The organism is Pseudomonas sp. JL23, assembly GCF_056933585.1.
Genome location: NZ_CM167795.1, coordinates 2,220,097 through 2,276,990, shown reverse-complemented (window position 1 = coordinate 2,276,990; position 56,894 = coordinate 2,220,097). Strand labels below are relative to the sequence as shown.

Here is a 56,894-nt window from a genome sequence, read left to right as displayed (position 1 = left end):
AGCGCTGACATTGTTGCGAGCGCTGCGCACTCGATCGCCACCAAGGCGGCTCCCACACCTAAGTAGACTACCCCAAGCACCCGCGTCGACCACTGGCACTAAAGCGGTGCCCGATTGAACTCCTTGGCGACAGTTCCGTCGACAACAACCGCAACTTCCTTCTTCCCGGAATACCCCTGCACCCAACCTGTTCAGCCCTGAACGCTGCTTCCCAGACACAAGCACCTGATCTGGCACCCTTGTTGCTTTCCAATAAATACCATCTTGTATACAAGATAGTATTTCTATAAAACAGCCGACATCCGCCGGCGCGGTTATTCCCCAGGAGACGTCATGAGTACCAAGATCACCATTGCGCTGCTGCCTGCCCTTCTCTCGGCCTGCCTGTTCACCGCGCCTTTCGCGCTGGCCAAGGATGTCGTCAAGATCGCCTTTGTCGGCCCGTTGACCGGTGGCAGTTCGGCCATCGGCCTGGGCGGTCGCAACTCCAGTGAACTGGCCGTGAAGCAGCACAACGCCAAGACCGACAGCCCCTATGAATATGAACTGGTGTCCCTGGACGACGAGTGCAAGCCCAACGTCGGCGTGCAGATCGCCACCAAGATCGCGTCGGACAAGGACATCGTCGGCGGCATCACCCACTTCTGCTCGGCCGTGGCGATGAGTGCGGTCGACGTCTATCACAAGTTCAACCTGCCGGTGATTGTCTGGGGCGCCGTACTGCCGGATATCACCTACGCCAACGACTTCAAGGAAGTGCATCGCGTCAACGGCACCATGATCAACCAGAACCAGGAAGCGGCGAAGTTCATGGTCGAGCATGGCTACAAGAGCTTTGCGGTGATTCATGACACCACCGACTACGGCAAGGGCCACAACAAGTATTTCAGCGAAGCGTTGGAAAAGGCTGGCGGCAAGATTGTCGGCACCTTCGGTGTGACCGCCGATCAGCAGGACTTCACCGCCGAACTCACCCAGATCAAGCAGCTCAAGCCACAAGTGATCTATTTCGGCGGCCTGACACCCATCGGTATCCGCATCCGCTCGCAAATGGAGAAGCTGGGTATCGAGGCACAGTTCGAGGGCACCTCGGGGATCAAGTCGGACGCTTACATTGAAGGCACCGGCGCAGCCCTGGCCGAAGGGTCGCTGTCGTTCATCGAAGGCGCCCCGTGGGAAAAACTGGCTGCAGGCCCGGCCTTCTTTTCCGCCTATGCCGAGCAGAAATACGCCCAGCCCGCTGAAGCCTACGGGCCGTTCGCCTTTGTCGCGACCAACCTGCTGATGGACGCCATCGACAAGGTCGGGCCGAACCGGCGCAAGGTGCGTGACGAGTTCAACCACACCAAGGATGCCAGCACCATGATCGGCCCGGTGACCTTCGACGATCATCGCCAGAACATCGTGCCGCTGATCACCAGCTATGTGGTGCAGGACGGCAAGTGGGTGCCCTGGCAGGACAGCGAGTACGCCAGCGGTGCACGCAAGCTCAAGGGCCTGTGAGCCACCCGCATGACCGGCTGCGCCCGCCACGGCGCAGCCCTGACTCCCTTGCATTCGGGCCTTGCCAATGAATCTGGAAATTCTCAGTCAATACCTGGTCAACGGGCTGATGCTCGGCATGATCTACGCGATGGTTGCGGTGGGCTTCACGCTGTTTTTCGGCGTACTCGACGTGATCAAGTTTTCCCATGGCGATGTGCTGATGATCGGTGGCTTCGCCGGCCTCAGCGCCTACCTTGGCGCACAGGCCATCGGCATCAGCAATCCCTGGCTGCAACTGCTGATCATGCTGATCGCCGCACTCGCGGTGACCGCAACCCTCGGCGCCTTGGTCGCACGCTTTCTGATTCTGCCCCTGCGCAACGCACCGCCGATCAACCTGTTGCTCATCACCCTGATGCTCGGCCTGGTCCTGCGCGAATGCATCCGCCTGTTCTTCCCCGACGGCTCCAACTCCAAGCCCTTTCCGCAGTTGTTGCCCACCGCGACCTGGCACCTGGGCAGCCTGGCCATTCGTGCCGACAGCGCGATCCTGCTGGTGGCGGGCGCCTTGACCATTTTTGGCGTCCACCAGTTGATCAACCGCAGCAAGCTGGGCCTGGCCATTCGCGCCGTGGCCCAGGACGGCGAGACCGCGCGGGTCATGGGCATCAACTTCGAACGCATCGTGCTGCTGACCTTCGCCCTCGGCTCGGCCCTTGCCGCCATGGCCGGGATGATGAACGGCCTGTACTACAACGAGATCAACTTCAACGTCGGCTTGCTGCTGGGTGTGATCGGCTTCTGCGCCGCGATTCTCGGCGGCCTGGGCAACTTCTACGGGGCGATTCTCGGCGGTTTTCTCTTCGCCGCATTGCAGACCTTCGGCGCCGTCGCGCTGCCGCATCTGATTCCTGGCTTCCAGGGTGCCTACAAGGACGTCTTCGCCTTCGTTGTGGTGATTGTCCTGCTGGCCTGGAAACCCACCGGCCTCATCGCCGAACGCAGCAGTGAGCGAGTCTGACCATGAGCACATTCTTTTCCAAACCTTCACGCGGCCTGCTGCTGGCCGCCCTGGGCCTGGGCTTTCTGGCCGCCTGGGCCTTGCTGCACGCCGAAAGCCAGCTCGACATCCTCTTCCTCGGCATCGCCGTTACCGTCGTTACGCTGCTCTCGGGTCGCCTGGGCCTGGCCCGCTCCCTGGGCAGCAGTGCCGCCGGGCATCCGCGTCTGTTGGGAATGGGCTGTATTGCCGGGGTGCTGATCCTGCTCGGGGTGTTCCATGACGAGCATTTCGCCCTGTTGCTGCTGGCCACGGTACTGATCTACAGCGTTGCCTGCCTGGGCCTGAACGTGCAGTTCGGCTATGCCGGCATCGTCAACTTTGCCGGCGCTGCGTTCTTCGGCATCGGCAGCTACACCGCAGCGATGCTGGCGTTACACAGCGGCGTGCCGGATCTGCTGGCGATCCTTATCGCCGGGCTGGTCGCCGCCGCCCTGGGCTCGCTGCTGATCCTGCCGGTGCTGCGCACTCGCGGGCACTACGCAGCGCTGGTCACCATTGCCTTCGGCATCCTGTTTCGCACCTTTATGGAGGTCAATGACAGCTTCGGCGGCCCGCAAGGCCTGCGCATCCCCAGCATGACCCTGTTCGGTATCGACCTGGGCGAAAGCCTGGAATGGGGCGACAGTGAAATCTCCTTCTACGCCAACTTCGTGATCCTGGCGCTGATCCTCTGCACTGCGGCCTTCTGGATGGTTCGCCGTCTCGAGCGCTCCTGGCTGGGGGTGGCCATGGACATGGTGCGCACCGACGAGATCTCGGCGTCGGCATTCGGCATTCGCATCGCCCGCACCAAGGTCATGGCCTTTGTGTTCGGCAACTTCCTGATCGGCGTCGCCGGTGCCAGCTATGGCCTGATGACCGGCTATGTGGCGCCCAACAACTTTACCTTCGGTGACTCGCTGATCCTGGTCTCGATCGTGATTCTGGGCGGTATCGGCAACCCGTGGGGGATCATTCCGGCGGTGGCCATCGTCATGATCCTGCCGGAGAAACTGCAATCCATTCAGGAATACCGCTTCCTGCTCTACGGCCTGCTGGTGATCGCCATCCTGCTGTTCCGCCCGCAAGGCCTGCTGCCGCGCAAGGTTCGCCAATTCTTCCCGGGGCGCTCATCATGAAACCACTGTTGCAGACTCGCGGCCTGACCATGCGTTTTGGCGGCCTTACCGCACTGGACGGCCTGGACCTGGACATCGCGCCCCAGGAAATCCTCGCCCTGCTGGGGCCCAACGGCTCGGGCAAGACCACCTGCTTCAACGTCATCACCGGGCTGTACAAGGCAAGTGCCGGCAGCGTGCGCTTTGGCGGCGAAGACCTCAGCGGCCGCTCGCCACAGACGGTCTACGGCCACGGCATCACCCGCACGTTCCAACGCCTGCGCCTGTCGCTGCCCCTGACCGTGTTCGACAACGTGGTGATCGGCAATACCCGTCACCTCGACGAAAGCCTGTGGTTCAACCTGTTCCGCCGCCAGGCCTTCAAGCGCCAGCACGGCGAGATGGTCGAGCGCGTGCACCAGCTGTTACAGACTTTCAATGCCGGGCTGGCCAACAAGCTCTGGGAGCCGGCCCTCAACCTCAGCATGCTGGACCGGCGCCGGGTGGAAATCTGCCGGGCGCTGATCAGTGAACCGCGCCTGTTGCTGCTCGACGAACCGTCAGCGGGCATGACCCACGACGAGACCAATGAGTTGATGGACGATGTGCTCAAGGTCCGGCAAAGCGTGGCGCCCTTTGCCATCGCCCTGATCGAGCATGAAATGAACCTGATCCAACGGATCTCCGAACGCTGCGTGGTGCTTAACTATGGCAAGAAAATCGCCGAGGGCCCTTACGCCGACATCATCAAGGACCCACAGGTCCAGGTTGCCTACCTGGGCAAGGAGTGAGCCATGTCCCTTCTGAGTGTCCAACGCATCGCCACCGCCTACGACCGCATCGACGTCATCCATGACCTCTCCCTGGAACTGGAAGAAGGCCATATCACCTGCATCCTCGGCGCCAACGGCGCGGGCAAGAGCACGCTGATCCGCTCGATCCTCGGGCTGACCCCGCCCAATCGTGGCGAGATTCTGTTCAACGGTGAGTCCCTGCTAGGCCTGCCGACCCACCGCATCATCGCCAAGGGCATCGCCTGCATACCCGAAGGACGCAAGATCTTCCCGAAGATGACGGTGGCGGAAAACCTGCGGGTCGGCGCCTACCAGATCAGCGATGCGGCGGAAATCGCCCGGCGCGCCGACGAGGTCTATGAGCTGTTCCCGCGCCTCAAGGAACGCCGCGAGCAACTGGCGGGAACCATGTCCGGTGGCGAGCAGGCCATGGTGTCCATTGGCCGTGGGCTGATGGCCAAGCCGCGCCTGCTGATCATCGACGAACCCTCCCTGGGTCTGTCGCCGCTGTACGTGAAGGAAAATTTCCGCATCATCGCCGACATCGCCCAACTGGGCATCAGCGTGCTGCTGGTGGAGCAGAATGTGCACCAGACGCTGGCGATCTCTCATTACGGCTTCGTGCTGTCCCAGGGGCGCATGGTCGCTCAGGGCGATGCGCGCAGCCTCAGCGAAAACGACGAAGTCCAGGCCGCCTATTTCGGCTGACCTCTACCAGGAGTCCATGTGATGAACCTCAATCTCGATCCGGTACAGCTGACCCAGACGCTGGTCAGGATCAACACCATCAACGCCGGCAATACCCCGGGTGATGAGTCCCACTGCACCCGCTACCTGGCGCAACTGCTCGAACCCTACGGATTCCACTGCACCCTGACCGAGCTGACGCCCGGCCGCGCCAGCCTGATCGCGCGTATCGGCGACAGTGACAAAGGCCTGCCCCTGGCCTTCACCGGCCATGTCGATGTGGTGCCCCTGGGCGATGCGCCCTGGACCCAGGCGCCGTTCGGCGGCGATATCGTCGACGGCAAGCTCTACGGACGCGGCAGCAGCGATATGAAAGGCGGTGTCGCCGCGTTCGTCTGCGCTGCCATCGCCTGCAGCCCGCAACTGGCCGGGACCGCAGGGGTTACGCTGATCATCACCGCAGGCGAGGAAACCGGTTGCGAAGGTGCCTTCCACATGGCCGAACAACCGGGCCTGCTGCAACCGGCCGGAGCCTTGTTGGTAGCGGAACCGAGCTACAACAATCCGTTGGTCGGACATAAAGGCGCGTTGTGGCTCAAGGCCAAGGCCACGGGCATCACCGCCCACGGTTCGATGCCGCAGCATGGCGACAACGCCGTGTACAAGATCGCCAAGGCCGCGCTGGCCCTGCAAGCCTTTACCTTCGACTGCCCGCCGCATCCGCAGATGGGCAGCCCGACCCTCAACGTCGGCCTGATCAAAGGCGGCCTGAACGTCAATTCGGTGCCCGATGCCGCCGAACTGACCATCGACATCCGTAGCGTCGCCGGGCAGTCCCATGCGCAGATCCAGGAGACGTTACAAACACTGCTGGGAAATGACATCAAACTGGAAATCATGATCGACCTGCCACCGGTCTACACCCCGCCCGAGTCGCCCTGGGTGCAGCGGATCATGGCCCTGGGCGGAACCACACAAACGCCGGGCACCGTGACCTATTTCACCGATGCCGCAGCCCTGCTGGCACCGCTGGGCAATCCGCCGACCCTGATACTCGGGCCGGGGGAAACCCACTTGGCGCATCAGACAGACGAGTACTGCGAAGTGGCGAAAATCGAGAAGGCCTGCGAGCTTTATCAGCGCATGATCCTCGACTGGTGCCAGCCATGAGCGGCTGGCACGACGACGATCTGGTCCGCCTGAGCGCCAGCGAAGCCGCACGACTGCTGCAACAACGCAGCCTGAGCGCCGAACGCCTGCTCCAGGCCTGCCTGCAACAGATCGACCAGCGCGAACCCCAAGTGCTGGCCTGGTGCGCCCTCAATGCCGAGGCCGCCCTGGCCCAGGCTCGCGCCCTCGACGCCGGCCCCATCACTGGCCCGCTGCATGGCCTGCCGCTGGCGGTCAAAGACCTGTTCGACACCCAGGACTTTCCCTCCACCTACGGCTCGCCGATCTATAACGGGCAGCAACCCCAGGCCGATGCCGCTGCCGTTGCCCTGTGCCGGCAGGCCGGGGCCATCGTGCTGGGCAAGACGGTGACCACCGAGTTCGCCACCTTTACCCCCGGCCCGACCCGCAACCCGCATAACCCGGCGCACACGCCGGGTGGCTCGTCCAGCGGCTCGGCGGCGGCGGTGGGCGCACAGATGGTGCCGCTGGCGTTGGGCACCCAGACCGCCGCGTCGATCATTCGCCCCGCCGCCTATTGCGGTGTGGTCGGTTTCAAGCCGAGCTTCGGCCTGATACCCCGCGCCGGGGTCAAGAGCCTCAGCGAGTCACTGGACACCATTGGCGGCTTTGGACGCAGTGTTGCCGATGTCGCCCTGCTGACCTCGGTCATGGCCGACGCGCCCCAGTGGCGCGAATTGCACCTGACCGGCAAGCCGCGCATCGGCCTGTGCCGCACGCCCAACTGGCATGCCGCCAGCGCCAGCAGCCGTGAGGCCCTGCAAGGAGCGGCTGCGCGCCTGCGCCGGGCCGGTGCCGAGGTGGTCGATATCGAGCTGCCCGCCAGCTTCACACCATTGGCCAAGGTCCACGACCTGATCATGTGGGCCGAAGCCTTCAAGGCCCTGGCCTTTGAACGTCTCTGCCATCCGCAGCTGTTGAGCGACAACCTGCGCCAGCGCCTGGCCATCGGCGAGCAGATCGACTTCGCGCAAAACCGTTACAATCACGCCCGCCTCGCCGAGGCCCGCAGTGATCTGTCGCTGGTGTTTGCCGACTGCGACCTGCTGCTTACCCCCAGTGCCTGCGGTGAGGCCGAAGCCGGTCTGCAACGCACGGGTGATCCGCTGTTCTCCCGGGCCTGGAGCGCCCTCGGCTTACCGAGCCTGCACCTGCCGACGGGCGTTGGTCCGGCGGGACTGCCACTGGGCGTACAGTTGATCGGCCCCGAAGGCAGCGATGCGCAAACCCTGGCTTTTTGCAATTGGGCAGAACAACACCTGAAACAATAGAAGGACTGAACATGCAACTCGCCTCCGCGTCAGCCCCCGGCAAAGAACGCCCGGAAGGTCTCGCCGAACGCATCTATGCCCAGCTCAAGCAGGACATATTCGAGTTCCGCCTGCTGCCCGGAGATCGCTTCAGCGAAGGCGAGATTGCCAAACGCATGAACGCCAGCCGCACGCCGGTGCGCCAGGCCCTGTTTCGCCTGGAACAGGAGCACTATCTGGAAGTGCACTTTCGTGCGGGCTGGCAAGTGCGTCCGTTCGACTTCACCTTTTTCGAAGAACTCTACGACGTGCGCATCGTGCTGGAGCAGACCGCCCTCAAGCGCATCTGCGAACACAACGCCCCGGGTCAGCAGGAAACCCTGCAGGCCTTGCTGGCGATCTGGGATGTAGCGCCCAGCCTGCGCTCAAGCGATGCCCACGAGCTGATCCTCCTTGACGAACAGTTCCACGCCAGCCTGCTGAACCTGGCCGGTAACGCTCAGATGGCGCGCATTCACGCCGAGCTGTCCGACAAGATCCGCGTCATCCGCCGCCTCGACTTCACCCAGCAGGCGCGAATCGACACCACCTATGCCGAACACACGCAGATTCTCAACGCTGCCCTGCAACGCCGCTCGGAAGAAGCCCAACGGCTGATCAAGGCGCACATCGAAGTGAGCAAGGCCGAGGTGCGCAAGATCACCCTGCATATGTTGCACAGCGCTCGTGTGCGCAGTGAGGAAGTGAAACCGCTGTAATCTCGCTGTCTGCATAGACTGGGCTGGGCAATTGCGCGAATGGCGTATCATGGCCCTTTGTCTACGCCACGGATCTTCGCCATGCCCAGCCAGTCGCTCCCCTCCTCGTCCCGCTCCTGGGCCTTCTGGTACAAACCAGTGTTGTTCCTGCTGGTCGCGGTGATCGGCCTGTACTACGTCAAATGGTCGCCGTATTACCTCAAGTCTTTCGTCGCCGCCGACAGCCACAGCATTGGCGGCTCGATCATCAACGACAACCCGGCTTCGCCTATCGCTGCGGCTCTGGCCTATGCCCAGGTGTATTTCCTGGCGATCTGGAAGGCTGCGGTACTGGCCGTGATCCTCGGCTCGCTGGTGCAGGTGTTGATCCCTCGGGACTGGTTGCTGCGGGTGTTTGGCAAGGCCGGTCTCGGCTCCACCCTGCGCGGCGGCCTGTTCGCCCTGCCGGGCATGATGTGCAGTTGCTGCGCGGCGCCGGTAGCAGCCGGGTTGCGGCGGCAGAATGTGTCGGTGGGTGCGGCCCTGGCGTTCTGGATCGCCAACCCGGTGCTCAACCCCGCGACCCTGATCTTCATGGGTTTCGTGCTCGGCTGGCAATTCAGCGCCTTGCGTCTGGTGGCCGGGGTCGTGCTGGTACTGGGTGTGTCACTATTCGCCCAGCACATCTCTCGGCCCGAGATCCTGCCGGAAGCCGCCGTCGAGGCCGTCGAGGTTGCCAGCGCGGCAGATAACAGCAGCCTGCTGACGCGCTGGATGCGCACCCTGTGGCAGCTGTTCTGGACCACCATCCCGATCTATGTGCTGGCGGTGCTGATTCTCGGCGCAGCGCGGGTCTGGCTGTTTCCCCATGTGGACGGCGCCATGGGCAATGGCTGGCTGTGGCTGGTGCCCCTGGCGATTGTCGGCACCCTGTTCGTAATCCCCACGGCGGCGGAAATCCCCATCGTGCAGACCCTCATGGGCCTGGGCCTCGGGACCGCCCCAGCAGTGGCGTTGCTAATGACCCTGCCGAGCGTCAGCCTGCCGTCGCTGTTGATGCTGCGTAAATCCTTTGATAGCCGGGTGCTGGTGGCCGTGGCGCTGCTGACCATGCTGGTGGGCATTGTCAGCGGGATTGTGGGTGGGTTGTTGCTGTAGCAAAGCACGAGGTGATCCAACGGTCCAGATGAGCATCAGGCACGGCGCCGCTGGCGCAAATACTCCCTGACCGCCCCATGATCGCCGGCAAACTCGATGCGCTTGGCCTTGCTGTCGCGCTGGTAGGCGTACATCGGGTCGTAGTATTCGTTGAGCAAGACTTCGATCCACTGCCGGTGGCCATTCACCTGCCCCGTCGTCTCCTGTACCTGCAGAGCGCTGTCCATGATCGCCGCCAGGCGCTGATAGCGCTCACCGCCCAGGCGTTTGAGGTTGCTCGCCAGACTCTGGCGCAGACGCTCGGCAAAGGCACTGAATCCGGCTTCCACGCCATGGGCCGCGATGAACTCGGCGCACAGGTCGATCACATAATCCTTGAGAATCCGTTCCACGCGGTGTTCGACACTGTCTTGCAGCCAGACCATCGGCGCGGCTTGCATCTGCCGGAACAGCGATAAAGGCACCGCGCGGCTGCCGATGGCACGGCCCTCATCCTCGAGCACGAGAGTCTCGGCGCCGCGATGGCGCTTCTTGAGGATGTCCACGGCCAGGGCATTTTCGAAGTCGATCTGCCCCGGCTGACCGCTGACACGTTTGCCGAAACTGGAGCCGCGATGGTTGGCGTGGCCTTCAAGGTCCAGGCCATTGTCCAACTCGACCAGCACCTCGGTCTTGCCGGAGCCAGTCAAACCGCCAACCAGCAACAGCTCACACGCTTGCACCGCCTGATCGGTAGTCTCGATGAGAAAGGTGCGCATCGCCTTGTAGCCGCCCAGCACCCGAGGGTACGGGACACCGGCAATATCCTTGAGCCATTGCTGGGTGATCTGCGAGCGCAGGCCACCACGAAAACAGTACAGATAACCTTCAGGCTGGCGCCGGGCAAACTCGGCCCAGGCCTCGATACGCGTCTGCTGAATATCACCGCTGACCAAGCGGTGCCCCAGTTCGATAGCGCTCTGCTGCCCCAGCTGCTTATAGGCAGTGCCAACCGCCTCGCGCTCGGCGTCGTTCATCAGCGGCAGATTGATGGCCTGGGCAAAGGCGCCCTTGATGAACTCCACTGGCGCACGCACGTCCATCAGCGGGATGTCGTTGAGGAAGATGTGCTGCAGGTCGGCGCTGTTATCGCGCATCAGAACACCTCGACGGCATGGGTCTGTCGCTCGTTCAGGGTGCCGATGGGACGCAAAGCCAGGCCCAGTCCGGCGGCCACTTGCAGGAACTCCGCCTCGCCCTCCGGCGCCACCGCAACCAACAGGCCACCACTGGTCTGGGGATCGCAGAGCAGATTTTTCTGCCCCTCAGTCAACGGGCCGATGCGCTCGCCGTAGCTGTCGAAATTGCGCTGGGTGCCACCCGGTACGCAGCCCTGTTCAAGGTAATAATCGACACTGGCCAGACGCGGTACGGCGCCGGCCTCGATGCGCGCGGTCATCTGACTGCCGTCGGCCATTTCCACAAGATGACCGAGCAGGCCAAAACCGGTGACGTCGGTCATCGCCTTGACCCCGGCCAGCTTGCCGAAGCGGCTGCCTGCGGTATTGAGGGTGCACATCTGATCCCGGGCCAGACCCACATCGGCGTCACGCAGCAGGCCTTTTTTCTCGGCAGTGGTAAGCACGCCGATGCCCAGGGGTTTGGTCAGATACAGGATGCAACCGAGGGTGGCGGTGTCGTTGCGCTTCATGAAACGCTTCTCCACCAGGCCCGTGACCGCCAGACCGAAGATCGGCTCCGGCGCATCAATGGAATGCCCGCCCGCCAGAGGAATACCAGCGGCATCACAGACTGCGCGGCCGCCGCGGATCACTTCACGGGCAATTTCCGGAGCCAGCAGATTGACCGGCCAGCCAAGAATGGCGATGGCCATGATCGGATCACCGCCCATGGCGTAGATATCGCTGATGGCGTTGGTGGCAGCAATGCGGCCGAAATCATAGGGATCGTCGACGATCGGCATAAAGAAGTCAGTCGTGGAGACCACGCCGCGTTCCTCATCGATGGCATACACCGCCGCGTCGTCGCGCGAAGCATTGCCCACCCACAACTTCGGATCGAGGTTCTGCGCGCCACTGCCAGCGAGGATCACTTCCAGCACCTTGGGCGAGATCTTGCAGCCGCAACCGGCGCCGTGGCTGTACTGGGTCAAACGGACCGGTTCACTCATGGGATACCCCTTTGTCTATCGAGGGGCAGCATTCTATCAGAGCGGGGAACACGCCTTGATGAAGGCGCCCTGCGGTAGGGCTGAGCCCTGCCAATCACCCTGAGACTCGCGGCGCTCCAATACTAGGGCCTGCTACAGTTGTATCCTGGCCCGTCGCCGTCTAGGGGCCGCATCCCCCTACCCCGACTGAGCGCAGAATCGTGAAAATCGTTACCCGTGACCAATGGTTTGCAGTGCACAAACGCGCCGACGGCGTCAGCCTGATCCACGAGCCGTGGATACGCCCGTTTTATCGCTGCAACCTCTGGCACATTCAGGGCCGCGACCGCGACGTACTGATCGACACAGGGTCGGGCGTGGTCAGCCTGCGCGAGCAATTGCCCTGGCTGACCGAGCGACCGCTTCTGGCAGTGGCAAGCCACACCCATTTCGACCATATCGCCGGGCATCACGAATTCAGCGAACGCCTGGTGCACCCGGCCGAAGCCCATATCCTCGCGACGCCAACCCGGACCGCGACCCTGGCCGATCCCTATGTGGGCGACGATATGTTCGAAGCCCACCCGGACTGCCCGCTGTGCTACAGCGAGTACCAGGTCAAGGCCGCCCCGGCCAACCGCCTGATCGACGAAGGCGATGTCATCGACCTGGGCGACCGCGTGCTGCAAGTCCTGCACACCCCCGGCCACTCACCCGGCGGCATCAGCCTGTGGGAAGCCAGCACCCAGACCCTGTTCAGCGGCGACATCATCTACGACGGTCCCCTGATCGACGACGCCTACCACTCCGACCTCGACGACTATGCCAATAGTCTGCAGCGCTTGCGGAAACTGCCGGTGCGTACCGTGCATGGCGGGCACTTTGCGAGTTTCTCCGGGGAGCGCTTGAGGGGGATGATTGATGAGTGGTTTAAGTGAAGGGCGGGCGTTTTTAAGGCTTGCAGCGGCGTTTTTTGAGTGCCTGGCTTCCCGGTAGCGTTACTGAAAACACACATGAGCATTCCCTGCACGGAGAGAAAGCCTGGCGTTTTAACGCCGTTTACCGTGGTCTGAATTTGGACTATTATCAGACCAGTACTCACCGTCAGGACCAGCGTCGCCCCCATGAGCGGGTCGGCTTGGCTTAATTACGAATGATCAGAGGCACCGACTTATGCGAGTCGAAACTATCAGCTACCTGAAAAAGAACGCGGCAACGCTGGACGTTTCTGAGCCCATGGTGGTTACCCAGAATGGCCTGCCGGCCTATGTGATCGAGTCATACGCAGAGCGCAAGCGTCGGGATGAAGCGGTCGCCTTGATCAAGCTGATGGCCTTCGCATCACGCGACAAGGAGCAGGGAAAGCTCATTTCGAGCGATACCCTCTTGAGTCGACTGGCCCAGCGTTGCCATCGATACCAAGAGGAAACCGATGGTGAAGTTTAAGATTCAATACGCTTCAACCGCCGAACAAAGCCTGTACTCCCAGATCACACACCTCCAGCCGCACATCGGGAACAACGGCGCAGAGCAGAAACTCTCCCGCTTGATCCTGGAGGTTGAAGGCCTGCTTTCCAGCAATCCCCTCGCCTTCCCCATCAGCCCGCAAGCAAGTCTGTTCGGTATCACTCAATATCGAGAACTGAACCACGACGGCTATCGCATCTTCTATGAATGCTTCGAACCCGAGAAGCTGGTCGTAGCTGGCCTGGTCCTGGCGCAGAAGCAGAGCGTGGAAGATCAGTTGATCCATTACTGCCTGATGTTCGACAGGTAGCGCCCTCAGCGCAGGGGCTGCTTGCTCGATGGCCCCCGGAGAAGCCAGCCCGGTTTCCATTCGTTTGCGTCACGCTTGCGCCGCTTGCTTGCGATCAAAGCTCCTGCCTTCCTGATAAACTATGACATCGTTACCCCGTATCCTGATCTGCGCCGAGTACTTCGCTCACCGTTTTTGTTCTTGCGTCGCGTGATCGTTCCCCATTCCCCGTTGCTACATTGCCGATTTCGAGTGCTTAATTTCAGCAACGACGCCAAAAAACTGCTGAAAACGGGTTATTTTTGCTACAAAACGACTGACGAAAATGCCACCAGATATTACAGCTAGCCCTCGTAACACAAGGCCTGAGCCCTCCAGACGCTTCAGCGTTGCACCCATGATGGATTGGACAGATCGCCACTGCCGCTTCTTCCTGCGCCTGCTCTCCAAGCACACCCTGCTCTACACCGAGATGGTCACCACCGGTGCCTTGCTCAATGGCGATAGCGAGCGTTTTCTGCGTTATCACCAGGATGAGCACCCGCTGGCGTTGCAGTTGGGTGGCAGTGTGCCGGGCGATTTGGCGGCGTGTGCGCGGATGGCGCAGGATGTCGGGTATGACGAGGTCAACCTGAATGTCGGCTGCCCCAGCGACCGGGTGCAGAACAATATGATCGGCGCGGTGTTGATGGGTCATCCGCAGGTGGTGGCTGATTGTGTCAAGGCCATGCGCGATGCGGTATCGATCCCGGTCACGGTCAAGCATCGCATCGGCATCAACGGTCGGGACAGCTATGAGCAGTTGTGCGAGTTTGTTGGCACTGTGCGCGAGGCCGGGTGCACGAGTTTTACCGTGCATGCGCGGATTGCCATTCTCGAGGGGCTGTCGCCCAAGGAAAATCGCGATATTCCGCCGTTGCGCTACGATGTAGTCGCGCGCCTGAAGGCGGATTTCCCGGACCTGGAGATCATTCTCAATGGCGGAATCAAGGCCTTGGAGCAATGTCACGAGCACTTGAAGGTGTTCGACGGTGTGATGCTCGGGCGCGAGGCCTATCACAATCCGTATGTGCTGGCCGACGTCGATCAGCAGCTGTTTGGCAGTTCGGCACCGGTGATTTCCCGGGCTGAGGCGCTGTCGGCATTGCGGCCCTATATCGCCGAGCATTTGCGCACCGGCGGCGCCATGCATCACATCACCCGCCATGTGCTGGGGCTGGGTACGGGCTTCCCCGGGGCTCGGCGTTTCCGCCAGTTGTTGTCGGTGGATATCCACAAGACCGACGACCCCCTCGGCCTGCTGGATCAGGCGGCACAACTGCTCGAAGGCCGGTGAAGGGAACAAGTGGCGGATGCGGGGCTCCAACCCTGTCTGCGTTTGCGCAAAAGCGCGCCACGAGAATCAGTTATGCCGTTGTCGGTTTCAGCCTTGAGCGACCGATAACGCTGGAGTAATGTCACTCAACCTATAGGACAGAGCACGCTCATGACTTCCAAGCTGGAACAACTCAAACAGTTCACCACGGTTGTCGCAGATACTGGCGATTTCGCTGCCATCGAGAAGATCAAACCCGTCGACGCGACGACCAACCCGTCCCTGCTGCTCAAGGCGGCGTCCAGCGAAAGCAACGCAGAACGCCTGAAAGCCGCGTTCGCCGGCAGCAAGGGCGATATCGGCCTGGCTTGCGACCGTTTCGGCGTAGCCATCGGCCAGGAAATCCTCAAGGTCGTGCCGGGCCGTGTTTCCACTGAAGTGGATGCCCGCCTGTCGTTCGACGAAGAAGCCTGCTACGCCCGCGCCAACCGCCTGGTCGGCCTGTACGACGAAGCCGGTATCGGTCGCGAACGCATCCTGATCAAGCTGGCCTCGACCTGGGAAGGCATCCGTGCCGCCGAACGTCTGGAAAAAGAAGGTATCCAGACCAACCTGACCCTGCTGTTCTCCTTCGCCCAGGCCGTAGCCTGCGCCGAAGCCGGCGTGTTCCTGATCTCGCCGTTCGTCGGTCGTATCTATGACTGGTACAAGAAGGCCGAGGGGAAGGACTATGTAGGCGCTGAAGATCCGGGCGTACAGTCGGTCACCCGCATCTACAACTACTACAAGAAAAATGACTACAAGACCGTGGTCATGGGCGCAAGCTTCCGTAATCTGAGCCAGATCGAAGAACTGGCCGGTTGCGATCGCCTGACCATCAGCCCGGACCTCCTGCACAAGTTGGCCGAAGACACCGGCACCCTGCAGCGCAAGCTGACCCCAGGCACCACCGGTGAAGCCAAGGCGGCGCAGAAGCTCACAGAGAGCCAGTTCCGCTGGGCCTCGAACGAGGACGCCATGGCCACCGAGAAACTGGCTGAGGGCATCCGTCAGTTCGCCCGTGACCAGGAAAAACTTGAAGCGCTGCTTTCCGCAAAGGTTTGAGTGCATGACAAGAAGGGCGGCACCTTTGCAGGTGCCGCCCTTTTTTGTGCCTGCCGGTTACGCTGCTTGTGTGGGACCGGCTTTAGCCGGGAAGACAATATTCAAGACGATGAATATGGAGCGGCTGTCCCGATCCCTTCCCGGCTAAAGCCGGTCCCACATAAAGCCAGCATGACAGTGGATCAACGCTGCCCTTCCAGGGCATTGACCAGATCATGAAACGCCTCACGATTGGAGTCGTTCAAGCCCATGAGGATTTTGTGCGCTTCCAGTACCTTGGCCTTGACCACGTCTTCGCACTGGTCCTGGGACGGCAGGTCCGTCAGGCACTCTGGGCGCGGGATAGGTCGGTCGACGATGTTGAACACCTGATCGAAGCCCATGGACTGCAACAGTCGCGTGATGTCTTCGTGGGTGGTGACAACGGTGGGCAGCAGCCCGACCTTCTGACGAGACAAAATGGAGAGCTTGGCCAGCAGGCCAAGGGTTGTGCTGTCAATGCTGCGGGTTTCGGTCAAATCTATCACCACGGTCGAAAAATTCAACGCGGTGAAGATTCGCTCGATAGTCGCATCCAAAGCCGAGCACAGTGTCAGACGTACTTCACCCACGAACTTCAGGACAAAGGTGCCTTCCTGCTCGGCAAACTGGATTCTACCGGTACTCATTAAAGGTTCCTGCTCAACACTAACAAGGCGATATCATCCGGCATCTCCCCTAGCGTGGCCAATCCAAAAATCTCACGCAGACCATCCAGGCTGCCGCCCGCCGTTTTCACCAGTTCAGGCAAAATGGCTTCTTTCTCTTTGAGTGTATCACCGGGCAAAAGATCCAGAATGCCATCTGAGAGTAATGTCAGACTAAAGGACTCAGGCAAGTCCAGTACATGATCCTGGTAAGTCGCTTCGTTGAACAGCCCCACCGGTAGGCCACGGCCTTCAAGGTAACGGGATTCACCCGGAGTGTACAGAACCGGCAGTGGCAAATGGCCGCCAACCGCATAGGTCAACTTGCCGCTTTCCTCGTCAATGACCCCACCGACCATGGTCACATGCTTGCCCAGCTTGCAGCTGATCAGGCCACGGTTGATATGCCCCAGCACTTCTGAAGGCTGGAACTCCGGCAAGGTGCCACCGCGCCTGGATTCGAACAGCAGGCGCGTGGTCATGAACTTCAGCAGTACGGTAATGAATGCTGAAGAAGCACCATGCCCGGACACGTCAGCCAGATAGAAAGCCACGCGGCGTTCGTCTACACGGAAGTAGTCGACAAAATCGCCGGACAAATACAGCGACGGAATGATTTGGTGGGCGAACTGAAACTCGTCGATGCTCCACGGGCTGGTCGGCAGCATGTTCATCTGCACCTGACGACCGGCGTCCTGATCTTCCTGCAACAGGTGCAGGCTGGCTTCCAGTTCGCGGTTGGCCGTTTCCAGCTTTTTGCGGTACTGCTGGTTCTCGACCAGCAAGCGCGCACGATCCAACGCCCGACGAACCGAGTGCTCGAGCACTGCGAGGTCTTCCAGGGGTTTGATCAGGTAATCGGCAGCACCCAGGCGCAAGGCTTCGACCGCATCGTTCATGACACCAGCACCGGAAACGACGATAACCGGCGTTTCCGGGGCGATTTCAGTCACCTGACGAATCAGCTCAAGCCCGCCCATTTGCGGCATGCGCAGGTCGCAGATCAACAGATCCGGCTTTTCCTGCGTGAATATCTGTACGCCCTGCATGCCGTTGCTGGCCTGCAGGACGTTGAAGCCACTGTCTTCCAAATAGGCGGCGAGACTCGCGCGCACCACTTCGTCGTCATCGATTATCAGTAGCGTGGCACTGGTTTTTTGCATGTGGGCAAACGGCGCCAGAGTAGGTTGGCGTAGACGGCAGAACGTCTACTGGATTCGCTTCTAGCCTCTCGGTCACTTCGGGGATCGTACTTTGGATCCCATTGCGTCGAAGTTTCAGAGGTGCCCTTCAAGGCGCAGACGGTACTCCCATCCGCCGGGCGTTTCAAGCATGCGGCTGCCCTCGCCTTGTGTCTTTACATCGCAAATCGCCGGGAGTTATAAGAACCCATAAATCAGCAATGAAAAGTAAAGGACGCATCATGAGCTCCAATGATCGCAACTACGAAGAAAAACGAGATTACATCCGTATGCGCGTTGATGCCGACATCAACCTTCTGTATGCAGGCCAGATCATTCCTGCCGTATGCATTGATCTATCGAGCTCGGGCATGCAGGTTCAGGCGCCCAAGGCGTTCAAGGTCGGCGACAAGGTCAGCGTGAGAATCGACTCCGACCACCCGGCATTACGTGGTCTGGAAGCCGATACTGAAGTCGTCTGGCTCACCGACGACGGCGCAGGTGCCCAGAAACTGGGCCTGAATATTCTCGCCATGAAGTGAGCGCAAGCGGAACGGGTTCACAATTTCTGACAAAAAAAGGCGACCCTCGGGTCGCCTTTTTTATGCCGTCACGACTCAGAAATCGTCTTTGACGTTGCCGTCCTGAACTTTGAACTCACGGTTCTGCAGGTAGGCATTGCGGATGAAGATGTATTTGTCGCCGGTGATCAGGCGCTCAGCCGACAGCAGGCTGGCACGAGTGTCGACCAAATTGATGCCGAACATCGTGTTGCGGGCCGACATGTCGTTCATGTACGGGTACGGACCGGTGTAGCTGTCCGGGTACTTGGCAACCGCGTCACGCACGGTGCTTGGGCCCAGCAGCGGCAATACTACGTAAGGACCGCTCGGTACCCCCCAGCGACCCAAGGTCTGGCCGAAGTCTTCGTCACTGCGCTGCAGGCCCATCTTGGTGCCCACGTCGATAAAGCCCAGCAGACCGAAAGTGGTGTTGAAAATCAGGCGGGCAGTGTCAACACCGGCCGCCGCCGGCTTGCCCTGCAGGACGTTGTTGGCCAGGTTTTTTACATCGCCGATGTTCTGGAAGAAGTTGTGTACGCCGTCTTCCACGAATTGCGGGGTGATGTACTGATAGCCCTGGGCGATAGGTTTCAGGGCGTAGGTGTCGACGGTGTCGTTGAAGCGGAAGATCAGGCGGTTGGCGCCTTCCCATGGATCTTCGTCTGCAGCCTGGGCGGCCAGGGGAACCAGCGCTACTGCTGCGCAAAAGCTCAGTTGCGCAAGACGATTGAAAAAGCCTGCACCGGTCAAGGGCATAGCCGACACTCCTAGTTATCATTACGAAGCGAGCGCCATGCCCCTTCAAGTTGTCGCGAAGTATAAAGCCTTCTGCGAGTAATTAGGCAGACTAGCGCAAGCTCAAGCCTGTCAATTGAACAAACAGCGTTTAAATATCTGACTTGCCGTGGTCACGCCACTGTCATCCAGGTCCCGTAGCGTGCAGAGGTATTTTTTTCCAAGAGATGACCATGCTCGCACCTGCCGCCGCTCCTCTGCCCGCTTTCACCGCGCTGCTTTTCGGCCTGAGCGGCTGCCTGGTCGACTTTGGCGCACAGGCAGCACGGCAGATTATCAAAGCAACACCCGGGCAACCGCCCCGGGAGCTGCAATCCCAGGCCGAAGCCACACCCGGCGCGTTGAATGCATTGCAAGGTTTGAGCCGCCAGCAGATTCCCTGCGCCTGGCTGGATGAACTGCCTGAGTCGGTAACCCAAACCCTGGCCGCACCTTTGCCGATCTGGATCAAGGCCGCCCCCCCGGCCCGCAACCCTTGGCCCGCGCCGGATGCCTGCTGGCAGGCGCTGATTGAACTCAAGGTGGCGCAACTGGATGGCTGCGTGCTCATCAGCGGTGACCCACGCCTGCTGCAATCAGGGCTCAACGCCGGTCTCTGGACCATTGGCCTGGCGTCCTGCGGGCCGTTGTGCGGGCTGTCGCCGGAGCGGTGGCAGGCCCTGCCCCAGAGTGAACGCGAACACCTGCGCGGCCAGGCCACGGTGCAGTTGTACAAGCTCGGCGTGCACTCGGTGATCGATCACCTGGGCGAACTGGAATACTGCCTGAGCGATATCGCCCTGCGCCGTAGCAAGGGCGAAAAGCCCTGATTGCTGATCAACATCATGCGCTCGCCCCCGGAGTGGATTAGTCTTAACCCCTGTATGGACTTTTCGCCTCAGGCCAAGGTCCATGGATTGACTGATCACTGAAGGAGCACCGCATGTCTGCCCGCGAACTACAAGACCAACTCAACGCTTTAAGCGAGCAACTGGATCAAAATCCGCCACTTTCTGAAGAAGAGCGCCAAAACCTGCTGACCCTGATGGCTCAGATCAAATCGGAAATCGAACTGGAAGCGGCCACCAAGGAGTCCAACCTGGTCGATCAAGTCAATCGGGTCATCGAACGCCTTGAGGTAGAGCACCCGGCCATCGCCGGCGCCTTGCGCAATATCGTGATGACCCTGGTCAATATCGGCGTCTAGGCCGCATCTGTGGGAGCGAGGCTTGCCCGCGAAGCAAACCTGAAACACCGCACCAGGGCCTCCGCGGGCAAGCCTCGCTCCAACGAACACACCTCTGTCAGTGCTTACTGCCGCGCCAACCGGCGGTTATCCACCACCAGCGCTTCGGTGCTGCGATAGGGGTTGATATCCAGCCCGCCACGGCGCACGTAGCGCGCATACACCGTCAGTTTCTCCGGCTTGAGCAGATGTTGCAGGTCGAGAAAGATCCGCTCCACACACTGCTCATGGAAATCCGAATGCTGGCGGAAGCTGACGATATAGGCCAGCAGGCTGGCGTGATTCAATGCCGCACCGCGGTACTCCACCGCCACGCTGCCCCAGTCCGGCTGACTGGTCACCGGGCAGTTCGATTTGAGCAGGTGACTGTGCAGGCTTTCTTCGATAATCCGAGAGTCATCACAGCGCAACAGCTCAGGCTGCGGCCGGTCATAGCTGCTGACCTGAATATCCAGTTCATCGATACAGGCACCCGGCATTGCCGCCACGCCCTCAGCCTCGATATCGGCCAGGTCGCGAATACGCACGCTCACCGGTTTGCCTGCGGCGGCGGACAGGTCCGTCTCCAGCGTCGCCTGCAGGGTAGTGCGATCGGCAAACACCGTCTGGTTCAAGGAGTTGAGGTACAACTTGAAGGACTTGGACTCGATGATATTCGGCGAGTCTGCCGGGATGCTGAACTCACCGATGGCCACCACCGGCTTGCCCGACGGCAGCAGCCAGGACAGCTCATAGCAGTTCCAGAAATCGACACCCTGATACGGCAGGGTCTGCGCCGTCAGGCCCAGTTCAGCCCATTTCGCGGCGCGCGCAATGGGGAACAGCAGGGACGGCGTGTAAGTGGCGATGTATTCACTGGATTTGCCCAGCGGCGAGTGTTCGGCTGCGGGATGCATACGGGACCTGGATTGCAACGAAATAGACCGCGCAGTTTATAGCCTTCTAGTCATCAATTGTCAGCCGCCCGACCATCCCCGCCTGATAATGCCCCGGAATATTGCAGGCAAACTCCAGATTGGCGGCCTTGGCGAAAGTCCAGGTAAGCTCGGCGGTCTTGCCCGGCTCGACAAATACGCTATTGGGGTCGTCATGTTTCATACCGGGCATATCGCCATGCCCGCTGTCCATGTGTTGCATACCGGTGGGCGTCAGCATGCCGCTTTGCACCATCTTGAGCATTTCCTGTTGGTGATGGGCGTGCATCGCCGCGTCACCCAGGTTGAACTCATGCAACAACTGCCCCTTGTTGACCAGCACGAAACGCACGGTCTCGCCAACCTTGACCTCAACCGCCTTGGGCTCGAAATACATGTCACCCAGGGTCAGCTCGATGGTACGTGTGGCCTGGCTGGCCGGTGCGGCATGACCGAAAGCAAAGCTGGTAGCCGATGAAGCCAGGGACGGCAGACTGATAGACAACAACCCGGCGACCAACATGGCGCGTGCAAGCAACCTCATGGTTTTTCTCCAAATGAGCGACAATCATGGGCTGAGGTTAATGGCCTGGGACTGGCAGTCACCTGACGGCGAGATTACAACTTTGTCAGCTTAACGCCCTGCCCGCGCTGTCCGCGTATAAAGCCCCCTTTGCGACCTGCCACGAGTCATCCATGAAATTACTGATCGTCGAAGATCAAGCCAAGACTGGCCACTACTTGCATCAGGGCTTGAGCGAAGCCGGTTTCAGCACCGAGCTGGCCAGCGATGGCATCACCGGCCAGCACCTGGCCCTGACCGGCGACTATGCCCTGCTGATTCTCGATGTCATGCTGCCCGGTCGCGACGGCTGGCAGATTCTTCAGGCCGTGCGCAGCGCCGGGCTGGACACACCGGTGCTGTTCCTGACCGCCCGGGATGCCGTGGAGGACCGGGTTCGCGGCCTGGAACTGGGCGCTGACGACTACCTGGTCAAGCCGTTTGCCTTTTCGGAACTGCTGGCCAGAGTGCGCAGCCTGTTGCGCCGGGGCAGCAGCGCCCCGCAGGAAACCAGCCTGCAACTGGCCGACCTGCGCCTGGATCTGCTGCGCAGGCGTGTCGAACGCAGCGGCAAGCGCATCGACCTGACCGCCAAGGAATTCAACCTGCTGGAGCTGTTGCTGCGCCGTCAAGGTGAGGTGCTGCCCAAGTCTCTTATTGCCTCACAAGTGTGGGACATGAATTTCGACAGCGACACCAATGTGATCGAAGTGGCGATCCGCCGCCTGCGCCTGAAGATCGATGACGACTTCAGCAACAAACTGATCCATACCGTGCGCGGCATGGGCTATGTGCTCGAGGAGCGCCCGGCATGATCGCCCGCCTGTCACTGGGCAGCCGCCTGGCCCTGCTGTTCGCCGCCGCTACCGCCGTGGTCTCGCTGTTGGCCGGAGTATTGTTCAATCAGGCCAGCGAGGCCCATTTCATCGAACTCGATCAGCAACTGCTCGACAGCAAGCTGGCAATCCTGCGTCCCCTGCTGCAAGACGTGCATACCGCAGCGGATTTCGCCCAGCGCCAGCCGCGCATAGAGCATGAACTCAGCCGCCAGCCGGACCTGGCGCTGCGGGTCAACGGCGCCGATGGCACGCTATGGTTCGATAGCTCTTCCAACCCGCCGCGCAGCCTGTCCAGCCACTCCGGTCTGCATACGTTCATGAGCGCCGAGGTGGCCTATCGCACCTATAACGTGCCCCTGCAAACAGACGCGCCCGACTCACCGCAACTGACGCTGCTGCTGGATATCACCCATCACCAACACTTTCTGCAACGCATGCAGCAGTTGATCTGGCTGACCGTCGGCCTGTCGGCATTGGCCACCGCCCTGCTCGGGGTCTGGGCCACACGCAGCGCCCTGCGACCGTTGCGGCAAATGAGTGAAATTGCAGCCAGTGTCTCGGCCAGCTCCTTGACCACGCGTCTGCCCAATACCGAAATGCCCAGCGAACTCGCCGAACTGACCCAGGCCTTTAACGCCATGCTGGCCCGCCTGGACGATGCCTTTCAGCGGCTCTCGGCGTTTTCCGCCGATATCGCCCATGAGCTGCGTACGCCGCTATCGAACCTGCTGACCCACACCCAGGTGATCCTGACCCGGCCACGGGCCGTGGAGGATTATCGCGAGGCACTGCTGGGCAATCTGGAAGAGCTGCAAGGCATGGCGCAGATGGTCAATGAAATGCTCTATCTGGCCAAGGCCGATCACGGCCTGCTCACCCCGGCGCGGCAGAGCCTGCACCTGGCAGACGAAGCCGATGCCCTGCTGGAGTTCTTTGCGCCACTGGCCGAAGAGGCTCAGGTTCAGTTGCTCAGAGAAGGTAAGGCTACGTTGCAGGGCGACCGCACCATGCTGCGCCGGGCGCTATCCAATCTGCTGGATAACGCCCTGCGCTTCACCCCGTCGGGAGGTTCGGTGACAATGAAGATGGCGCAGACGGCCAAAGGGGTGGAGTTGAGCATCAGCAACGACGGCTCGACCATCGCACCGGAGATTCTGCCGCGCCTGTTCGACCGCTTTTATCGGGCCGATCCGGCGCGTCAGGAAGGCAGTGAACACGCGGGGCTGGGCCTGGCGATCACTCAGTCGATCATTCGTGCCCACGGCGGCAGCATTCGCTGTGAGTCCGCGGCGGGCACTACACGCTTTCTAATCGAGCTTCCTGCCTGAACAAAGCAGCCGCGTGATTACTCGTAGCGCAGGGCGTGAGCCGGCTCGATCTGCGCCGCACGCCAGGCCGGATAAAGCGTGGCGAGGAAGCTGAGGATAAAGCCGGCGCTGCAGATCAGTACCACGTCGCCGGTTTGCAGGTCCGACGGCAGGTTGCTGATGAAGTACACATCAGAGGTAAAGATGTGCTGGCCGCTGACCCGCTCGACCCAGGCCACCATCGCACTGACGTTGATTGCCGCAATCACCCCGAGAATGCCACCGATCAAGGTGCCGATCACACCGATCACCGTGCCCTGAACCATGAAGATGGTCATGATCTGCCGAGGCGTGGCGCCGATGGTGCGCAGGATGGCGATATCCGCGCCCTTGTCGTTCACCACCATAATCAGCGTTGCGATGATATTGAACGCCGCCACCGCGACAATCATCAGCAACAGCAGGCCGATCATGGTTTTTTCCATTTTCATCGCGCTGAACAGGCTGCCCTGGGTGTGGGTCCAGTCATCGGCACGATAATCGGCGCCCAGCCCCGTGGCGATGGCTGACGACACCTGAGGCGCGGCGTACAGGTCTTTCAGCGCCAGACGCACGCCTTGCACCTGATTGGGCTGCCAGTGCTGGATTTCGGCGGCATCGGCGACGTTGACCAGGCCCATGGAGCCATCCAGCTCGGCTCCTACCCGGAAGATGCCGACCACGGTCAGGCGTTGCAGACGCGGGGTGATGCCACCGGGTGCAGCGCTCAACTCGGGCACGATCAGGGTCAGCTTGTCGCCGACATTGAGGCGGAAACGCCGCGCGGTGATTTCGCCCAGTACCACGCCGAACTCGCCGGGACGCAAGTCCTGCAGGCGGCCCTGAACGATATGCTGGGTGACGATGGACACTTGGCTTTCCAGGGCCGGGTCGATGCCATTGATCTGGATCGGCTGCATCGCGCCCTTGTAGGACAGCATGCCGTCCATCTCGGTGAACGGCACCGCCGCCGTCACTTCCGGGTTCTTCATGGCCGCAGCGGCTACCGGTTTCCAGTCGTCGACCGGCTTGACCCCGGCGATGACCGCATGGGGCACCATGCCGAGGATCCGCGAACTCATTTCCTGCTGGAAACCGTTCATCACCGACAACACCACGATCATCGCCAGCACACCCAGTGCCAAGCCGATCATCGAGGTCATCGAAATGAACGAAATAAAGTGATTGCGACGCTTGGCGCGGGTGTAGCGCGTACCAATGAATATCGCTAACGGTCTGAACATTCGTGAAGCCCGTGAAAAAAGCACCGTGAAAAAAAGGACAGCCCCGACGCGGACAACACGCAGGGCAAGGGCAATCAGGCCGCGACCAGACGCCCGTCTTCCAGACGCAACACGCGATCCATCTGTTTGGCCAGGTTCATATCGTGGGTCACCACCAGAAACGCCGTGCGCGAGGACGTGCTCAGCTCAAGCATCAAGTCCTGAATGCCCTGGGCGGTATGGTGATCGAGATTACCCGTAGGCTCGTCGAGCATCACCAGCCCCGGCTGGTTGACCAGCGCCCGGGCGATCGCCACGCGTTGACGCTCACCACCGGACAGCTCTGACGGTTTGTGCGCCAGGCGATGGCCAAGACCGACCCGCTCCAGCAAGGCCGTGGCCCGCTTTCGCGCTTCAGGAATCGCCGTACGGCCGATCAGCAGCGGCATGCACACGTTTTCCAGAGCGGTGAATTCAGGCAGCAAATGGTGAAACTGATAAACGAAGCCCAGAGCGCGGTTACGCAGCAGGCCACGGGCCTTCTCGCCGAGGGCCGAGAGTTCTTCACCGGCCAGCCAGACACTGCCCTGGGACGGCGTGTCGAGGCCGCCGAGCAGGTTGAGCAAGGTACTTTTACCCGAGCCCGAACTGCCGACGATGGCCACCCGCTCGCCTGGATGCAGCTCCAGTTGCAGGCCGGACAACACCACTACCGACTCCGGGCCTTCCTCATAGGATTTGCCCAGGTTGCGGCAACTCAGAACTGCTTTATCACTCATGCCCGACTCACTCATAACGTAACGCCTCTGCCGGCTGGGTGCGCGCCGCACGCCAGGCGGGGTACAGGGTGGCGAGGAAACTCAGGATCAACGCTGCGCCGCAGACCATCAACACGTCCTGGGCCATCAGTTGCGACGGCAGGTAGTCGATGAAGTACACGTCCGCATTGAGAAACTTGTGGCCGATGACCTTCTCCAGCAGGGCAATCGCCGCGCTGACATTGAGGGCGGCAAAAATGCCGATGACCGCACCGATCAGGGTGCCGACCACGCCAATCACTGTGCCCTGGACCATGAAAATCGCCATGATCTGCCCCGGCGTCGAGCCCAGGGTACGCAGGATGGCGATATCGCCCTTTTTGTCGTTGACCACCATGACCAGGGTGGAAATGATGTTGAACGCCGCTACGGCCACGATCAGCAGCAACAACAGACCGATCATGGATTTCTCCATGCCGATGGCCTGGTACAGGTTGCCGTGGGTACGGGTCCAGTCACGGGCGTAGTAATTGTGCTCGCCCAGGCGCTGGGCGATTTCCCAGGAAACCCGTGGCGCATCGAACAGATTCTGGAATTTCAGGCGCACGCCCTGGACCTGGTCCGGCTTCCAGCGCTTCATCAGGGCCAGGTCGCTGAGGTTGGTGATGCCCAGGTAACCGTCCAGTTCACCGGCGCCGACATGGAAAATGCCGACCACGGTAAAGCGCTTCATGCGCGGGAACATCCCGCCCGGTGTGACGGTGACTTCCGGCGCGACGAAGGTCACCTTGTCGCCCAGCACCACGCCCAGCTTGTTCGCGGCCTTGTCACCCAGGACCACACCGAACTCGCCGGGGACCAGGTCATCGAGCTTCCCCTGCTGCATGAAGTTATCGATGATCGAAACTTTACGCTCCTGCACGGGGTCGATGGCATTAAGCAGGATCTTCTGCACCTTGCCATTGTTGGTCAGCAAACCCTGCATCTGGGTGAAAGGCGCGATCGCCTCGACCTGTGGGGTCTGCTTGATCTTGGCGGCCAGGGCCTGCCAGTCGTTGATCGGCTCGCCGGCCTCGATAGTGGCGTGGGGCACCATGCCCAGGACGCGGGTACGCATTTCATGATCAAAACCATTCATGACCGATAACACGACTATCATCACCACTACACCGAGGGCGAGGCCGATCATGGAAGTCAAGGAAATGAAAGATACAAAATGGTTACGGCGTTTTGCACGGGTGTAACGCGTGCCAATGAATACAAAAAGAGGTCTGAACATGTGGTGGCTTGTTCGAGGGAATGGGAAAGTCCTTGTAGCAGGTCCAATCGTAGCGCTTTAAACTCAAAACACTCTGACCACCGCCGCCACCATGGGTTCACCATGTCGACATTAGATGAAGAAGAACGCCGCGAATACTACCGTATCGAGGATAGTGTCGCACTGGAAATTCACCTGCTGACGGATGAAGAAGCACAGGATCCGAGCAAGGTGCAGAGCCGCTCGATCATGTTTGATCTGCTCAGCGAATTGCACATCAGCGAGTTCGAATCCCAGCACCTGCTGCGTCAGCTAGATGAGCGCGACCGGGTCATGAACAGCTTCCTCAAGGCCCTGAGCAAGCGTATCGACCTGCTCAGCAAAGTCATGGCGCAGACCATCATGGGCCATATCGGTGCACCGCAGCCGGTGATCATTTCCGAAGGCGGCCTGCAATTTCGCTCTCCGGATCTATTGCCGGTTGACGGCCTGCTGTCTCTCAAGATGGTGCTCATGCCCCAGGCTTCGGGCCTGATGGTGCTGGCCAAGGTTATTCGCTGCTCGCGCAGGCCTGACGGCGGCTTTGACGTCGGCACCGATTTCATCGACCTGCCCGACGCCCAGCGCCAGCTGCTCGCCCGGCACATTCTGCAGCGCCAGGCTCAGGCACGCCGCGAGGCCCTGGAAAAAGAACAAGCGCAACCCGACTGAATCGACCAAGAAGTGCACAACCGGCGCCTCACCGCCTCCAGGAGTAAATGTGACCCTTATCTACGGCCACCGCGGCGCTAAAGGCGAAGCCCCCGAAAATACCCTCACCAGTTTCCAGGAATGCCTCAAGCACGGCGTACGCCGTTGCGAGCTGGACCTGCACCTGTCTCGCGACGGCGAGCTGATGGTGATCCACGACCCGACCCTCAAGCGCACCACCGACCGCCGTGGCAAAGTGGTCGAGCACCTGGCCGCCGATCTGGTGACCTATGACGCACGCAAAGGCGGGCCGGGCTGGGTCAATAGCTGCCCGATTCCGCGCTTGGAAGAGCTGTTCGAAAAGTGCGATTTCGAGCACTGGCAGCTGGAAGTCAAAAGCGCATCGCGCACCCGCGCTGCCACCACCGTCCTGGCGATCAGAGAGATGGTCCAGCGCCATGGTTTGCTGGACAAAGTGACCATCACTTCGAGCTCGCGGGAAGTGCTGCGCGCCGCCCAGGAGCTGACCCCGGATATCTCCCGTGGCCTGGTGGCGGAATATGCCTGGCTAGACCCGCTGAAAGTTGCGCAGAACTACGGTTGCGAGATTCTGGCGTTGAACTGGACGCTGTGCACCCCGGAGCGCTTGAAGAAAGCTCAGAACCAGGGCCTGCATGTGTCGGTATGGACAGTCAACGAGCCCGCGCTGATGCGCAGACTCGCCGACTTCGGCGTAGACAGCCTGATTACAGACTTTCCCGGTTTGGCCACTTCCACCCTCGGGAATCGCTGAAATCGGTCTCCCCGGCCGGCTCAGGCCACCGGCCGGAGCCGCTTAAAAAAGCCGGTTGAGGCCGTCGTAAGCCGCTACCCGATAGGCTTCAGCCATGGTCGGGTAGTTGAACGTGGTGTTGACGAAGTATTTCAGCGAGTTGGCCTCACCCGGCTGGTTCATGATGGCCTGGCCGATGTGAACAATCTCCGACGCCTGGTCACCGAAGCAATGCACGCCCAGCACTTGCAGGGTTTCGCGGTGGAACAGGATCTTCAGCATGCCGACCCGCTCCCCGGAAATCTGCGCCCGTGCCATGCCTTTGAAGAAGGCCTTGCCCACTTCGTACGGGACCTTGGCCTGGGTCAGTTCGTGTTCGTTCTGACCAATCGAGCTGATCTCGGGAATGGTGTAGATCCCGGTTGGCACATCGTTGACGAAACGCCAGCTGCCATTGTCGACCACGCTGCCCGCCGCCGAACGCCCCTGGTCGTAGGCAGCACTGGCCAGGCTAGGCCAGCCGATCACATCACCGGCGCCATAAATACCCGGCACGCTGGTGCTGTAGGTTTCATCGACCTCGATCTGACCGCGACCGTTGGCCTTGAGGCCGACGTTTTCCAGACCCAGTTTGTCGGTGTTGCCAGTGCGGCCGTTGCACCAGAGCAAGGCGTCAGCCTTGATTTTCTTGCCGGACTTTAGGTGCAGGATCACCCCGTTTTCCAGGCCTTCGACACGCTCGTACTCTTCGTTATGGCGAACCATGACGTTGTTGTTGCTGAAGTGATAACTCAGGGCCTGGGAAATTTCCGAATCCAGGAAACTCAACAGTTGCTCGCGGTTGTCCACCAACTCGACCATTACCCCAAGACCGCTGAAGATCGACGCATATTCGCAACCAATGACGCCCGCGCCGTAGATGATCAGTTTGCGCGGGGTGTGGTTGAGGCTGAGGATGGTGTCGCTGTCGTAGATGCGCTTGTGAGTAAAGTCGATATCGGCCGGGCGATAGGGGCGCGAGCCGGTGGCGATGATGATCTGGTTCGCGACCAGTTTTTCCATCACGCCGTTGCCACAGACCACATTGATGGTGCGCTCGTCGCCGAAGCTGCCGACACCGAAGAACACATCGACGCGGTTGCGGGCGTAGTAGGCCGTGCGCGAAGTCACCTGCTTGGAGATGACTTCCTCGGCGCTTTTCAATACATCGGGGAACGAGAACCAGCGCGGCTCGCCAATGGCCCGGAACATCGGGTTGGTGTTGAACTGGATGATTTGCTTGACCGAATGACGCAATGCCTTGGAAGGAATGGTGCCAAGGTGGGTGCAGTTGCCGCCGACCTGGCGACGGCTGTCGACCATGGCAACCTTGCGTCCCGCCTTCGCGGCGTTCATTGCCGCACCTTCACCGGCAGGGCCGGAACCCAATACCACTACGTCGTAGTTGTAGACAGCCATGCGTACTCCTTTAGAACAGGCCGAGGCGCCACTCTGGCAGCTCTGGCTAAATCATGTCGCGGCCAGCGACATGAAGGATCGAAATTTCGAGGCGCAGTCTAAACCTGCGCCAAAGCGCCGAACATTAACCCTTGGTCGTGTCACAAGCCACTGTTTACCACGCGGTCTGTGACGTGCCATCGGTCGAAAAGCCGGTTGCGGCGAATCATAGAACGCTTGGCGGCACAAATCGCCAAAAATCCTGCAATTGACCATCCAGCCTTCAAGAAAGCGTATTTCAACCCCTGTAATAACCACGTGCGCCACTCAGGCAAGGGGCGACATAACGGCCAAATCCGACCAGTAATGGTTGTCTTTAGCCACTATTACACATATTGTTACATCTATGTCTTGTGCGCAGGCAGGGAGCCTTGGCCGAGCCAAATCAGGAACATAAATACAACGGATTCCACAGGGGTTGGCGCCGTTTCAGTGCGTGCTGAAACGATGACGGCACCTATCGATACAGCCTGAGTGAGTAAATAAAAATGGCCTCGAATACGGGCAAAGGCAAGGCGATATTTCGCGTTGTCAGCGGCAACTTCCTTGAAATGTTTGACTTCATGGTCTACGGCTTTTACGCCACGGCCATTGCCAAGACCTTCTTCCCTGCCGATAGCGAATTCGCATCACTGATGCTGTCCCTGGCGACCTTCGGTGCCGGCTTCCTGATGCGCCCACTGGGTGCCATCTTCCTCGGCGCCTATATCGACCGCCACGGCCGCAAACAAGGTCTGGTCGTCACCTTGGCCATGATGGCCATGGGTACGGTGCTGATTGCCTGCGTCCCCGGCTATGCAACGCTCGGCGTTGCGGCACCGATCCTGGTTCTGGTCGGCCGCCTGCTGCAAGGCTTCTCCGCCGGTGTCGAATTGGGTGGTGTTTCGGTCTACCTGGCAGAAATCTCCACACCGGGCCGCAAAGGCTTTTTCGTCAGCTGGCAATCGGCTAGCCAACAGGCTGCGGTGGTTTTCGCAGGTCTGCTCGGTGTTGGCCTGAACCACTGGCTCAGCCCGGCGGAGATGGGTGATTGGGGCTGGCGCGTGCCGTTTCTGGTCGGCTGCATGATCGTTCCGGCGATCTTCGTTATCCGTCGCTCCCTGGAAGAAACCCCTGAGTTCGAAGCCCGTGCCGCCAAGCATCGTCCAACCATGGGCGAAGTGATGAAGTCCATCGGCCAGAACTTTGGCCTGGTCATCGCTGGCATGGCGCTGGTGGTCATGACCACTGTGTCCTTCTACCTGATCACTGCCTACACCCCGACTTTCGGCAAGAACGAACTGCACCTGTCTGACCTGGACAGCCTGCTGGTAACGGTATGTGTTGGTATTTCCAACTTCATCTGGCTGCCAGTAATGGGCGCGCTGTCGGACAAGATCGGGCGCAAGCCACTGCTGCTGGCCGCAACCATCCTCGCTATCATCACCGCCTACCCGGCGCTGTCCTGGCTGACGTCCAACCCAAGCTTTGCCAACCTGTTGATCGTCGAGCTGTGGCTGTCGTTCCTGTACGGCTCGTACAACGGCGCGATGGTGGTTTCCCTGACCGAAATCATGCCGATTGAAGTTCGCACCACCGGTTTCTCCCTGGCCTACAGCCTGGCGACCGCGACCTTCGGCGGCTTCACTCCGGCGGCCTGTACCTACCTGATCCACGCACTGGACAACAAGGCAGCACCGGGCATCTGGCTCAGTGGCGCCGCGATCCTCGGCCTGATCGCCACCCTGGTATTGTTCCGCAAGGGCGGCCAGGCACACAAGGCGGCACAAAACGCTGTCGCTGCTGGCTGATTCACCTCCAGCTACACAAAAATGCCCCGGTTGGTGACAGTCGGGGCATTTTTATGAGCGGTTTATTTTGCCTGTGGGAGCGAGGCTTGCCCGCGAAGGCGGTATTTCAGGCCCGGATTATGTGTTGGATGCACCGGCCTCTTCGCGGGCAAGCCTCGCTCCTACAAGGCTACTTTGCAGCAAAAAAAACGCCCCGACTGGCAACAGTCGGGGCGTTTTCATTTCATCTTGCAGCTCGCGGCTCGAAGCTAGCCGCTGCTTTTACCGTGGAAAGGCTGGTGGGTTAACGCCCGCCATATCTTCCATCACGCGGACCACCTGGCAGCTGTAACCGAATTCGTTGTCGTACCAGACGTACAGGACAACACGGTTATCGTTGGCGATGGTGGCTTCGGCATCGACCACACCGGCGTGACGCGAGCCGACGAAGTCTGTGGATACCACTTCCTGGGAGCTGACGAAGTCGATCTGCTTGTGCAGGTCGGAGTACAGCGCCGTGTGACGCAGGTAATCGTTCACGTCCTCGCGGGTCGTGTTCTTTTCCAGGTACAGGTTGAGGATGGCCATGGACACGTTCGGCGTCGGCACGCGGATCGCGTTGCCGGTCAGCTTGCCAGCCAGCTCAGGCAGAGCCTTCGCCGCGGCGGTTGCTGCACCGGTCTCGGTGATGACCATGTTCAGCGCGGCGCTGCGGCCACGGCGATCGCCCTTGTGGAAGTTGTCGATCAGGTTCTGGTCGTTGGTGTACGAGTGAACCGTTTCAACGTGACCGTTGACGATGCCGTACTTGTCGTTGATCGCCTTGAGCACCGGCACGATGGCATTGGTGGTGCAGGACGCTGCCGAGATGATCTTGTCATCGGCAGTGATTTCGCCATGGTTGATACCGTGGACGATGTTCTTCAGTTTGCCCTTGCCCGGCGCAGTCAGGACTACGCGGTCGACGCCTGGGCAGGCCAGGTGCTGGCCGAGGCCGTCGGCATCACGCCAGACACCGGTGTTGTCCACCAACAGAGCATTGCTGATGCCGTACTGGGTGTAATCCACCTCGGTCGGGTTCTTCGCGTAGATCACCTGGATCAGGTTGCCGTTGGCGGTGATGGTGTTGTTGGCTTCGTCGATGGTGATGGTGCCATCGAACGGGCCGTGCACCGAATCACGACGCAGCAGGCTGGCGCGCTTGACCAGATCGTTCTCGGCGCCCTTGCGCACGACGATGGCACGCAGGCGCAGGCCGTCGCCGCCACCGGTCTTCTCGATCAGGATACGCGCCAGCAGGCGACCGATACGGCCGAAACCGTAAAGCACAACGTCAGTGCCTTTGCGCGGATTGGCGTTCTGTTGGCCAACTACATCGGCCAACTCGTCGCGTACGAACTGCTCGGCGCTGCGGCCATTGCCTTCGGACTTGAACTTCACGGCCAGCTTGCCCAGGTCCACCGAAGCGGCACCCAGCTTGAGCTCGCTCATCGCTTTGATGAGCGGGAAAGTCTCGTGCACGGACAACTCGCTCGCATCGGCCTGGCGATGACGGGCAAAGCGGTGGGCCTTGAGAATCGCGATCACTGAACGGTTGATCAGGCTACGGCCGTAGATCGAACTCACCACATTGTTATTGCGGTAGAGCTGTCCAATAAGAGGAATCATCGCTTCGGCAAGCGCTTCACGATCAATCCACTCACCTAGACACTGGTCGGGCTTCTGAGTCACGGGAACCTTCCACATGTAGGGGCTGAAAAAAGGGGCTACATTATGACCGCGCCTTTGTTTATGAGCAATGCACGGCTATCAGATCTGACGGCACTACATAATTTTCACCCCCTTGTGACAGCGCTGTCCTTCATAAGATCCGCTGTTTTTCGCCCACACAAACATTCTGAAAACAGCGTAAAGTTTCAGGCTGACTGACAGTCGTGACCTTCCACCGGTACAATCGCGGCCCCTGTCGCAACGCCTGGAGCTTTATCTTCCGTGCCCGTTCTGCGTCTACCGCTTCTTCCTGCCGCCGCAGGCAAACAACACTGGGGCAACCTGCCCGGTGCCGCCCTCAGCCTGGCCATTGCCGAGGCTGCCAGCGCCGCCAAGCGTTTTACCCTGCTCCTGACCGCCGACAGCCAGAGCGCCGAGCGCCTGGAACAGGAGCTGAGGTTCTTCGCCCCGACATTGCCGGTCCTGCACTTTCCGGACTGGGAAACCCTGCCCTACGACTTGTTCTCGCCGCACCAGGACATCATTTCCCAACGCATCGCCAGCCTGTACCGGTTGCCGGAGCTGGAACATGGCGTATTGGTAGTACCGATCACCACGGCTCTTCATCGCCTGGCACCGACCAAATTCCTGCTGGGCACCAGCCTGGTCCTGGATGTGGGCCAGAAGCTGGATGTCGAGGCCATGCGTACGCGCCTGGAGGCCAGTGGCTACCGCTACGTCGACACGGTCTACGAGCACGGCGAGTTCACCGTCCGCGGTGCGCTGATCGATCTGTTTCCCATGGGCAGCAAGCTGCCCTACCGCATCGACCTGTTCGATGACGAAATCGAAACCCTGCGCACCTTCGACCCGGAAAACCAGCGCTCCGTGGACAAGGTCGATTCCGTGCGCCTGCTCCCGGCCCGGGAGTTCCCGCTGCAGAAGGAAGAAGTCACGCGCTTCAAGGCGCGTTTCCGCGAGCGCTTCGACGTGGACTTCCGCCGCAGCCCGATCTTCCAGGACCTGAGCAGCGGCATCACCCCGGCCGGTATCGAGTACTACCTGCCGCTGTTTTTCGAAGACACCGCGACCCTGTTCGACTACCTGCCCCAAGACACCCAGGTGTTCTCCCTGCCGGGCATCGAGCAGGCTGCCGAGAACTTCTGGAACGACGTGCGCAACCGCTACGAAGAGCGCCGCTACGACCCGGAACGCCCACTGCTGCCGCCCAATGAGCTGTTCCTGCCGGTTGAAGACTGCTTTGCCCGACTGAAAAACTGGCCGCGCGTCGTCGCCAGCCAGCAGGACGTAGAAGCCGGTGCCGGCCGTGAACGCTTCCCGGCCCAGCCATTGCCTGAGCTGGCCATCGAGGCCAAGGCCACGCAACCCTTGGCGGCGCTGTCGAACTTTCTCGACCAGTTCCCCGGCCGCATCCTGTTTACCGCCGAGTCCGCCGGTCGCCGGGAAGTGCTGCTGGAACTGCTTGAGCGCCTGAAACTGCGGCCCAAGACCGTCGACGGCTGGCAGGATTTCGTCAGCAGCAAGGAACGCCTGTCGATCACCATCGCACCGCTGGACGAAGGCCTGGTGCTGGAAGACCCGGCCCTGGCGCTGATCGCCGAGAGCCCGCTGTTCGGCCAGCGCGTCATGCAGCGTCGCCGCCGGGAGAAACGCAGCGACGGCGGCAACAACGACGCGGTGATCAAAAATCTTACCGAGTTGCGCGAAGGCGCACCGGTGGTGCATATCGATCACGGTGTCGGCCGTTACCTGGGCCTGATCACCCTGGAAGTGGATAACCAGGTCGCCGAGTTCCTCGCCCTGGCCTACGCCGACGAAGCCAAGCTCTACGTGCCGGTGTCCAGCCTGCACCTGATCGCCCGTTACACCGGCAGCGACGACGAACTGGCGCCGCTGCATCGCCTGGGCTCCGAGACCTGGCAGAAGGCCAAGCGCAAGGCCGCCGAACAGGTCCGTGACGTCGCCGCCGAACTGCTGGATATCTACGCTCGCCGCGCCGCCCGCGAAGGCTATGCCTTTGCCGATCCGGCCCTGGACTACGCCACGTTCAGCGCCGGGTTCGCCTTTGAAGAGACCCCGGACCAGCAGACGGCCATCGACGCCGTGCGCGCCGACATGCTTGCACCCAAGCCCATGGATCGCCTGGTCTGTGGCGACGTTGGCTTCGGCAAGACCGAAGTGGCCATGCGCGCCGCGTTCATCGCCGTGCACGGTGGCCGTCAGGTGGCGATCCTGGTGCCCACCACCCTGCTCGCCCAGCAGCATTACAACAGCTTCCGCGACCGCTTCGCCGACTGGCCGGTGACCGTGGAAGTGATGAGCCGCTTCAAGTCGACCAAAGAGGTCAACGCCGCCGTGGCCGACCTGGCCGAAGGCAAGATCGACATTGTCATCGGCACCCACAAGCTGTTGCAGGACGATGTCAAGATCAAGAACCTGGGCCTGGTGATCATCGACGAAGAGCACCGCTTCGGTGTGCGCCAGAAAGAACAGCTCAAGGCGCTGCGCAGCGAAGTCGACATTCTCACCCTGACCGCCACGCCGATTCCGCGCACGCTGAACATGGCCGTGTCGGGCATGCGCGACCTGTCGATCATCGCCACGCCGCCAGCCCGGCGCTTGTCGGTGCGCACCTTCGTCATGGAGCAGAACAAGAGCACGGTCAAGGAAGCCCTGCTGCGCGAGCTGTTGCGCGGCGGCCAGGTCTACTACCTGCACAACGATGTCAAGACCATCGAAAAATGCGCCGCCGACCTCGCCGAACTGGTGCCCGAGGCACGAATCGGCATCGGCCACGGGCAGATGCGCGAGCGTGATCTCGAACAGGTGATGAGCGACTTCTATCACAAGCGCTTCAACGTGCTGATCGCCTCGACCATCATCGAGACCGGCATCGACGTACCGAGCGCCAACACCATCATCATCGAGCGTGCCGACAAGTTCGGCCTGGCGCAGTTGCATCAGTTGCGCGGTCGGGTCGGGCGCAGTCACCACCAGGCCTACGCCTACCTGCTGACGCCGCCACGCAAGCAGATCACCACCGATGCTGAAAAGCGTCTGGAAGCGATTGCCAATACCCAGGACCTCGGCGCCGGCTTCGTGCTGGCCACCAACGACCTGGAAATCCGTGGTGCCGGCGAGCTGCTGGGCGACGGTCAGAGCGGGCAGATCCAGGCGGTGGGTTTCACCCTGTACATGGAAATGCTTGAGCGCGCGGTCAAGGCCATCAGCAAGGGCGAACAGCCGAACCTCGACAAGCCGTTGGGCGGCGGTCCGGAAATCAACCTGCGCCTGCCAGCGCTGATTCCCGAAGCCTACCTGCCGGATGTGCATACGCGGCTGATCCTTTACAAGCGCATCGCCAACGCGGCGGATGAAGAAGGTCTCAAGGACCTGCAGGTGGAGATGATCGACCGCTTCGGCCTGTTGCCGGAACCGACCAAGAACCTGGTGCGCCTGACCCTGCTCAAATTGCAGGCCGAGCAACTGGGCATCAAGAAAATCGACGCCGGGCCGCAGGGTGGACGAATCGAATTCGCCGCCGATACTCCAGTAGATCCGCTGACCCTGATCAAGCTGATCCAGAGCCAGCCCAATCGCTATAAATTCGAAGGAGCCACGCAGTTCAAGTTCATGGTGCCCATGGAACGCCCGGAAGAGCGTTTCAACAACCTTGAAGCGCTGCTGGAACGTCTGACCCCGAAAACTGCTTGAAGGATTCACCCATGCGTTTGCTCCGCCCGTTGTTCCTGCTGCTGGTGCTGATTGCGCCTGCGGCTTTCGCCGATGGCAACTATCAGGTCGAGATGATCCTGTTCCGCCAGCTCGACGAACCTGCGGCCCCCTTGCAGTACGCGCCGGAGAACTGGTCGGCCAACGCCAGTCACTTGAGCGCCGAGAACGAACGCAGCCCGGCGCTGGGCGAAATGGCCAACAAGCTCACCGCCAGTGGCAAGTACCAGGTGCTGCTGCATCGTGCCTGGCAACAGGAGCTGAAGGCCGATCCGGTTAAAATGGCCATCAGCAGCGGCCAGGAGCAATTCGGCCACTTTCCCATCGAGGGCACCCTGAGCCTGGGCCTGTCGCGCTTTACCGACATCGCCGCCGAGTTCTGGGTCAACCGTCTCGATGCCCACGGCGTGCTGCTCAGCAGCGAACGCATGAGCCAGAGCGCACGGGTCAAGAACGGCGAGTTGACCTTTATGGACAACGGCAGCCTGGCCATGCTGGTGAAAGTCTCGCCCCTGTAATTCATCAGGGAGCGCACTGGGCGCTCCTTGCCCTTTTGTGTATCGCTTCGGCGTAGGGCTGTTCTGAACGGTGTCGTCCATCCTTGAAAAAGTCCTGGCCTCGGCCTGGACGCAATTCTTTACCGCTCAAACCCTTGAGCGCGGGCAGAGCTATGCCCGACAACAACGCATCAGGCTCAAGGAGATCGATGCCGGGACCGTCAGCACAGTGTGCGAAGGCTCAGGTAGCAACAGCTATCGACAGACCCTGAAATTCCGCGACCCGGACAAATTCACCTCCTTCCTCAATTGCCGCTGCACCTGCCCGGTGGGCAGCAATTGCAAGCACGCCGCCGCCGCCCTGTACTTCCTGCAACAGCCGCAGAATCAGGCGCAAGTCATGGCCGCCATCGACCATGCCCTGAGCGCAGCGATAGCCCGACGTATCGAGCCGGCCCCGGTGCTGCCTGAACGCCTGGTCGACACCCTGATCCCGCGCCCACGACTGATCCTGGCCAGCATCGAGTTCAGTGCCTACGAACCGCGTAACGGCCGCATGCAGCGGCATATGCAGCATCGTGCCGCCCTGGCGTTCAACTATGCCGGGCACTACGCCATCGGCACGGCCAATGTCAGCGTGCTGGTCAGTTCCCTGGGCAGTGATCTGGTCAACCAGAAGAGCGATATTCTCGAGCACCGGGAAACCGAAACCCTGCGTATCCGTCGCCAGGGCGAGATCGAGCGCCAGTACCGGCAGATGCTGCATGACCTGGGTTTCAAGGTCGCCACACGGCAGAGCAAGGCCCTGCCCGACAGCGCCGGGGACATGTTCGAGCTGCCCAACGACAAGGCCTGGCTGCACTTCGTGCTCAACGACCTGCCGCGCCTGCAGGAGCAGAACTGGGAAGTCGAGATCGATGAGCACTTCGCCTTCGATGTCACCCCGGTGGATGAATGGTATGCAGTGGTCGATGAAGAACCCCAGCGCGACTGGTTCGACCTGGAGCTGGGCATCATCGTCAACGGCGAACGCCTGAGCCTGCTGCCGATCCTGATCAACCTGTTGCGCAGCCACCCGGAATTGATGAGCGCCGCCGGTATCGCCAAGCGCCGTGACGACGAACAGTTGTTGGTCCAGCTCAACCACTTCACCCAGCGTGGCGGCGGTCCGGTACAGGTCGCCCTGCCCTACGGCCGACTCAAACCGGTACTGGCCACCCTCGGCGATTTCTACTGGCGCGAAGACGGCAATACCTCGGTACGCCTGAACAACGCCGACGCCACTCGCCTGACCGAGCTGGATGAGATCCCGCTGACCTGGCAAGGCGGTGACCGGGTAAGGCAGTTCGCCGACCGCTTGGCTTCAATCAAGGACGCGGCAGTCAGCGTCCCCGCCGACCTCAACGCTACGCTACGGCCCTATCAACTGGAAGGTTTGAGCTGGATGCAGGCCTTGCGCGAGCTGGAAGTAGGTGGCGTGCTGGCCGATGACATGGGGCTGGGCAAGACCCTGCAGACCCTGGCCCACCTGTTGATCGAGAAACAGGCCGGACGCCTGGATCGACCGGCCCTGGCGGTGATGCCAACCAGCCTGATCCCCAACTGGATGGACGAAGCCGAACACTTCACGCCGCAGTTGCGCGTGCTCGCCCTGCACGGCGCCAATCGTCATCAGGATCTGGCCAACCTGACCGACTACGACTTGATCCTGACCACCTATGCACTGCTGCCCCGGGATGTCGACATCCTTGCCAAGCAACCGCTGCATGTGCTGATCCTCGACGAAGCCCAGTACATCAAGAACCCCAACAGCAAGGCCGCCCAGGCCGCCCGTGAGCTCAATGCGCGGCAACGCCTGTGCCTGAGCGGCACACCGCTGGAAAACCACCTGGGTGAGCTGTGGTCGCTGTTCCACTTCCTGATGCCCGGCTGGCTGGGCAGCAGCAAGGAATTCAACAGCAACTACCGCAGCGCCATCGAGAAGCACGGCAACGTCGAGCGCCTGCACCACCTGAACGCCCGTATCAAGCCGTTCCTGCTGCGCCGGACCAAGGAGCAGGTAGCGACCGAGCTGCCGCCCAAGACCGAGATCATCCACTGGGTCGACCTCAACGACGCCCAGCGCGATGTCTACGAGACCGTGCGCCTGGCCATGGACAAGAAAGTCCGCGATGAAATCAGCCGCAAGGGCGTGGCCCGCAGCCAGATCATCATCCTCGAAGCCCTGCTCAAGCTGCGCCAGGTCTGCTGCGACCTGCGTCTGGTCAACGACACGCCGATCAACCCGCGCCACGGCAGCTCGGCCAAGCTGGCGAGCCTGATGGAGATGATCGAGGAACTGATCGCCGAAGGTCGCAAGATCCTGCTCTTCTCCCAGTTCACTTCGATGCTGACCCTGATAGAGGCCGAGCTGAAACAGCGCAATATCGGCTACGCCCTGCTCACCGGCGCCACCCGCGATCGCCGCACCCCGGTGCATGACTTCCAGGCAGGCAAGCTGCCGATCTTCCTGATCAGCCTCAAGGCTGGCGGCACGGGCCTGAACCTGACCACCGCCGACACCGTGATCCATTACGACCCGTGGTGGAACCCGGCCGCTGAAAACCAGGCCACCGACCGCGCCTATCGTATAGGTCAGGAAAAGCCGGTATTCGTCTACAAGATGATTGCCCGGGGCACGGTGGAAGAGAAAATCCAGCGCCTGCAGCAAGAAAAGTCAGCACTGGCCGCCGGCGTACTCGATGGCCGCAGCACCGGCGACTGGAAACTGCAAAGCGAAGATATCGCGGCGCTGTTTGCGCCGCTGCCGTTACCACCAAAAAAAGCCAAGCGCTAGCGCGGACCTGTGGAATCAACTGTGGGACCGGCTTTAGCCGGGAAGGCATATTCCCGGCTAAAGCCGGTCCCACAGACCTCCCAAAAGATGTCAAACAGCCGACAGCACCCACGCCAGCGTCGCCTTGACCTTGCCCATACCGTCATGCAGCGCCTGTTCGATCTCGGCCATGGTAATCACCGCCGCAGACTTGCCCGCCGCCGGGTTCACCACCAGGGCCAGACAGGCGTAGTCCAGTTCCAGCTCGCGAGCCAATGCCGCCTCGGGCATGCCGGTCATGCCGACGATATCGCAGCCATCACGCTCCAGGCGCAGAATCTCGGCCACGGTTTCCAGGCGCGGGCCCTGGGTGCAGGCGTACACGCCGCGATCACTGAACTCGCAACCTTGCGCGGCCAGCGCCGCAATCAGACGCGCCCGCAGCGCTTCGCTGTAGGGGTAGCTGAAATCGATATGGGTGACCTGCTCCAGATCGTCAGCGAAGAAGGTGTGCTGGCGCCCGCTGGTGTAGTCGATCAGGTCATGGGGCACGCAGAAATGCCCGGTGCCCATGGCTGGATGAATCCCACCCACAGCGTTCACTGCCAGAATGGCTTCGGCACCTGCCTGCTTCAAGGCCCAGATATTGGCCCGGTAGTTCACCTGATGCGGCGGAAAACGGTGTGGATGACCGTGGCGAGCGAGGAACATCACCTCACGCCCGGCGTACTCACCGAGCTGGATCTCACCCGACGGCGCGCCATAGGGGGTATTCATCGGCAGGGACTGGCGGATATGCAGGCCATCGAGCTGGGTCAAGCCAGTGCCGCCGATAATCGCGTAAACAGTCATGGGTAATCCTTAATCAATCAGTTGGGCATCGCGCAGTGCAGACAACGCGGCCAGCCAGCGTGGGTGCTGGCGATATTCGGTGGTGGCATAGGCCTGGCCGCGCATGCGCGCAATGCGCGGCGAAGGAGTGATTTTCAGGCGCTGGGCCGCACTCAGGGCAAGTTCGGCGCAGGCGCGGTCATTGCAGACCAGACCCATGTCGCAACCGGCGCTGAAGGCCGCTTCGATGCGACTGGCGGAATCACCGACCACATGGGCACCGGCCATGGATAGGTCATCACTGAAGATCACCCCGTCAAAGCCCAGCTCGCCGCGCAGGATGTCCTGCAACCAGCGACGGGAGAAACCGGCGGGGCTGGCATCGACCTGCGGGTAGATCACATGGGCAGGCATGACTGCCGCCAGCTGCTTGCTCAAGCGGGCGAACGGCACCAGGTCATTGGCGCGAATATCCGCCAGACGGCGTTCATCGACCGGAATCGCCACATGGGAATCGGCTTCGGCCCAGCCGTGTCCCGGAAAATGCTTGCCGGTCGCGGCCATGCCAGCGGCGTTCATGCCACGGATAAAGGCACCGGCCAACAGGGCCGCGCGCTCAGGGTTGCCTTCGAACGCGCGGCTGCCGACTACGGCGCTGCGCTGATAGTCCAGATCGAGCACCGGGGCGAAACTCAGGTCCAGACCCACGGCCAGTACCTCAGTCGCCATCAGCCAGCCGCAATGCTCAGCCAGTTGCTCGGCATCGGGGTTATCGGCGATCGCCCGCATCGCTGGCAAACGCACGAAGCCCTGGCGCAGACGCTGGACGCGACCGCCCTCCTGGTCCACCGCCAGCAACAGATCCGGGCGAACGGCACGAATCGCCGCACTCAACTCGCGAACCTGACGCGGATGCTCGATGTTGCGGGCAAAAATGATCAGACCACCCACTTCGGGGTGGCGTAGCAGTTGACGGTCTTCAGCAGTCAGCCAGGTACCGGCGACATCCACCATCAGCGAGCCTTGCAGGCCAGAACTCATATCTGTAACTCACCCTACCAAAACAATCCGGGCATGGTGCTTGATCATTGAGTCAGGTGCAATCTCAGGCCTTAGCGACGCTCGGCGTACTGGAAGCACTTTTGCTGCGCGGGCGCAGTTGCGCAGAGATCATCGCGGCATCGGTCACGCCGGTTTCGGCACGCATGCCCGCAGCGAGGAACGGAACCATCAGGCGCATGACCTGCTCGATGGAGGTATTGACACCGAAGTCAGTCTCGGCGATGGCGCGCAATGCCTTGATCCCGGACATGCTGAACGCCGCAGCACCGAGCATGAAGTGCACGCGCCAGAACAATTCGATGGGAGGGATACGCGGTGCGGCTTCGTTGACCAGTGTCATGTAGCGGCGGAACACCTTGCCGTACATGTCTTCCAGATAACGCCGCAGGTGACCCTGACTCTGACTGAAGGCCAGGCCCAGCAGGCGCATGAAGATCGACAGGTCGTTATTGCTGCGCGGCTGGACGGCCAGAGCCTGCTCCACGAGCATTTCCAGCAGTTCTTCCAGGGTCGGCTTGTGTTCAGGCTTGGCCTGATGGCGCTCGAGCTCGCGATCGAGGCTGACGCAAAACGGGCCGAGGAAGCGCGAGAATACCGCCTGAATCAGCGCTTTCTTGGAACCGAAGTGATAGTTCACCGCCGCCAGATTGACCGAGGCCTTGCTGGTAATCAGCCGTAATGAGGTTTCGGCAAAGCCTTTTTCTGCGAACAGCTGCTCAGCTGCATCGAGGATGCGTTCAACGGTTTCCGACTGGGCCATGGGTCTCTGCCTGACAAACACTTGTTTGAAACATACGTATCATACGGGTGGATTGTCAAGCCCGGCTGTTCATTATCCGGCCGCGCAGTCACGTATTTAATCATACAAGACGGGCACTGCAGACTGCCGCATGCACCCTTGAACGAGGCTTTATAACTCTGCGCCGACCAACGGATTGAAAACGACGATTGCCAAGGCGCGTTCACTGTATATAATCCCAGTCACTGTATAAAAAGACAGAGCGCCCGACATGATCAAACTGACGCCACGCCAAGCCGAGATTCTGGGCTTCATCAAACGCTGCCTCGAGGACAACGGCTACCCGCCTACTCGCGCGGAGATCGCTCAGGAGCTGGGCTTCAAGTCCCCCAATGCGGCGGAAGAACACCTAAAGGCGCTGGCGCGTAAAGGCGCCATCGAAATGACCCCGGGTGCTTCCCGTGGCATTCGTATCCCCGGCTTCGAAGCCAAGGCCGAGGAAGCCGGCCTGCCGATCATCGGCCGTGTCGCCGCCGGTGCGCCGATCCTCGCTCAACAGCACATCGAAGAATCCTGCAACATCAACCCTGCGTTTTTCCATCCCAGTGCCGATTACCTGTTACGGGTGCACGGCATGAGCATGAAGGACGTCGGTATCTTCGACGGCGACCTGATCGCCGTACACACCACCCGCGAGGCGCGCAACGGCCAGATCGTTGTCGCCCGCATCGGTGACGAGGTGACGGTCAAGCGCTTCAAGCGCGAAGGCAGCAAGGTCTGGCTGATTGCCGAGAACCCCGACTTCGCGCCGATTGAGGTCAACCTCAAGGAGCAGGAGCTGGTGATCGAAGGTTTGAGTGTCGGCGTCATTCGCCGTTAAGGAGACGTTTATGCAGTTCCTCCAAGCACCGCATGCCCAACTGCCACTGTTCGAGGTATTCATGGCCCAGCCCATTATCGCCCCGGACCTGCAAGACGTGGTCGAGACAAGCTGGCCCAACGAGCCGGAAGTGTTCAGTGAGCTGTCATTGCGCGGCGCGGCGGGGAGCTGCCTGAGCCTGATGGCTCCGGTCCTGCGCGAACTGAGCCAGGACCAGGGTTCGCGCTGGCTGACGCTGATTGCGCCGCCGGCGAGCCTGACCCAGACCTGGCTGCGGGACGCCGGTCTGAATCGTGAACGCATCCTGCTGCTGCAACCCCGAGGCACTCAAAGCGCCCTGGAACTGACCCGTGAAGCACTGCGCCTGGGCCGCAGCCACACCGTGGTCAGCTGGATCAACCCGCTCAACTCAACCTCGCGCCAGCAACTGATCACCGCCGCGCGAATCGGCGATGCACAGAGCCTGAATATTCGGCTGGGCTGAGTTTGCGCGAACCGGCGGGACCGGCTTTAGCCGGGAAGACGATATATCTGGCACAAGAAATGTGTCATTGCTGCCTGCGCCTTCCCGGCTAAAGCCGGTCCCGCACATCAGATCTCTGCCTGGATCTCCTGCGAGATAACGCTGGGTTTAGTGCAAAACCCGCGGCCCGCCGTCCTTCTCGATATCGCCTTCTGCCAGACGCCCAGCCATCTGCACGCCCATGCTCAACATCGCCTTGGCGACTTCAACATGCTGGCCGTGCAGGAACACTTTGGCGTCTTCGGAGAAGTTAAGGGTCACCAGGGACCCCTCATCTTCGGCGCGACGCAGCTCGATACGGCCGTCAGGCAATTCGACAATTTCAAGAAAAGAGGTGGGCATCAGGACAATTCTCCGCGAAAGGCGCGCATTGTAGCAGCTCACTGCCCCTGACCGTACCCCGGTAGTCGTCCGGCCTCAGCATTCACTCAAGCCTTCACGGAAGCGGATTGCCAGGCCCTTGAGCTGTTGGCGCCAGCTTTCCAGCTCTTCGCGGGTCAGTTCCATCTCCGGTTCGTCGTCCAGATTGACCGCAACGATCAATGGCTGGGTGACATCGCCTTTCGGTTTTTTCGGGGCGCTCGGCGGCAGGTACAGCGCGCGATAAGCGCTCAGCAGGCGTGCCAGCCAGGTCTCGGACTGCCCGGCCAGTTCGATCAGCTCGGCCATTTCCGGAATCTGCACAGTCTTGAGGACTTCCGGCGTCAGCAGGTCTTCCGCACGCGGGGAATTGGCCTGGGGCAGGCGATAGAAGCCGGCAATCTCATGGCACAAGCCCAGCAAGGCGCCATACAGGTGGAACAGGGCCGATTCGCGCTCGGCCTGCAACAACGCCTGAGAATTGATCGCCCGCCCCTCCTGCGCCTTGCCCAGGGCCTCCAGGGAGAGGCCGGCAAAGTAAATCTTCTGGTTGGTGCGGGTATAGAGTTCGTGGGCCATGGCGGCAGCCTCATTAAAGTTGGGGGACGAGCACACCCCTGAAATAAAAAAACCCTCGGTGTAACGGGTACACCGAGGGTCCATTCAGCCATTTAACCGGTCAGCGATCAACGCTTGTCTTCAACCTGCCAGGCCTTGCCGTCGAAGAAGGCGCGCCAACCAGTCGGTTTACCCTCCACTTCGGTCTGCACATATTGCTCCTTGCTCTTGCGGCTGTAGCGGATTACCGCTGCACGACCGTCAGGATCCTTCTGCGGTGCATCGCAGAGGAAGTGGTACTTAGGATCGATCTCCGACTTGTGCGGCACAATCTCCATGACCAGCGGTGCACGGGTCTCGCGGTTTTTCGGGAACTGGCTGGCAGCCAGGAACAGACCCGAAGCACCGTCACGCAGGATATAAGTGTCGTCGACCTTCTCGCACTTGAGTTCCGGCATTTTCACCGGGTCCATCTTCGGCGGTGCTGCTTCACCGCTTTTCAGCAGCTTGCGGGTGTTCTTGCAGTTGGTGCAGCCGAAGAACTTGCCGAAACGGCCGGTCTTGAGCTGCATTTCGCCGCCACACTTGTCGCACTCAACGCTCGGGCCTTCGTAACCCTTGATACGGTAGGTGCCCTCTTCGATCTCATAGCCGGAGCAATCCGGATTGTTACCGCAGATGTGCAGCTTGTGTTTCTCGTCCAGCAGGTAAGCGTCCATCGCCGTGCTGCAGATCGGGCAACGATGCTTGCCGCGCAGTACGCGGGATTCGGACTCACCCTCGTCATCCTCGGCAATCTCGTCGCCGGGGGTAAGGTTGACCGTGGCCTTGCAGCGTTCTTTCGGCGGCAGGCTGTAGCCCGAGCAACCGAGGAATACGCCGGTGGACGCAGTACGAATCTGCATCGGACGACCGCAGACCTTGCATGGAATGTCGGTCATGACCGGCTGGTTGGCGCGCATGCCGCTGTCCGGTGCTTCAGCTACTTCGAGTTTCTTCTTGAAGTCGCCGTAGAACTCGTCGAGCACGCTCTTCCAGTCACGCTCGCCCTGGGCCACGTCATCGAGGTTCTCTTCCATACCGGCGGTAAAGCCATAGTCCATCAGGTTGGAGAAGCTCTCGGACAGACGCTCGGTGACGATATCGCCCATCTTTTCCGAGTAGAAGCGGCGGTTGTGCAACGCCACGTAGCCACGGTCCTGGATGGTCGAAATGATCGCCGCGTAGGTCGATGGGCGGCCGATACCGCGTTTTTCCATTTCCTTGACCAGGCTTGCCTCGGAGTAACGCGCAGGCGGCTTGGTGAAGTGCTGAGTCGGATCGAGCTTGATCAGCTTGAGGTTGTCGCCCTGAGCCATGTCGGGCAGAACATCGTCGTCGCCCGGCTTGGTTATCTGCGGCAACACCTTGGTGTAACCGTCGAACTTGAGGATACGGCCCTTGGCGCGCAGCTCGAAGGTTGCGGCCATGACGCTGACGGTGGTCGACAGGTATTGTGCAGGCGGCATCTGGCAGGCCACGAACTGGCGCCAGATCAACTCGTACAGGCGCTCGGCGTCACGCTCCATGCCCGTCAGCTTGCTCGGGTGGGTGTTAACGTCGGACGGACGAATCGCTTCGTGCGCTTCCTGGGCACCCTCTTTGCTGCTGTAGACGTTCGGCGACTCCGGCAGGTACTTCTTGCCGAATTCGTTCTCGATGTAGTCACGAGCCATACTCACGGCATCGGCCGAGAGGTTGGTGGAGTCGGTACGCATGTAAGTGATGTAGCCCGCTTCATACAAGCGCTGAGCCATCATCATGGTCTTCTTCACGCCGTAGCCCAGGCGGTTGCTCGCGGCCTGCTGCAGCGTCGAGGTGATGAAGGGTGCCGACGGCTTGCTGCTGGTCGGTTTGTCTTCACGCTTGGCGATGTTGTAGGCGGAGGCTTTGAGCTTCTCCAGCGCTGCCATGGCCTGGGCTTCGTTCAGCGGCTTGAAGGCTTCGCCGTTCTCGCGGGCCACTTCGAAGCGCACGTTGGCGCCCTTGGCGGTGCCCAGATCGGCGTGGACTTCCCAATATTCTTCGGGGTTGAACGCACGGATCTCGCGCTCACGCTCCACGACCAGTTTCACCGCCACCGATTGCACACGACCGGCGGACAGGCCACGGGCAATTTTCGCCCAGAGCAGCGGCGAGACCATGTAGCCGACCACACGGTCGAGGAAACGCCGCGCTTGCTGGGCGTTGACCCGATCGATATCCAGCTCGCCGGGCTGCGAGAACGCTTCCTGGATAGCCTTCTTGGTGATTTCGTTGAACACCACACGCTTGTAGCGGCTGTCATCGCCACCGATGGCTTCGCGCAGGTGCCAGGCAATGGCTTCCCCCTCGCGGTCCAAGTCCGTTGCGAGATAGATGGTGTCGGCATCCTTGGCGAGACGGCGCAGCTCTTCGATCACCTTCTCCTTGCCGGGAAGGATCTCGTATTTGGCTTTCCAGCCGTGCTCAGGATCGACGCCCATGCGCGAGACCAGCTGCTTGGTAGCCTTCTCTTTAGGCGTCAGTACCGGACCTTCACCCACAGCGGCCTTGCCACGCTTGGCAGCAGGCTCTTTGGCGGCACTGGCCGAACCGCTGGTGGGCAGGTCTCGGATATGGCCGATACTCGACTTCACCACGTACTGGTTGCCCAAATACTTGTTGATGGTCTTGGCCTTAGCCGGGGATTCCACAATGACCAGCGATTTGCCCATGGATCAGAAAATTCCTGAATCTAGATATGAATGACAGTTGGAGCCAGATGTCGAGGCCCCGCTATATATAGTGGCTACAAGGTGAGGTCAAGCACAGGCTGTTGTGCGAACTCGCCTCAACCCTTGGAAAACAGACTGGGTTCGGCCTGGACCAAAGCAAAGCGCGGCACTTGTTCGCCGTCAACCTCGACTGACTCCAGAAACATGTTCAACGGCCGTACCCACAAGCCGTAATCACCATACAGGGCTTGATAGAAAACCACTTCTTCCTCGGTCTCGGAATGTCGGGCGACACTGAAAACGCGGTACTCGGGGCCTTTGTAATGGCGGTAGAGACCTGGCTGTAACTTCATATTGCGGCCCTCACAAGACACGAAAAAAAGCTTCAATTTATTTTTTTACAAAAATACAAAAGCCGGGGCACCTGGCCCCGGCTTGTGTCACCCGAACGAATCAGACCCGCTCGAAGACCGTGGAAATACCCTGGCCCAGACCGATGCACATGGTCGCAACACCGAGGTTGCCACCATTCTGCTTCATGACATTGAGCAAGGTGCCCGAAATACGGGCGCCGGAGCAACCGAACGGGTGACCCAGGGCAATGGCACCGCCGTGCAGGTTAACCTTCTCGTTCATCTTGTCGAGCACTTTCAAATCTTTCAGTACTGGCAAGGCCTGTGCAGCGAAAGCTTCGTTGAGCTCGAAGAAGTCGATATCGGCGATGCCAAGGCCGGCACGCTTCAAGGCTTTCTGCGTAGCAGGGACCGGGCCATAACCCATAATCGCCGGGTCCACACCCGCCACGGCCATGGAACGGATCACCGCCATCGGCTGGATCCCCAGGTCCTGGGCACGCTGTGCCGACATGACGATCATGCACGAAGCGCCGTCAGTGATCTGCGAGGAAGTACCGGCCGTCACTGTACCGCCTTTCGGGTTGAAGGCCGGCTTCAACGCCGCGAGGCTTTCCAGGGTAGTTTCCGGGCGAATGGTTTCGTCGTAGTCGAAGACCTTGAGGAAACCGTTCTCGTCATAACCCTGCATCGGGATGATCTCGTCCTTGAACTTGCCTTCGACCGTGGCCTTGTGGGCCAACTGGTGCGAACGCACGCCAAAGGCGTCCTGCTGCTCACGGGTGATGCCGTGCATCTTGCCGAGCATCTCGGCCGTCAGGCCCATCATGCCCGAGGCCTTGGCCGCGTACAGGGACATATGCGGGTTCGGATCGACACCGTGCATCATGCCGACGTGGCCCATGTGCTCGACACCGCCGATGACAAACACATCGCCGTTACCGGTCATGATCGCCTGCGCGGCAGTGTGCAGCGCGCTCATGGACGAGCCGCACAGACGGCTGACGGTCTGGGCTGCCGAGGTATGCGGGATCTGGGTCAGCAGCGAAGCCATGCGAGCAATGTTCCAGCCCTGCTCCAGGGTCTGGTTGACGCAGCCCCAGATCACGTCTTCGACTTCGGCCGGATCGATCTTGTTGTTGCGCTCCAGCAGCTTGCTGATCAGGTGCGCGGACATGTCCTCGGCACGGGTGTTGCGGTGCATGCCACCTTTGGAGCGGCCCATCGGAGTGCGACCGAAGTCGACAATCACGACGTCTCTTGGATTCAAACTCATAAAATTACTCCTCAAGGACGCTTAACCGAAGAAGCTCTGGCCATTCTTGGCCATCTCACGCAGCTTCGCGGTGGGGTGGTACAACGCACCCAAATCAGCGTATTGGTCAGCCAGGGCAACGAACTCAGCGACGCCGATGGAGTCGATGTAGCGCAGTGCACCGCCACGGAATGGAGGGAAACCGATGCCGTAGATCAAGCCCATGTCGGCTTCAGCGGCGGTTTCGACGATGCCGTCTTCCAGGCAGCGCACGACTTCCAGGCACAGCGGGATCATCAGCCAGTTGATGATGTCCTCGTCAGTGACTTCACGCTGCTCGTAGATGATCGGCTTGAGCACTTCGAGTACGGCGGCGTCGGCCACTTTCTTCGGCTTGCCCTTCTTGTCGGTTTCGTAGGCATAGAAGCCCTTGCCGTTCTTCTGGCCCAGGCGCTTGGCTTCGTAGAGCACGTCCACGGCCGAGCGACGGTCGTCCTTCATGCGGTCAGGGAAGCCTTCAGCCATGACGTCGCGACCGTGGTGGCCGGTGTCGATGCCGACCACGTCCATCAGGTACGCCGGGCCCATGGGCCAGCCGAATTTCTCCATGACCTTGTCGATGCGCACGAAGTCCACGCCAGCGCTGACCAGCTTGGCGAAACCGCCGAAGTACGGAAACAGCACGCGGTTGACCAGGAAGCCCGGGCAGTCATTGACCACGATCGGGTTCTTGCCCATTTTCTTGGCGTAGGCCACGGTGGTGGCAACAGCTTCTTCGCTGGACTTCTCGCCACGGATGACTTCCACCAGGGGCATCATGTGTACCGGGTTGAAGAAGTGCATGCCGACGAAGTTTTCCGGACGCTTGAGGGCCTTGGCCAACAGGCTGATGGAAATGGTCGAGGTGTTGGAAGCGAGGATGGTGTTTTCACCGACCTGGGCTTCAACTTCAGCCAGTACTGCCTGCTTGACTTTGGGGTTCTCGACCACGGCTTCAACCACCAAGTCGACATTGCCAAAATCGCCGTAGGACAGCGTAGGACGAATCGCGTTGAGCGCTTCAGCCATCTTCGCAGGGGTCAGACGGCCTTTCTCGACGCGGCTGCCCAGCAGTTTGGAAGCTTCGTTCAGACCCAGTTGAATGGCGTCTTCGCGGATATCCTTCATCAGAATTGGCGTGCCTTTGACAGCCGACTGATAGGCGATACCGCCGCCCATGATTCCGGCGCCGAGCACGGCAGCCTGGTTCACAGGTTTGGCGATGGCGTCGTACACCTTGGCTTTCTTTTTCAGCTCCTGATCGTTCAGGAACAGGCCGATCAGACTCTTGGCAGCCGAAGTCTTGGCCATTTTGACGAAACCGGCGGCTTCGACTTCCAGCGCTTTTTCGCGACCGAAGTTGGCAGCTTTCTGGATGGTCTTGATCGCTTCGACCGGGGCCGGATAGTTCGGGCCAGCCTGGCCGGCCACGAAGCCCTTGGCGGTTTCGAAGGCCATCATCTGTTCGATGGCGTTGAGCTTGAGCTTGTCCAGTTTCGGCTGGCGCTTGGCCTTGAAATCGAACTCGCCGGAAATGGCGCGCTGGATCAGGTCCAGGGCCGCTTCACGCAGCTTCTCGGGAGCGACGACAGCGTCTACGGCGCCGGTCTTGAGGGCGTCTTCGGCGCGATTTTCCTTGCCGGAGGCAATCCATTCGATGGCATTGTCGGCACCGATCAGGCGCGGCAGGCGCACGGTGCCGCCGAAGCCAGGGTAGATACCCAGTTTGACTTCAGGCAGGCCGATCTTGGCCGTGCTGGACATGACGCGGAAATCCGCCGCCAGGCACATTTCCAGACCGCCACCCAGGGCGATACCGTTGATCGCGACGAGGGTCGGGACCGCAAGGTCTTCGAAGTCGCTGAAAATCTTGTTGGCTTCCAGGTTGCCAGCAACAAGCTCGGCATCCGGCAACTTGAAGTTGTCGACGAACTCGGTGATGTCGGCGCCGACGATAAATACGTCCTTGCCGCTGGTAACGATCACACCCTTGACCGACGCGTCAGCCTTGATGGCTTCGATGGCCTGGCGCAGGTCGTTGAGGGTGAGGCGGTTGAACTTGTTGACGGACTCACCCTTGAGGTCGAAATTCAATTCGACGATGCCACTTTCAAGAGCCTTAACCGTGATGGCTTTACCTTCGTAAATCATCAACTGATCTCCACGATATGGAAGCTGAACAATGCACGTCGAACGCTAGCGTCCGGCGAGACTAAGACGTCACCGCCAAATCACCATGCACACCCGCTGACGTGGTACCGGGTTCTGTAAGAGCCGTCTGACAGCCAAACGCTCAATTCATACGCCCGTTTGATTTGGGTACGCACACCTTCAGCCAAAACAGACGAATTGTCAATTCGACAGAACGGCCATAAATCCGGGCATATGCAGCAGTATCACCCAGGGTAATAGAGCCGCTTCGACTCCCGTGGACGGGCCTCAAAGCCTGACCACAACGAAAAGTGTAGGGCAAAGTCCGCACGACTTTTTGCACCGCCGAGGAACATAAATGAAAATTTATTCGGCAATACGCGACAAAACGGAGCAGAAGGTCTACATTCAGCGCACTGCTTCAGCGAGGGATTCACGGCAACCTTGCATCGCCTGCCCTCCCGGAACGCCTACAGAATTATCGGCCTGCCTGGCCAACCCCAGCCCGATGTTGTTATCGGGCTTTTTAATGCCCGGGATTTGGTGGGCACATCCTGCGGGAGCGAATTCATTCGCGAAGAGGCCGATTCATCCGATAGATTTTTATCGTACGTCATACCGCTTTCGCGAATGAATTCGCTCCCGCAGAGTTGCGGTGATTCGGTCGGTTTTGCATATTTTCTATAGGGCGGCCTCAGGCCAGGACTTTCAGCACGGCAGCAATACGCTGCAATACTTCCGACTCCCCCCGCTCCGCCCAGTACAGCGCAATCATCTGCTCATCCAGTTCGACCTTGTACACGTCGGCCGGCAATGTGCTGAATTGCGCCAGCAGCGCCTCATTCTCACAGGGTTCACGCCAGCGATTGACCCAGGTCCCAGGCTCGGTCTGCCAATAGGCCCAGGGCTTATTGCCCTTATTGCGTCGCGGCAGATGCAACTGCGGACAAGGGCTCGGCGGCGCCACCGGCAGCCAGTGCGGCCACTCCTGGGGCGCCAGTTGCATGCCCATGCCCATACGCCGGGCTTCCAGGCGCAGCGCCATCCTGCCATTCTGTCGCCGCGACGGCCGCAGCCAGATCAGCGGGCTCAACATGACGCCAATGATTGACAGCACTATCCAGACCGTCATATGTCTATGTCCTTGCCTTAAAACAACGAAAACAATGGCCTGCCAGTTTATGCATGAAAGAGCCATACTCATATCAACGCAATTCCCCGGAGGAACTCCTCATGCCCTACACACATATCCTGGTCGCCGTTGATCTGACCGAAGAGTGCGACCCCGTCATCAAGCGCGGCAAGGAGCTTGCTCTGGCCTATAACGCCAAGCTATCCCTGGTGCATATCGTCGAACCCATGGCCATGGCCTTTGGTGGCGATGTGCCAATGGATCTGTCACAACTGCAGCAACAGCAGTTCGACCAGGCCAAGGAAAAGCTTGAGGCGATCAAGCTCAAGTACCCGGACGTCAAGGCGGGCGACAGCCACCTGACCTATGGCCAGCCGCGCCAGGAAATCCACGAGTTGGCCAAGGAACACCACTGCGACCTGATCGTCGTCGGCAGCCATGGCCGACACGGCCTGTCTCTGCTGCTGGGCTCCACCGCCAATGACGTGCTGCATGGCGCGCCTTGTGATGTGCTGGCGGTGCGGCTGATCAAACCGACCAACTGACCGCACTGCGTGATGTGGGACCGGCTTTAGCCGGGAAGGCGATTTCCCGGCTAAAGCCGGTCCCGCATGGATCACCGCAACAACCAAGAAAAAGCCCGATCATCGATCGGGCTTTTTTATCGCTTACTCGTCCAGCTCAGCCCAGCGTTCCAGCAAGGCATCCAGCTCACCCTGGCGGTTTTCCAGTTGCGCCAGAGTCGCCGCGGTCTGCTCGGCGGGCTTCTGGTAGAAACCCGGCGCGGCCATCTCGACGGTCAGGGCAGCAATCTGCTTCTCAACCTCGTCGATCTGCCCCGGCAATGCCTCCAGCTCGCGCTGCAGCTTATAGCTGAGTTTCTTCTTGGCCGACGCTACCGGAATCTCCTGAGCAGGCACCGGCGCCGCCTCGACCACGGCGCTGGCCAGCTCGGCCTTGCCCGACTTGGTGTCGGTCACACCCAGCAGACGCGGCGAGCCGCCTTGGCGTAGCCAATCCTGATAACCGCCGACGTATTCACGAACCTTGCCCTCGCCTTCGAAGACCAGGGTGCTGGTGACCACGTTGTCGAGGAATGCCCGGTCGTGGCTGACCATCAGTACGGTGCCCTTGAACGCCGACAGCACTTCTTCGAGCAGCTCCAGGGTTTCCACGTCGAGGTCGTTGGTCGGTTCGTCGAGGACCAGCAGGTTGGCCGGCTTGCTGAACAGCTTGGCCAGCAGCAGACGGGCACGTTCACCACCGGACAGCGCCTTGACCGGCGTACGGGCACGCTGCGGGCTGAACAGGAAGTCGCCCAGATAGCTCAGTACGTGGCGGCTCTGGCCATCGATATCGATGAAGTCGCGACCTTCGGCGACGTTGTCGATCACGGTCTTTTCCAGGTCGAGCTGGTGACGCAACTGGTCGAAGTAAGCCACTTCCAGACGCGTCCCCACTTCGACCTTGCCGCTGGTCGGTTGCAGGTTGTCCAGCATCAGCTTGAGCAGCGTGGTCTTGCCGGTACCGTTGGCACCCAGCAGGCCGATGCGGTCTTCGCGCTGCAGGACCATGGAGAAGTCCTTGATCAGCATCGGCCCGCCCGGATGGGCAAAGCTGACATTTTCCAGGGACATGACCTGCTTGCCGGACTTGTCGGCGGTATCCAGCTGGATATTGGCCTTGCCGGTGCGCTCACGGCGGTCACTGCGCTCGACGCGCAGCGCCTTCAAGGCACGCACGCGGCCTTCGTTACGGGTACGGCGCGCCTTGATGCCCTGGCGGATCCACACTTCTTCCTGGGCCAGGCGCTTGTCGAACAGTGCGTTGGCGGTTTCTTCGGCCGCCAGGGCCGCTTCCTTGTGTACCAGGAAGCTGGCGTAGTCGCCGTTCCAGTCGATCAGGCCGCCGCGATCCAGTTCGAGGATGCGTGTCGCCAGGTTCTGCAGGAAGGAACGGTCGTGCGTGATGAACAGCACAGCGCCCTGGAAATCCTTCAGCGCTTCTTCCAGCCAGGCGATAGCACCGATATCCAGGTGGTTGGTCGGCTCATCAAGCAGCAGCAGATCCGGCTCGGAAACCAGAGCCTGGGCCAGCAGCACGCGGCGACGCCAGCCGCCGGAAAGCTCGGCGAGGGTCTTGTCGGCCGGCAGTTGCAGGCGGCTCAGGGTGCTGTCGACCAGTTGCTGCAAACGCCAGCCGTCACGGGCCTCCAGCGCCTGCTGTACGTGCATCAGCTTGTCCAGGTCTTCTTCGGTGACGCAGTTTTGCGCCAGATGATGGTACTCAGCGAGCAAGGCCCCGACACCGTCCAGGCCTTCGGCTACCACGTCGAACACGGTGCGCGCGTCGGCCACCGGCAGCTCCTGGGGCAACTCGCCGATCTTCAGGCCCGGCGCGCGCCATACGGCACCGTCATCGGGCTTCTGTACGCCCTTGACCAGCTTCAGCATGCTGGATTTGCCAGTGCCGTTGCGACCGATGATGCACACCCGCTCACCACGGGCGATCTGCCAGGACACCTTGTCCAACAACGGCATAGCGCCGAACGCAAGGGACACATCGCTGAATTTGAGCAGGGTCATGAGCTTCTCCAAAAACCGGGCGCGCATTCTACCTGAGATATCGTGCGCGAAAGCCTTCTTTTATACCGGCGGTTTATTTCGGTACGACATGCTCCTCAGACAACCCAAATCCTGTGGGAGCGAGGCTTGCCCGCAAAGGCGATTTTCCGATCGCAAAAGATGTGCCGCACGTGCCATTGCCTTCGCGGGCAAGCCTCGTTCCTAAGACCGGCGCTCTGCGCCCGGTCAACGGTGCTTTCGCCCCCGCCCTGCAAAAGGCTAAGCTAGCGCCACTTTTCACGATTCATCTGCTCGGAAGTCTCATGCGCAGTCGTTTGCTCAGTCTTTTTTCCTGCCTGCTTCTCTCGGCAACCGCTGCCCAGACCGTCCAGGCAGCCGATCTCAACCAACAGCGCCAATACTACGACGAAGCCAAGCGCGCTCTGGCCAAGGGCGACACCGGCCCGATGCGCATGTACAGCGCGGCCCTGGCCGATTACCCGCTGCAGCCCTATCTGGAATATGACGAGCTGACGGCGCGCCTAAAGACCGCCAGCAACGAGGAAATCGAGAAATTCCTTGCCGATCACGGCGACCTGCCCCAGGCCAACTGGATGAAGCTCAAGTGGCTGCGCTGGCTGGCTGACCGCAGCGACTGGGACACCTTCGCCAAGTATTACGACGTTAAAATGAATTTCACCGAACTGGACTGCCTCTACGGCCAGTACCAGATGAGCCACAACCAGCGCGCCGAAGGCTATGCCAATGCTGAAAAGCTGTGGATGACCGGCAAGACCCTGCCGTCGTCCTGTGACGGCCTGTTCGGCCAGTGGGCCGCCGAAGGCCAGTTGACCGAACAGAAGCGCTGGCAGCGCGCCAAGCTGGCCGCCCAGGAAGGCAACTACAGCCTGGCCAACGCGCTGGTCAACAGCCTCAACAGCCTGGCGCCACAAGGCCGCCTGCTGATCGCCGTGGCGCAGAAGCCCGACATGCTCAACAACCCGGCGCAATTCGCCCCGGTGGATGAAGCCATGTCCGACGTGGTCGGCCTCGGCCTGCGTCGCCTGGCCAGG

General features: G+C 60.7%; 52 protein-coding genes (1 of these 52 running past the window's edge). 29 read left to right on the top strand and 23 right to left on the bottom strand.

Annotated elements, in window-relative coordinates:
- Window positions 1–333 precede the first annotated feature (333 nt).
- The 9 genes from AC1Z24_RS10700 to AC1Z24_RS10660 all read left to right on the top strand — a co-directional run bounded on the left by AC1Z24_RS10700 (window position 334) and on the right by AC1Z24_RS10660 (window position 9,462).
- Entirely contained in the window at window positions 334–1,503 is a 1,170-nt protein-coding gene (locus AC1Z24_RS10700) for a branched-chain amino acid ABC transporter substrate-binding protein (protein ID WP_483745614.1), read from the top strand.
- Window positions 1,504–1,570: 67 nt separating this feature from the next.
- The gene (locus AC1Z24_RS10695; RefSeq protein WP_483745613.1) at window positions 1,571–2,506 is read left to right on the top strand and encodes a branched-chain amino acid ABC transporter permease; all 936 of its coding nucleotides are present in this window, start codon (window positions 1,571–1,573) and stop codon (window positions 2,504–2,506) included.
- 2 nt (window positions 2,507–2,508) lie between these two features.
- Window positions 2,509–3,666 carry a branched-chain amino acid ABC transporter permease gene (locus AC1Z24_RS10690; RefSeq protein WP_483745612.1) on the top strand — a complete coding sequence of 386 codons (1,158 nt, stop codon included), beginning with the start codon at window positions 2,509–2,511 and terminating at the stop codon, window positions 3,664–3,666.
- Window positions 3,663–4,436 (top strand): ABC transporter ATP-binding protein, encoded by a 774-nt coding sequence (locus tag AC1Z24_RS10685; protein WP_259100511.1) that lies wholly within the window; start codon window positions 3,663–3,665, stop codon window positions 4,434–4,436. Before AC1Z24_RS10690 ends, AC1Z24_RS10685 begins: the two co-directional genes overlap by 4 nt.
- A 3-nt stretch (window positions 4,437–4,439) precedes the next feature.
- Window positions 4,440–5,147, top strand: coding sequence for an ABC transporter ATP-binding protein (locus AC1Z24_RS10680; RefSeq protein ID WP_483745611.1), 708 nt, complete (start codon window positions 4,440–4,442; stop codon window positions 5,145–5,147).
- Between the two features lie 21 nt (window positions 5,148–5,168).
- Window positions 5,169–6,296 carry a M20 family metallopeptidase gene (locus tag AC1Z24_RS10675; protein WP_483745610.1) on the top strand — a complete coding sequence of 376 codons (1,128 nt, stop codon included), beginning with the start codon at window positions 5,169–5,171 and terminating at the stop codon, window positions 6,294–6,296.
- The gene (locus AC1Z24_RS10670) at window positions 6,293–7,588 is read left to right on the top strand and encodes an amidase (RefSeq protein ID WP_483745609.1); all 1,296 of its coding nucleotides are present in this window, start codon (window positions 6,293–6,295) and stop codon (window positions 7,586–7,588) included. The genes AC1Z24_RS10675 and AC1Z24_RS10670 overlap by 4 nt, the downstream gene beginning before the upstream one ends.
- 11 nt (window positions 7,589–7,599) lie before the next feature.
- Window positions 7,600–8,325 (top strand): GntR family transcriptional regulator, encoded by a 726-nt coding sequence (locus tag AC1Z24_RS10665; RefSeq protein WP_259100517.1) that lies wholly within the window; start codon window positions 7,600–7,602, stop codon window positions 8,323–8,325.
- Window positions 8,326–8,406: 81 nt separating this feature from the next.
- Window positions 8,407–9,462 carry a permease gene (locus AC1Z24_RS10660; protein ID WP_483745608.1) on the top strand — a complete coding sequence of 352 codons (1,056 nt, stop codon included), beginning with the start codon at window positions 8,407–8,409 and terminating at the stop codon, window positions 9,460–9,462.
- Window positions 9,463–9,497: 35 nt separating this feature from the next.
- On the opposite strand, the gene mnmH is transcribed toward AC1Z24_RS10660, so the two are convergent.
- Together mnmH and selD are read right to left on the bottom strand one after the other, a co-directional pair.
- Entirely contained in the window at window positions 9,498–10,598 is a 1,101-nt protein-coding gene (gene mnmH / locus AC1Z24_RS10655) for a tRNA 2-selenouridine(34) synthase MnmH (protein WP_483745607.1), read from the bottom strand.
- The gene (gene selD, locus AC1Z24_RS10650; protein WP_483745606.1) at window positions 10,598–11,632 is read right to left on the bottom strand and encodes a selenide, water dikinase SelD; all 1,035 of its coding nucleotides are present in this window, start codon (window positions 11,630–11,632) and stop codon (window positions 10,598–10,600) included. Before selD ends, mnmH begins: the two co-directional genes overlap by 1 nt.
- Before the next feature lie 200 nt (window positions 11,633–11,832).
- On the opposite strand from selD, the gene AC1Z24_RS10645 reads away from it, so the two are divergent.
- The 5 genes from AC1Z24_RS10645 (at window position 11,833) to tal (ending at window position 15,786) form a co-directional block, all read left to right on the top strand.
- A complete protein-coding gene (locus AC1Z24_RS10645) occupies window positions 11,833–12,549 on the top strand; it encodes an MBL fold metallo-hydrolase (RefSeq protein WP_483745605.1) in 717 nt (238 codons plus the stop codon).
- Window positions 12,550–12,784: 235 nt separating this feature from the next.
- Window positions 12,785–13,057 (top strand): type II toxin-antitoxin system Phd/YefM family antitoxin, encoded by a 273-nt coding sequence (locus AC1Z24_RS10640; RefSeq protein WP_259100522.1) that lies wholly within the window; start codon window positions 12,785–12,787, stop codon window positions 13,055–13,057.
- The gene (locus tag AC1Z24_RS10635) at window positions 13,047–13,388 is read left to right on the top strand and encodes a type II toxin-antitoxin system RelE/ParE family toxin (protein WP_483745604.1); all 342 of its coding nucleotides are present in this window, start codon (window positions 13,047–13,049) and stop codon (window positions 13,386–13,388) included. Before AC1Z24_RS10640 ends, AC1Z24_RS10635 begins: the two co-directional genes overlap by 11 nt.
- 304 nt (window positions 13,389–13,692) lie before the next feature.
- Window positions 13,693–14,703: a tRNA dihydrouridine(20/20a) synthase DusA gene (gene dusA, locus AC1Z24_RS10630; RefSeq protein WP_483745603.1), complete on the top strand. Its 1,011-nt coding sequence runs from the start codon at window positions 13,693–13,695 to the stop codon at window positions 14,701–14,703.
- 150 nt (window positions 14,704–14,853) lie between these two features.
- Window positions 14,854–15,786 carry a transaldolase gene (gene tal, locus AC1Z24_RS10625; RefSeq protein WP_483745602.1) on the top strand — a complete coding sequence of 311 codons (933 nt, stop codon included), beginning with the start codon at window positions 14,854–14,856 and terminating at the stop codon, window positions 15,784–15,786.
- 182 nt (window positions 15,787–15,968) lie between these two features.
- On the opposite strand, the gene rssC is transcribed toward tal, so the two are convergent.
- A complete protein-coding gene (gene rssC / locus AC1Z24_RS10620; RefSeq protein ID WP_259100600.1) occupies window positions 15,969–16,454 on the bottom strand; it encodes an anti-sigma factor antagonist RssC in 486 nt (161 codons plus the stop codon).
- Window positions 16,454–17,635 (bottom strand): two-component system response regulator RssB, encoded by a 1,182-nt coding sequence (rssB, locus tag AC1Z24_RS10615; protein ID WP_483745601.1) that lies wholly within the window; start codon window positions 17,633–17,635, stop codon window positions 16,454–16,456. Before rssB ends, rssC begins: the two co-directional genes overlap by 1 nt.
- 260 nt (window positions 17,636–17,895) lie before the next feature.
- Between rssB and AC1Z24_RS10610 the strand changes: the two genes are divergently transcribed.
- On the top strand, window positions 17,896–18,195 hold the full coding sequence (locus tag AC1Z24_RS10610; protein ID WP_259100605.1) for a PilZ domain-containing protein: 300 nt from the start codon (window positions 17,896–17,898) through the stop codon (window positions 18,193–18,195).
- Between the two features lie 75 nt (window positions 18,196–18,270).
- On the opposite strand, the gene AC1Z24_RS10605 is transcribed toward AC1Z24_RS10610, so the two are convergent.
- Window positions 18,271–18,972: an MlaA family lipoprotein gene (locus AC1Z24_RS10605; RefSeq protein ID WP_483745600.1), complete on the bottom strand. Its 702-nt coding sequence runs from the start codon at window positions 18,970–18,972 to the stop codon at window positions 18,271–18,273.
- A gap of 212 nt (window positions 18,973–19,184) precedes the next feature.
- Here AC1Z24_RS10605 and pcrP point away from each other — a divergent pair, with 212 nt between their 5' ends.
- Window positions 19,185–19,820, top strand: a complete 636-nt coding sequence (gene pcrP, locus AC1Z24_RS10600; RefSeq protein ID WP_259100609.1) for an HAD superfamily inactivated hydrolase PcrP — start codon at window positions 19,185–19,187, stop codon at window positions 19,818–19,820.
- A gap of 113 nt (window positions 19,821–19,933) precedes the next feature.
- A complete protein-coding gene (locus AC1Z24_RS10595) occupies window positions 19,934–20,197 on the top strand; it encodes a DUF4404 family protein (protein WP_483745599.1) in 264 nt (87 codons plus the stop codon).
- Between the two features lie 104 nt (window positions 20,198–20,301).
- Here AC1Z24_RS10595 and queF read toward each other — a convergent pair whose 3' ends face one another.
- Together queF and copI are read right to left on the bottom strand one after the other, a co-directional pair.
- Window positions 20,302–21,132 carry an NADPH-dependent 7-cyano-7-deazaguanine reductase QueF gene (queF, locus tag AC1Z24_RS10590; protein WP_483745598.1) on the bottom strand — a complete coding sequence of 277 codons (831 nt, stop codon included), beginning with the start codon at window positions 21,130–21,132 and terminating at the stop codon, window positions 20,302–20,304.
- A gap of 46 nt (window positions 21,133–21,178) precedes the next feature.
- Window positions 21,179–21,694: a copper-resistant cuproprotein CopI gene (gene copI / locus AC1Z24_RS10585; protein ID WP_483745597.1), complete on the bottom strand. Its 516-nt coding sequence runs from the start codon at window positions 21,692–21,694 to the stop codon at window positions 21,179–21,181.
- Between the two features lie 152 nt (window positions 21,695–21,846).
- Here copI and AC1Z24_RS10580 point away from each other — a divergent pair, with 152 nt between their 5' ends.
- Complete coding sequence (locus tag AC1Z24_RS10580) at window positions 21,847–22,527, top strand: heavy metal response regulator transcription factor (protein WP_483745596.1); 681 nt, start codon at window positions 21,847–21,849, stop codon at window positions 22,525–22,527.
- Window positions 22,527–23,879 (top strand): heavy metal sensor histidine kinase, encoded by a 1,353-nt coding sequence (locus tag AC1Z24_RS10575; RefSeq protein ID WP_483746593.1) that lies wholly within the window; start codon window positions 22,527–22,529, stop codon window positions 23,877–23,879. Before AC1Z24_RS10580 ends, AC1Z24_RS10575 begins: the two co-directional genes overlap by 1 nt.
- A gap of 17 nt (window positions 23,880–23,896) precedes the next feature.
- Here the strand turns inward: AC1Z24_RS10575 and AC1Z24_RS10570 are convergent, their stop codons facing one another.
- From AC1Z24_RS10570 to AC1Z24_RS10560, 3 genes are all read right to left on the bottom strand, one after another.
- Window positions 23,897–25,141 (bottom strand): lipoprotein-releasing ABC transporter permease subunit, encoded by a 1,245-nt coding sequence (locus AC1Z24_RS10570; protein ID WP_483745595.1) that lies wholly within the window; start codon window positions 25,139–25,141, stop codon window positions 23,897–23,899.
- Between the two features lie 74 nt (window positions 25,142–25,215).
- Window positions 25,216–25,899: a lipoprotein-releasing ABC transporter ATP-binding protein LolD gene (lolD, locus tag AC1Z24_RS10565; protein ID WP_483745594.1), complete on the bottom strand. Its 684-nt coding sequence runs from the start codon at window positions 25,897–25,899 to the stop codon at window positions 25,216–25,218.
- 7 nt (window positions 25,900–25,906) lie between these two features.
- On the bottom strand, window positions 25,907–27,157 hold the full coding sequence (locus AC1Z24_RS10560) for a lipoprotein-releasing ABC transporter permease subunit (RefSeq protein WP_483745593.1): 1,251 nt from the start codon (window positions 27,155–27,157) through the stop codon (window positions 25,907–25,909).
- Window positions 27,158–27,259: 102 nt separating this feature from the next.
- On the opposite strand from AC1Z24_RS10560, the gene AC1Z24_RS10555 reads away from it, so the two are divergent.
- Both AC1Z24_RS10555 and AC1Z24_RS10550 read left to right on the top strand, forming a co-directional pair.
- The gene (locus AC1Z24_RS10555; RefSeq protein ID WP_483745592.1) at window positions 27,260–27,847 is read left to right on the top strand and encodes a PilZ domain-containing protein; all 588 of its coding nucleotides are present in this window, start codon (window positions 27,260–27,262) and stop codon (window positions 27,845–27,847) included.
- A 49-nt stretch (window positions 27,848–27,896) separates the two neighbouring features.
- A complete protein-coding gene (locus AC1Z24_RS10550) occupies window positions 27,897–28,619 on the top strand; it encodes a glycerophosphodiester phosphodiesterase (RefSeq protein ID WP_483745591.1) in 723 nt (240 codons plus the stop codon).
- A 42-nt stretch (window positions 28,620–28,661) separates the two neighbouring features.
- On the opposite strand, the gene sthA is transcribed toward AC1Z24_RS10550, so the two are convergent.
- Window positions 28,662–30,056 carry a Si-specific NAD(P)(+) transhydrogenase gene (gene sthA / locus AC1Z24_RS10545; RefSeq protein WP_483745590.1) on the bottom strand — a complete coding sequence of 465 codons (1,395 nt, stop codon included), beginning with the start codon at window positions 30,054–30,056 and terminating at the stop codon, window positions 28,662–28,664.
- Window positions 30,057–30,583: 527 nt separating this feature from the next.
- Between sthA and tcuC the strand changes: the two genes are divergently transcribed.
- Window positions 30,584–31,885 (top strand): tricarballylate/proton symporter TcuC, encoded by a 1,302-nt coding sequence (gene tcuC / locus AC1Z24_RS10540; protein ID WP_483745589.1) that lies wholly within the window; start codon window positions 30,584–30,586, stop codon window positions 31,883–31,885.
- A 261-nt stretch (window positions 31,886–32,146) separates the two neighbouring features.
- On the opposite strand, the gene AC1Z24_RS10535 is transcribed toward tcuC, so the two are convergent.
- Window positions 32,147–33,610 (bottom strand): glyceraldehyde-3-phosphate dehydrogenase, encoded by a 1,464-nt coding sequence (locus AC1Z24_RS10535; protein WP_483745588.1) that lies wholly within the window; start codon window positions 33,608–33,610, stop codon window positions 32,147–32,149.
- A gap of 246 nt (window positions 33,611–33,856) precedes the next feature.
- On the opposite strand from AC1Z24_RS10535, the gene mfd reads away from it, so the two are divergent.
- From mfd to AC1Z24_RS10520, 3 genes are all read left to right on the top strand, one after another.
- A complete protein-coding gene (gene mfd / locus AC1Z24_RS10530; protein WP_483745587.1) occupies window positions 33,857–37,309 on the top strand; it encodes a transcription-repair coupling factor in 3,453 nt (1,150 codons plus the stop codon).
- An 11-nt stretch (window positions 37,310–37,320) separates the two neighbouring features.
- Window positions 37,321–37,845, top strand: coding sequence for a peptidoglycan binding protein CsiV (locus tag AC1Z24_RS10525; RefSeq protein WP_259100625.1), 525 nt, complete (start codon window positions 37,321–37,323; stop codon window positions 37,843–37,845).
- A 70-nt stretch (window positions 37,846–37,915) separates the two neighbouring features.
- A complete protein-coding gene (locus AC1Z24_RS10520) occupies window positions 37,916–40,660 on the top strand; it encodes a DEAD/DEAH box helicase (RefSeq protein ID WP_483745586.1) in 2,745 nt (914 codons plus the stop codon).
- A gap of 90 nt (window positions 40,661–40,750) precedes the next feature.
- Here the strand turns inward: AC1Z24_RS10520 and AC1Z24_RS10515 are convergent, their stop codons facing one another.
- From AC1Z24_RS10515 to AC1Z24_RS10505, 3 genes are all read right to left on the bottom strand, one after another.
- Window positions 40,751–41,491 (bottom strand): S-methyl-5'-thioinosine phosphorylase, encoded by a 741-nt coding sequence (locus AC1Z24_RS10515; protein ID WP_483745585.1) that lies wholly within the window; start codon window positions 41,489–41,491, stop codon window positions 40,751–40,753.
- A gap of 9 nt (window positions 41,492–41,500) precedes the next feature.
- A complete protein-coding gene (nagZ, locus tag AC1Z24_RS10510; protein WP_483746592.1) occupies window positions 41,501–42,499 on the bottom strand; it encodes a beta-N-acetylhexosaminidase in 999 nt (332 codons plus the stop codon).
- 76 nt (window positions 42,500–42,575) lie between these two features.
- Window positions 42,576–43,292, bottom strand: coding sequence for a TetR family transcriptional regulator (locus AC1Z24_RS10505; RefSeq protein ID WP_483745584.1), 717 nt, complete (start codon window positions 43,290–43,292; stop codon window positions 42,576–42,578).
- A gap of 250 nt (window positions 43,293–43,542) precedes the next feature.
- Between AC1Z24_RS10505 and lexA the strand changes: the two genes are divergently transcribed.
- Both lexA and sulA read left to right on the top strand, forming a co-directional pair.
- Window positions 43,543–44,151 (top strand): transcriptional repressor LexA, encoded by a 609-nt coding sequence (gene lexA / locus AC1Z24_RS10500; RefSeq protein WP_259100632.1) that lies wholly within the window; start codon window positions 43,543–43,545, stop codon window positions 44,149–44,151.
- A 10-nt stretch (window positions 44,152–44,161) separates the two neighbouring features.
- On the top strand, window positions 44,162–44,635 hold the full coding sequence (gene sulA / locus AC1Z24_RS10495) for an SOS-induced cell division inhibitor SulA (protein WP_483745583.1): 474 nt from the start codon (window positions 44,162–44,164) through the stop codon (window positions 44,633–44,635).
- A gap of 147 nt (window positions 44,636–44,782) precedes the next feature.
- On the opposite strand, the gene AC1Z24_RS10490 is transcribed toward sulA, so the two are convergent.
- The 7 genes from AC1Z24_RS10490 to AC1Z24_RS10460 all read right to left on the bottom strand — a co-directional run bounded on the left by AC1Z24_RS10490 (window position 44,783) and on the right by AC1Z24_RS10460 (window position 53,257).
- Window positions 44,783–45,016, bottom strand: a complete 234-nt coding sequence (locus AC1Z24_RS10490; protein WP_483745582.1) for a hypothetical protein — start codon at window positions 45,014–45,016, stop codon at window positions 44,783–44,785.
- A 75-nt stretch (window positions 45,017–45,091) separates the two neighbouring features.
- Entirely contained in the window at window positions 45,092–45,613 is a 522-nt protein-coding gene (locus tag AC1Z24_RS10485; RefSeq protein WP_483745581.1) for a DUF6586 family protein, read from the bottom strand.
- Window positions 45,614–45,720: 107 nt separating this feature from the next.
- A complete protein-coding gene (gene topA, locus AC1Z24_RS10480; RefSeq protein WP_483745580.1) occupies window positions 45,721–48,327 on the bottom strand; it encodes a type I DNA topoisomerase in 2,607 nt (868 codons plus the stop codon).
- Window positions 48,328–48,443: 116 nt separating this feature from the next.
- A complete protein-coding gene (locus AC1Z24_RS10475) occupies window positions 48,444–48,680 on the bottom strand; it encodes a DUF1653 domain-containing protein (protein ID WP_259100642.1) in 237 nt (78 codons plus the stop codon).
- Between the two features lie 100 nt (window positions 48,681–48,780).
- Window positions 48,781–49,956 (bottom strand): acetyl-CoA C-acyltransferase FadA, encoded by a 1,176-nt coding sequence (gene fadA, locus AC1Z24_RS10470; protein ID WP_259100644.1) that lies wholly within the window; start codon window positions 49,954–49,956, stop codon window positions 48,781–48,783.
- A 21-nt stretch (window positions 49,957–49,977) separates the two neighbouring features.
- Entirely contained in the window at window positions 49,978–52,125 is a 2,148-nt protein-coding gene (gene fadB, locus AC1Z24_RS10465) for a fatty acid oxidation complex subunit alpha FadB (RefSeq protein ID WP_483745579.1), read from the bottom strand.
- 694 nt (window positions 52,126–52,819) lie between these two features.
- Window positions 52,820–53,257: a hypothetical protein gene (locus AC1Z24_RS10460; protein ID WP_483745578.1), complete on the bottom strand. Its 438-nt coding sequence runs from the start codon at window positions 53,255–53,257 to the stop codon at window positions 52,820–52,822.
- 101 nt (window positions 53,258–53,358) lie between these two features.
- Between AC1Z24_RS10460 and AC1Z24_RS10455 the strand changes: the two genes are divergently transcribed.
- On the top strand, window positions 53,359–53,802 hold the full coding sequence (locus AC1Z24_RS10455) for a universal stress protein (RefSeq protein ID WP_483745577.1): 444 nt from the start codon (window positions 53,359–53,361) through the stop codon (window positions 53,800–53,802).
- A 123-nt stretch (window positions 53,803–53,925) separates the two neighbouring features.
- Here the strand turns inward: AC1Z24_RS10455 and AC1Z24_RS10450 are convergent, their stop codons facing one another.
- Entirely contained in the window at window positions 53,926–55,842 is a 1,917-nt protein-coding gene (locus tag AC1Z24_RS10450; RefSeq protein WP_483745576.1) for an ATP-binding cassette domain-containing protein, read from the bottom strand.
- A 302-nt stretch (window positions 55,843–56,144) separates the two neighbouring features.
- Between AC1Z24_RS10450 and AC1Z24_RS10445 the strand changes: the two genes are divergently transcribed.
- Window positions 56,145–56,894 carry the beginning of a transglycosylase SLT domain-containing protein gene (locus AC1Z24_RS10445; protein WP_483745575.1) on the top strand. It continues 1,179 nt past the right edge of the window, so only the first 750 of its 1,929 coding nucleotides appear in the window; its start codon is at window positions 56,145–56,147; the stop codon falls past the right edge of the window.

What these genes read in the sequence shown, in the direction of transcription:
- AC1Z24_RS10450 (WP_483745576.1), bottom strand. Translation starts at nt 55,842, where the DNA reads ATGACCCTGCTCAAATTCAGCGATGTGTCCCTTGCGTTCGGCGCTATG.
- rssC (WP_259100600.1), bottom strand. Translation starts at nt 16,454, where the DNA reads ATGAGTACCGGTAGAATCCAGTTTGCCGAGCAGGAAGGCACCTTTGTC.
- queF (WP_483745598.1), bottom strand. Translation starts at nt 21,132, where the DNA reads ATGCATCCCGCAGCCGAACACTCGCCGCTGGGCAAATCCAGTGAATAC.
- AC1Z24_RS10460 (WP_483745578.1), bottom strand. Translation starts at nt 53,257, where the DNA reads ATGACGGTCTGGATAGTGCTGTCAATCATTGGCGTCATGTTGAGCCCG.
- AC1Z24_RS10535 (WP_483745588.1), bottom strand. Translation starts at nt 33,610, where the DNA reads ATGTGGAAGGTTCCCGTGACTCAGAAGCCCGACCAGTGTCTAGGTGAG.
- rssB (WP_483745601.1), bottom strand. Translation starts at nt 17,635, where the DNA reads ATGCAAAAAACCAGTGCCACGCTACTGATAATCGATGACGACGAAGTG.
- AC1Z24_RS10580 (WP_483745596.1), top strand. Translation starts at nt 21,847, where the DNA reads ATGAAATTACTGATCGTCGAAGATCAAGCCAAGACTGGCCACTACTTG.
- AC1Z24_RS10675 (WP_483745610.1), top strand. Translation starts at nt 5,169, where the DNA reads ATGAACCTCAATCTCGATCCGGTACAGCTGACCCAGACGCTGGTCAGG.
- AC1Z24_RS10605 (WP_483745600.1), bottom strand. Translation starts at nt 18,972, where the DNA reads ATGCCCTTGACCGGTGCAGGCTTTTTCAATCGTCTTGCGCAACTGAGC.
- AC1Z24_RS10595 (WP_483745599.1), top strand. Translation starts at nt 19,934, where the DNA reads ATGTCTGCCCGCGAACTACAAGACCAACTCAACGCTTTAAGCGAGCAA.
- AC1Z24_RS10525 (WP_259100625.1), top strand. Translation starts at nt 37,321, where the DNA reads ATGCGTTTGCTCCGCCCGTTGTTCCTGCTGCTGGTGCTGATTGCGCCT.
- AC1Z24_RS10670 (WP_483745609.1), top strand. Translation starts at nt 6,293, where the DNA reads ATGAGCGGCTGGCACGACGACGATCTGGTCCGCCTGAGCGCCAGCGAA.
- AC1Z24_RS10690 (WP_483745612.1), top strand. Translation starts at nt 2,509, where the DNA reads ATGAGCACATTCTTTTCCAAACCTTCACGCGGCCTGCTGCTGGCCGCC.
- AC1Z24_RS10485 (WP_483745581.1), bottom strand. Translation starts at nt 45,613, where the DNA reads ATGGCCCACGAACTCTATACCCGCACCAACCAGAAGATTTACTTTGCC.
- AC1Z24_RS10685 (WP_259100511.1), top strand. Translation starts at nt 3,663, where the DNA reads ATGAAACCACTGTTGCAGACTCGCGGCCTGACCATGCGTTTTGGCGGC.
- dusA (WP_483745603.1), top strand. Translation starts at nt 13,693, where the DNA reads ATGCCACCAGATATTACAGCTAGCCCTCGTAACACAAGGCCTGAGCCC.
- AC1Z24_RS10660 (WP_483745608.1), top strand. Translation starts at nt 8,407, where the DNA reads ATGCCCAGCCAGTCGCTCCCCTCCTCGTCCCGCTCCTGGGCCTTCTGG.
- tcuC (WP_483745589.1), top strand. Translation starts at nt 30,584, where the DNA reads ATGGCCTCGAATACGGGCAAAGGCAAGGCGATATTTCGCGTTGTCAGC.
- AC1Z24_RS10555 (WP_483745592.1), top strand. Translation starts at nt 27,260, where the DNA reads ATGTCGACATTAGATGAAGAAGAACGCCGCGAATACTACCGTATCGAG.
- AC1Z24_RS10700 (WP_483745614.1), top strand. Translation starts at nt 334, where the DNA reads ATGAGTACCAAGATCACCATTGCGCTGCTGCCTGCCCTTCTCTCGGCC.
- sulA (WP_483745583.1), top strand. Translation starts at nt 44,162, where the DNA reads ATGCAGTTCCTCCAAGCACCGCATGCCCAACTGCCACTGTTCGAGGTA.
- AC1Z24_RS10680 (WP_483745611.1), top strand. Translation starts at nt 4,440, where the DNA reads ATGTCCCTTCTGAGTGTCCAACGCATCGCCACCGCCTACGACCGCATC.
- AC1Z24_RS10610 (WP_259100605.1), top strand. Translation starts at nt 17,896, where the DNA reads ATGAGCTCCAATGATCGCAACTACGAAGAAAAACGAGATTACATCCGT.
- AC1Z24_RS10475 (WP_259100642.1), bottom strand. Translation starts at nt 48,680, where the DNA reads ATGAAGTTACAGCCAGGTCTCTACCGCCATTACAAAGGCCCCGAGTAC.
- AC1Z24_RS10455 (WP_483745577.1), top strand. Translation starts at nt 53,359, where the DNA reads ATGCCCTACACACATATCCTGGTCGCCGTTGATCTGACCGAAGAGTGC.
- pcrP (WP_259100609.1), top strand. Translation starts at nt 19,185, where the DNA reads ATGCTCGCACCTGCCGCCGCTCCTCTGCCCGCTTTCACCGCGCTGCTT.
- AC1Z24_RS10505 (WP_483745584.1), bottom strand. Translation starts at nt 43,292, where the DNA reads ATGGCCCAGTCGGAAACCGTTGAACGCATCCTCGATGCAGCTGAGCAG.
- AC1Z24_RS10515 (WP_483745585.1), bottom strand. Translation starts at nt 41,491, where the DNA reads ATGACTGTTTACGCGATTATCGGCGGCACTGGCTTGACCCAGCTCGAT.
- AC1Z24_RS10640 (WP_259100522.1), top strand. Translation starts at nt 12,785, where the DNA reads ATGCGAGTCGAAACTATCAGCTACCTGAAAAAGAACGCGGCAACGCTG.
- sthA (WP_483745590.1), bottom strand. Translation starts at nt 30,056, where the DNA reads ATGGCTGTCTACAACTACGACGTAGTGGTATTGGGTTCCGGCCCTGCC.
- tal (WP_483745602.1), top strand. Translation starts at nt 14,854, where the DNA reads ATGACTTCCAAGCTGGAACAACTCAAACAGTTCACCACGGTTGTCGCA.
- fadA (WP_259100644.1), bottom strand. Translation starts at nt 49,956, where the DNA reads ATGAGTTTGAATCCAAGAGACGTCGTGATTGTCGACTTCGGTCGCACT.
- mnmH (WP_483745607.1), bottom strand. Translation starts at nt 10,598, where the DNA reads ATGCGCGATAACAGCGCCGACCTGCAGCACATCTTCCTCAACGACATC.
- fadB (WP_483745579.1), bottom strand. Translation starts at nt 52,125, where the DNA reads ATGATTTACGAAGGTAAAGCCATCACGGTTAAGGCTCTTGAAAGTGGC.
- lexA (WP_259100632.1), top strand. Translation starts at nt 43,543, where the DNA reads ATGATCAAACTGACGCCACGCCAAGCCGAGATTCTGGGCTTCATCAAA.
- AC1Z24_RS10570 (WP_483745595.1), bottom strand. Translation starts at nt 25,141, where the DNA reads ATGTTCAGACCGTTAGCGATATTCATTGGTACGCGCTACACCCGCGCC.
- topA (WP_483745580.1), bottom strand. Translation starts at nt 48,327, where the DNA reads ATGGGCAAATCGCTGGTCATTGTGGAATCCCCGGCTAAGGCCAAGACC.
- AC1Z24_RS10490 (WP_483745582.1), bottom strand. Translation starts at nt 45,016, where the DNA reads ATGCCCACCTCTTTTCTTGAAATTGTCGAATTGCCTGACGGCCGTATC.
- AC1Z24_RS10560 (WP_483745593.1), bottom strand. Translation starts at nt 27,157, where the DNA reads ATGTTCAGACCTCTTTTTGTATTCATTGGCACGCGTTACACCCGTGCA.
- AC1Z24_RS10665 (WP_259100517.1), top strand. Translation starts at nt 7,600, where the DNA reads ATGCAACTCGCCTCCGCGTCAGCCCCCGGCAAAGAACGCCCGGAAGGT.
- copI (WP_483745597.1), bottom strand. Translation starts at nt 21,694, where the DNA reads ATGAGGTTGCTTGCACGCGCCATGTTGGTCGCCGGGTTGTTGTCTATC.
- selD (WP_483745606.1), bottom strand. Translation starts at nt 11,632, where the DNA reads ATGAGTGAACCGGTCCGTTTGACCCAGTACAGCCACGGCGCCGGTTGC.
- AC1Z24_RS10695 (WP_483745613.1), top strand. Translation starts at nt 1,571, where the DNA reads ATGAATCTGGAAATTCTCAGTCAATACCTGGTCAACGGGCTGATGCTC.
- lolD (WP_483745594.1), bottom strand. Translation starts at nt 25,899, where the DNA reads ATGAGTGATAAAGCAGTTCTGAGTTGCCGCAACCTGGGCAAATCCTAT.